The organism is Streptomyces sp. NPDC093546, assembly GCF_044765045.1.
Lineage (GTDB): Bacteria > Actinomycetota > Actinomycetes > Streptomycetales > Streptomycetaceae > Streptomyces.
This window is the reverse complement of sequence record NZ_JBIWJG010000005.1, coordinates 432,622-489,506: the sequence shown is the minus strand read 5'-3', so window position 1 is coordinate 489,506 and position 56,885 is coordinate 432,622. Positions and strand designations below refer to the sequence as shown.

Annotated in this window: 44 protein-coding genes, 3 tRNA genes and 1 pseudogene (2 of these 48 only partly in view); 24 read left to right on the top strand and 24 right to left on the bottom strand. The window is 73.1% G+C overall.

Going from position 1 to position 56,885, the window contains the following annotated elements; all coding sequences use genetic code 11:
- Together ACIRNI_RS14780 and ACIRNI_RS14775 are read right to left on the bottom strand one after the other, a co-directional pair.
- Positions 1-74 carry the 5' end (the start) of an organic hydroperoxide resistance protein gene (locus ACIRNI_RS14780; RefSeq protein WP_355355750.1) on the bottom strand. It extends 349 nt beyond the left edge of the window, so the window shows 74 of its 423 coding nt (coding positions 1-74); it begins with the start codon at positions 72-74; its stop codon lies off the left edge, out of view.
- 66 nt (positions 75-140) lie between these two features.
- Entirely contained in the window at positions 141-1,160 is a 1,020-nt protein-coding gene (locus tag ACIRNI_RS14775) for an NADP-dependent oxidoreductase (RefSeq protein ID WP_403551549.1), read from the bottom strand.
- Between the two features lie 113 nt (positions 1,161-1,273).
- Here ACIRNI_RS14775 and ACIRNI_RS14770 point away from each other — a divergent pair, with 113 nt between their 5' ends.
- Positions 1,274-1,828, top strand: coding sequence for a MarR family winged helix-turn-helix transcriptional regulator (locus ACIRNI_RS14770; RefSeq protein ID WP_403551547.1), 555 nt, complete (start codon positions 1,274-1,276; stop codon positions 1,826-1,828).
- A 225-nt stretch (positions 1,829-2,053) separates the two neighbouring features.
- Here ACIRNI_RS14770 and ACIRNI_RS14765 read toward each other — a convergent pair whose 3' ends face one another.
- Entirely contained in the window at positions 2,054-2,866 is an 813-nt protein-coding gene (locus ACIRNI_RS14765) for a hypothetical protein (RefSeq protein ID WP_403551545.1), read from the bottom strand.
- 136 nt (positions 2,867-3,002) lie between these two features.
- Here ACIRNI_RS14765 and ACIRNI_RS14760 point away from each other — a divergent pair, with 136 nt between their 5' ends.
- The 3 genes from ACIRNI_RS14760 to ACIRNI_RS14750 all read left to right on the top strand — a co-directional run bounded on the left by ACIRNI_RS14760 (position 3,003) and on the right by ACIRNI_RS14750 (position 6,546).
- Complete coding sequence (locus ACIRNI_RS14760; RefSeq protein WP_403551543.1) at positions 3,003-3,587, top strand: hypothetical protein; 585 nt, start codon at positions 3,003-3,005, stop codon at positions 3,585-3,587.
- Positions 3,588-3,784: 197 nt separating this feature from the next.
- A complete protein-coding gene (locus tag ACIRNI_RS14755) occupies positions 3,785-4,828 on the top strand; it encodes a rod shape-determining protein (RefSeq protein WP_355355761.1) in 1,044 nt (347 codons plus the stop codon).
- Between the two features lie 122 nt (positions 4,829-4,950).
- Positions 4,951-6,546 carry a GAF domain-containing protein gene (locus tag ACIRNI_RS14750; protein WP_403551632.1) on the top strand — a complete coding sequence of 532 codons (1,596 nt, stop codon included), beginning with the start codon at positions 4,951-4,953 and terminating at the stop codon, positions 6,544-6,546.
- A gap of 6 nt (positions 6,547-6,552) precedes the next feature.
- Here ACIRNI_RS14750 and ACIRNI_RS14745 read toward each other — a convergent pair whose 3' ends face one another.
- Positions 6,553-7,020 (bottom strand): calmodulin-binding protein, encoded by a 468-nt coding sequence (locus ACIRNI_RS14745; RefSeq protein ID WP_403551540.1) that lies wholly within the window; start codon positions 7,018-7,020, stop codon positions 6,553-6,555.
- 165 nt (positions 7,021-7,185) lie between these two features.
- Between ACIRNI_RS14745 and ACIRNI_RS14740 the strand changes: the two genes are divergently transcribed.
- The 3 genes from ACIRNI_RS14740 to ACIRNI_RS14730 all read left to right on the top strand — a co-directional run bounded on the left by ACIRNI_RS14740 (position 7,186) and on the right by ACIRNI_RS14730 (position 10,855).
- A complete protein-coding gene (locus ACIRNI_RS14740; protein ID WP_403551538.1) occupies positions 7,186-7,815 on the top strand; it encodes a LysE family transporter in 630 nt (209 codons plus the stop codon).
- Positions 7,816-7,881: 66 nt separating this feature from the next.
- Complete coding sequence (locus ACIRNI_RS14735) at positions 7,882-9,450, top strand: acyl-CoA synthetase (protein ID WP_403551536.1); 1,569 nt, start codon at positions 7,882-7,884, stop codon at positions 9,448-9,450.
- A 70-nt stretch (positions 9,451-9,520) separates the two neighbouring features.
- Entirely contained in the window at positions 9,521-10,855 is a 1,335-nt protein-coding gene (locus ACIRNI_RS14730) for a carboxyl transferase domain-containing protein (protein ID WP_403551630.1), read from the top strand.
- 44 nt (positions 10,856-10,899) lie between these two features.
- Here ACIRNI_RS14730 and ACIRNI_RS14725 read toward each other — a convergent pair whose 3' ends face one another.
- Positions 10,900-11,397, bottom strand: coding sequence for a MarR family winged helix-turn-helix transcriptional regulator (locus ACIRNI_RS14725; protein ID WP_403551534.1), 498 nt, complete (start codon positions 11,395-11,397; stop codon positions 10,900-10,902).
- Between the two features lie 101 nt (positions 11,398-11,498).
- Between ACIRNI_RS14725 and ACIRNI_RS14720 the strand changes: the two genes are divergently transcribed.
- Positions 11,499-11,912, top strand: a complete 414-nt coding sequence (locus tag ACIRNI_RS14720; RefSeq protein ID WP_403551532.1) for an organic hydroperoxide resistance protein — start codon at positions 11,499-11,501, stop codon at positions 11,910-11,912.
- 33 nt (positions 11,913-11,945) lie between these two features.
- Here ACIRNI_RS14720 and istB read toward each other — a convergent pair whose 3' ends face one another.
- Positions 11,946-13,271 carry an IS21-like element helper ATPase IstB gene (istB, locus tag ACIRNI_RS14715; RefSeq protein ID WP_403551530.1) on the bottom strand — a complete coding sequence of 442 codons (1,326 nt, stop codon included), beginning with the start codon at positions 13,269-13,271 and terminating at the stop codon, positions 11,946-11,948.
- 262 nt (positions 13,272-13,533) lie between these two features.
- Here istB and ACIRNI_RS14710 point away from each other — a divergent pair, with 262 nt between their 5' ends.
- Together ACIRNI_RS14710 and ACIRNI_RS14705 are read left to right on the top strand one after the other, a co-directional pair.
- On the top strand, positions 13,534-14,214 hold the full coding sequence (locus ACIRNI_RS14710) for a formylglycine-generating enzyme family protein (RefSeq protein WP_403551528.1): 681 nt from the start codon (positions 13,534-13,536) through the stop codon (positions 14,212-14,214).
- Between the two features lie 131 nt (positions 14,215-14,345).
- Positions 14,346-14,525 carry a hypothetical protein gene (locus ACIRNI_RS14705; protein WP_403551526.1) on the top strand — a complete coding sequence of 60 codons (180 nt, stop codon included), beginning with the start codon at positions 14,346-14,348 and terminating at the stop codon, positions 14,523-14,525.
- Between the two features lie 237 nt (positions 14,526-14,762).
- Here the strand turns inward: ACIRNI_RS14705 and ACIRNI_RS14700 are convergent.
- The 3 genes from ACIRNI_RS14700 to ACIRNI_RS14690 all read right to left on the bottom strand — a co-directional run bounded on the left by ACIRNI_RS14700 (position 14,763) and on the right by ACIRNI_RS14690 (position 15,202).
- A tRNA-Ile gene (locus ACIRNI_RS14700) sits at positions 14,763-14,839 on the bottom strand.
- A 212-nt stretch (positions 14,840-15,051) separates the two neighbouring features.
- Positions 15,052-15,124, bottom strand: a tRNA-Asn gene (locus ACIRNI_RS14695).
- Positions 15,125-15,129: 5 nt separating this feature from the next.
- Positions 15,130-15,202: transfer RNA gene (locus ACIRNI_RS14690), tRNA-Asn, on the bottom strand.
- 170 nt (positions 15,203-15,372) lie between these two features.
- Here ACIRNI_RS14690 and ACIRNI_RS14685 point away from each other — a divergent pair.
- From ACIRNI_RS14685 to ACIRNI_RS14670, 4 genes are all read left to right on the top strand, one after another.
- Complete coding sequence (locus ACIRNI_RS14685) at positions 15,373-15,672, top strand: YtxH domain-containing protein (protein WP_355355781.1); 300 nt, start codon at positions 15,373-15,375, stop codon at positions 15,670-15,672.
- A gap of 122 nt (positions 15,673-15,794) precedes the next feature.
- Entirely contained in the window at positions 15,795-17,234 is a 1,440-nt protein-coding gene (locus ACIRNI_RS14680; protein WP_403551524.1) for an FGGY family carbohydrate kinase, read from the top strand.
- A 116-nt stretch (positions 17,235-17,350) separates the two neighbouring features.
- The gene (locus ACIRNI_RS14675) at positions 17,351-19,084 is read left to right on the top strand and encodes an ABC transporter ATP-binding protein (protein WP_403551522.1); all 1,734 of its coding nucleotides are present in this window, start codon (positions 17,351-17,353) and stop codon (positions 19,082-19,084) included.
- Positions 19,084-21,021, top strand: a complete 1,938-nt coding sequence (locus ACIRNI_RS14670) for an ABC transporter ATP-binding protein (protein ID WP_403551520.1) — start codon at positions 19,084-19,086, stop codon at positions 21,019-21,021. Before ACIRNI_RS14675 ends, ACIRNI_RS14670 begins: the two co-directional genes overlap by 1 nt.
- Before the next feature lie 425 nt (positions 21,022-21,446).
- Here the strand turns inward: ACIRNI_RS14670 and ACIRNI_RS14665 are convergent, their stop codons facing one another.
- The 5 genes from ACIRNI_RS14665 to ACIRNI_RS14645 all read right to left on the bottom strand — a co-directional run bounded on the left by ACIRNI_RS14665 (position 21,447) and on the right by ACIRNI_RS14645 (position 28,507).
- Positions 21,447-22,784: a sigma-70 family RNA polymerase sigma factor gene (locus tag ACIRNI_RS14665; RefSeq protein WP_403551518.1), complete on the bottom strand. Its 1,338-nt coding sequence runs from the start codon at positions 22,782-22,784 to the stop codon at positions 21,447-21,449.
- Positions 22,785-22,873: 89 nt separating this feature from the next.
- Positions 22,874-24,799, bottom strand: a complete 1,926-nt coding sequence (gene dnaG / locus ACIRNI_RS14660; protein WP_403551516.1) for a DNA primase — start codon at positions 24,797-24,799, stop codon at positions 22,874-22,876.
- Between the two features lie 17 nt (positions 24,800-24,816).
- Positions 24,817-26,085 carry an NAD(P)/FAD-dependent oxidoreductase gene (locus ACIRNI_RS14655; protein WP_403551514.1) on the bottom strand — a complete coding sequence of 423 codons (1,269 nt, stop codon included), beginning with the start codon at positions 26,083-26,085 and terminating at the stop codon, positions 24,817-24,819.
- Positions 26,086-26,190: 105 nt separating this feature from the next.
- Positions 26,191-27,552, bottom strand: a complete 1,362-nt coding sequence (locus ACIRNI_RS14650) for a deoxyguanosinetriphosphate triphosphohydrolase (RefSeq protein WP_403551512.1) — start codon at positions 27,550-27,552, stop codon at positions 26,191-26,193.
- 37 nt (positions 27,553-27,589) lie between these two features.
- Complete coding sequence (locus ACIRNI_RS14645; RefSeq protein ID WP_403551510.1) at positions 27,590-28,507, bottom strand: sirohydrochlorin chelatase; 918 nt, start codon at positions 28,505-28,507, stop codon at positions 27,590-27,592.
- A 149-nt stretch (positions 28,508-28,656) separates the two neighbouring features.
- Here ACIRNI_RS14645 and ACIRNI_RS14640 point away from each other — a divergent pair, with 149 nt between their 5' ends.
- The 4 genes from ACIRNI_RS14640 to ACIRNI_RS14625 all read left to right on the top strand — a co-directional run bounded on the left by ACIRNI_RS14640 (position 28,657) and on the right by ACIRNI_RS14625 (position 39,725).
- Complete coding sequence (locus tag ACIRNI_RS14640; RefSeq protein WP_403551508.1) at positions 28,657-29,571, top strand: DUF4132 domain-containing protein; 915 nt, start codon at positions 28,657-28,659, stop codon at positions 29,569-29,571.
- 83 nt (positions 29,572-29,654) lie between these two features.
- A complete protein-coding gene (locus ACIRNI_RS14635) occupies positions 29,655-34,862 on the top strand; it encodes a hypothetical protein (protein ID WP_403551506.1) in 5,208 nt (1,735 codons plus the stop codon).
- Positions 34,859-36,052, top strand: a complete 1,194-nt coding sequence (locus ACIRNI_RS14630) for an AAA family ATPase (RefSeq protein WP_403551504.1) — start codon at positions 34,859-34,861, stop codon at positions 36,050-36,052. The genes ACIRNI_RS14635 and ACIRNI_RS14630 overlap by 4 nt, the downstream gene beginning before the upstream one ends.
- Complete coding sequence (locus ACIRNI_RS14625; protein ID WP_403551502.1) at positions 36,039-39,725, top strand: DUF5682 family protein; 3,687 nt, start codon at positions 36,039-36,041, stop codon at positions 39,723-39,725. The genes ACIRNI_RS14630 and ACIRNI_RS14625 overlap by 14 nt, the downstream gene beginning before the upstream one ends.
- Before the next feature lie 1,729 nt (positions 39,726-41,454).
- Here the strand turns inward: ACIRNI_RS14625 and ACIRNI_RS14620 are convergent.
- Positions 41,455-42,285, bottom strand: a complete 831-nt coding sequence (locus ACIRNI_RS14620; protein WP_403551500.1) for a hypothetical protein — start codon at positions 42,283-42,285, stop codon at positions 41,455-41,457.
- A 100-nt stretch (positions 42,286-42,385) separates the two neighbouring features.
- Between ACIRNI_RS14620 and ACIRNI_RS14615 the strand changes: the two genes are divergently transcribed.
- From ACIRNI_RS14615 to ACIRNI_RS14605, 3 genes are all read left to right on the top strand, one after another.
- Positions 42,386-43,096, top strand: a complete 711-nt coding sequence (locus ACIRNI_RS14615; RefSeq protein ID WP_403551498.1) for an aquaporin — start codon at positions 42,386-42,388, stop codon at positions 43,094-43,096.
- A gap of 234 nt (positions 43,097-43,330) precedes the next feature.
- Positions 43,331-44,008: a vancomycin high temperature exclusion protein gene (locus ACIRNI_RS14610; protein WP_403551496.1), complete on the top strand. Its 678-nt coding sequence runs from the start codon at positions 43,331-43,333 to the stop codon at positions 44,006-44,008.
- 166 nt (positions 44,009-44,174) lie between these two features.
- Positions 44,175-46,370 (top strand): molybdopterin oxidoreductase family protein, encoded by a 2,196-nt coding sequence (locus ACIRNI_RS14605; RefSeq protein ID WP_403551494.1) that lies wholly within the window; start codon positions 44,175-44,177, stop codon positions 46,368-46,370.
- Here the strand turns inward: ACIRNI_RS14605 and ACIRNI_RS14600 are convergent.
- The 5 genes and pseudogenes from ACIRNI_RS14600 to ACIRNI_RS14580 form a co-directional block, all read right to left on the bottom strand.
- A pseudogene (locus ACIRNI_RS14600) lies at positions 46,360-46,785 on the bottom strand (gamma-glutamylcyclotransferase family protein); the annotation flags it as partial. The gene ACIRNI_RS14605 and the pseudogene ACIRNI_RS14600 overlap by 11 nt on opposite strands.
- On the bottom strand, positions 46,782-47,105 hold the full coding sequence (gene cutA, locus ACIRNI_RS14595) for a divalent-cation tolerance protein CutA (protein WP_403551493.1): 324 nt from the start codon (positions 47,103-47,105) through the stop codon (positions 46,782-46,784). The gene cutA and the pseudogene ACIRNI_RS14600, both read right to left, overlap by 4 nt.
- Positions 47,106-47,135: 30 nt before the next feature.
- On the bottom strand, positions 47,136-49,094 hold the full coding sequence (locus ACIRNI_RS14590) for an ABC transporter ATP-binding protein (RefSeq protein ID WP_403551491.1): 1,959 nt from the start codon (positions 49,092-49,094) through the stop codon (positions 47,136-47,138).
- Complete coding sequence (locus ACIRNI_RS14585; RefSeq protein WP_403551628.1) at positions 49,091-50,821, bottom strand: ABC transporter ATP-binding protein; 1,731 nt, start codon at positions 50,819-50,821, stop codon at positions 49,091-49,093. The genes ACIRNI_RS14590 and ACIRNI_RS14585 overlap by 4 nt, the downstream gene beginning before the upstream one ends.
- A gap of 16 nt (positions 50,822-50,837) precedes the next feature.
- The gene (locus ACIRNI_RS14580) at positions 50,838-51,464 is read right to left on the bottom strand and encodes an NADPH-dependent FMN reductase (protein ID WP_403551489.1); all 627 of its coding nucleotides are present in this window, start codon (positions 51,462-51,464) and stop codon (positions 50,838-50,840) included.
- Between the two features lie 248 nt (positions 51,465-51,712).
- Here ACIRNI_RS14580 and ACIRNI_RS14575 point away from each other — a divergent pair, with 248 nt between their 5' ends.
- Together ACIRNI_RS14575 and ACIRNI_RS14570 are read left to right on the top strand one after the other, a co-directional pair.
- Positions 51,713-52,348 (top strand): hypothetical protein, encoded by a 636-nt coding sequence (locus tag ACIRNI_RS14575; RefSeq protein ID WP_403551487.1) that lies wholly within the window; start codon positions 51,713-51,715, stop codon positions 52,346-52,348.
- 88 nt (positions 52,349-52,436) lie between these two features.
- A complete protein-coding gene (locus ACIRNI_RS14570; protein ID WP_403551485.1) occupies positions 52,437-53,117 on the top strand; it encodes a class F sortase in 681 nt (226 codons plus the stop codon).
- On the opposite strand, the gene ACIRNI_RS14565 is transcribed toward ACIRNI_RS14570, so the two are convergent.
- From ACIRNI_RS14565 to ACIRNI_RS14550, 4 genes are all read right to left on the bottom strand, one after another.
- Positions 53,101-53,688: a dihydrofolate reductase family protein gene (locus tag ACIRNI_RS14565; protein ID WP_403551484.1), complete on the bottom strand. Its 588-nt coding sequence runs from the start codon at positions 53,686-53,688 to the stop codon at positions 53,101-53,103. The genes ACIRNI_RS14570 and ACIRNI_RS14565 overlap by 17 nt on opposite strands.
- A 96-nt stretch (positions 53,689-53,784) precedes the next feature.
- The gene (locus tag ACIRNI_RS14560) at positions 53,785-54,279 is read right to left on the bottom strand and encodes a DUF1772 domain-containing protein (protein WP_403551483.1); all 495 of its coding nucleotides are present in this window, start codon (positions 54,277-54,279) and stop codon (positions 53,785-53,787) included.
- A complete protein-coding gene (locus ACIRNI_RS14555; protein ID WP_403551481.1) occupies positions 54,276-54,704 on the bottom strand; it encodes a VOC family protein in 429 nt (142 codons plus the stop codon). The genes ACIRNI_RS14560 and ACIRNI_RS14555 overlap by 4 nt, the downstream gene beginning before the upstream one ends.
- A 172-nt stretch (positions 54,705-54,876) precedes the next feature.
- The gene (locus ACIRNI_RS14550) at positions 54,877-55,659 is read right to left on the bottom strand and encodes a sulfite exporter TauE/SafE family protein (protein ID WP_403551479.1); all 783 of its coding nucleotides are present in this window, start codon (positions 55,657-55,659) and stop codon (positions 54,877-54,879) included.
- 258 nt (positions 55,660-55,917) lie between these two features.
- Between ACIRNI_RS14550 and ACIRNI_RS14545 the strand changes: the two genes are divergently transcribed.
- On the top strand, positions 55,918-56,885 hold the 5' portion of the coding sequence (locus ACIRNI_RS14545) for an NAD(P)/FAD-dependent oxidoreductase (RefSeq protein ID WP_403551478.1). 214 nt of this gene lie beyond the right edge of the window; the window shows 968 of its 1,182 coding nt (coding positions 1-968); it begins with the start codon at positions 55,918-55,920; the stop codon falls past the right edge of the window.

Sequence of the window (56,885 nt, the reverse complement as noted above, 5' to 3'; positions counted from 1 at the left end):
GCGACGCGACCGTCACGGCCGTTCTCGGCGGTGGCGACAGCGGTGTACAGGACGTCGGACTGCGTGATGGACATGTAAGAGGTTTCCTCCTGTGTTGCGCCGCGACTCGCGCCCACGATCGCGACGGCCTGGGGGTGAGCCTAACGGGTGAGCGAAACGATCATCTTCCCGGTGTTCTCACCGCGCAACATCCCGAGGAAGGCCTCGACGCCGTTCTCCATGCCCTCGACGACGGTCTCCTTGTACTTCAGCTCGCCGGAGGCCAGCCAGCCGGCGACGTCCTTGACGAACTGCGGCTGGAGCGCGGCGTGGTCGCTGACCAGCATCCCCTGGAGGCGCAGCCGCTTGCCGATGACCATGGCCATGTTGCGGGGGCCGGGGGTCGGCTCGGTGTCGTTGTAGCCGGCGATCATGCCGCAGATGGTGACGCGGCCGTGGACGTTGAGCCGGGAGATGGCGGCTTCGAGGTGCTCGCCGCCGACGTTGTCGAAGTAGACGTCGATGCCGTCGGGGGCGGCCGCCTTGAGCTGCTCGGCGACGGGGCCGTTCTTGTAGTTGAAGGCGGCGTCGAAGCCGTACTCCTCGGTGAGCAGCTTGACCTTGTCGTCGGAGCCCGCCGAGCCGATGACGCGCGAGGCGCCGCGGAGCTTGGCCAGCTGGCCGACCTGGCTGCCGACGGCGCCGGCCGCGCCGGAGACGAAGACCGCGTCACCCTCCTTGAAGGAGGCGGTCTCGAAGAGGCCGGCGTACGCGGTGAGGCCGGTCATGCCGAGGACGCCGAGGTACGCGGAGAGCGGGGCGATCGAGCCGTCGACCTTGGTGGCGTGCTTCACGTCCAGCTCGGCGTACTCGCGCCAGCCGAGGCCGTGGAGGACGTGGTCGCCGACGGCGAAGCCCTCGGCGCGGGAGGCGATGACCTCGCCGACCGCGCCGCCGTCCATGGGGCGGTCGAGCTGGAAGGGCGGGACGTACGACTTCACGTCGTTCATGCGGCCACGCATGTACGGGTCGACGGAGAAGTGCAGGTTGCGGACGAGGATGCGGCCCTCACCGGGCTCGGTGACCGGCGCCTCGCGCAGCGCGAAGTCCTCGGGCTTCGGCCAGCCGTGCGGGCGGGCGACGAGGTGCCATTCACGGCCGGACGTGGGAAGAGCGGACATGCTGCGGTGCCTCCTGAGACGTGCTTCAGCAATCCTTCGAATTGCTTCACTACCTGAAACAACCATGCGGCCGGATATTTCAGGTTGTCAAGTAAATGGGTATCCTGATGTCCATGGCCAGCAGCAGCACCGGCAGCCCGGACAGATCGCGTCCGGAGACGCCGCGCACGGATACACCGCGTACGGACGCATCGCGTACAGACGCATCGCGTACGGACCGACCGCGTACGGATCCGCTCACCCTCGAAGTGGTGGACCTCATCGGCACGATCGTCGCCCGCTACCACGAGGAGTACGAGCAGGCGGCGGCACAGTACTCGCTGACCGGCGCGCAGGCGCGGGTCCTGAGGCTGCTGACGCTCCAGCCGCTTCCGATGCGCCGCATCGCGACGTCCCTGCGGTGCGAGCCGTCGAACGTCACCGGCATCGTGGACCGGCTGGAGTCACGCGGGCTGGTGGAGCGCCGCCCCGATCCGGCCGACCGCCGGGTGAAGGTCGCCGCCGCGACGGACGAGGGCCGTGCGACGGCGCGCCGCCTGCGGGACGCGCTGGACTTCGCCAACGAGCCGCTGGCGGCCCTCTCGGAGGAGGAGCGCACGGCGCTGCGGGACCTGCTGCGGAGGATGCTGGGCGAGCCGGGCTCGGAGCCGGCTCCGGACCCCGCGTAGGGCGCCGCCCAGGGGCACCGCGTCTGCGGCCCTCGGCTCAGCGGTCCCCTAGGGGGTGTCTTGTCGATCAGGCCGGATCAGGGAGCGGCGTCTGGTGCGTGCGATCGCAAGGCGGAGGAGGGAGCCACTGCGGAGCATTGGCGACCGACGACAACGCGGCGAGCGTGCGTGCCAGGCGTCGCGAGCCCGGCAAGATCGGCAAGACACCCCCTAGGCGCACCACCCCTACACGCACCACCAGAGGAACCAGTCGCAGCTCTCCGTCGGCGTCGGGTCGGGAGAGGGCTGGGACGGAGGCGGCTCCGGGGCCGGCTTCGAGGGCGGGTCGCCGTCACCCTGGCCCGGCTCCTCCGGGTTCGGGTCGGTTCCGGGGTCCGGCTCGTCCAGTGCCGGGTCCTCCGGTGCGGGAGCGCCGGGCTCGCCCGGCGCCGGTGACGCCGTCGGGGCGCCGGGGGCTCCGGGGGCGGAAGCCCCGGGGCTCGGAGCTCCCGGAGAGGCGGAGGCGCCGGGCACGCCGGACGCCTGGACCCCCTCACCGTCGCCGTCGCCCTCGCCGGGCTCGTCGTCGCCGGAGGGTCCGTCGGAGACCGTGGAGGCCGACGCGCTGATCGGGCTGGGGCCGTCGGGGCGCTCACTGTCACCGGAGGGCTCATTCGGCGCCGGCTGCGCCGTCTCGGCCATGTCGTCCTGCCGTACGGCGGTGGCGGCACCGTCCTCGCCGGGGTGCTCGATCGCCAGCTCAGCCAGGCTCAGCGCGCCGGCCGCCAGCACCAGCGCGCCGAGCCCGATCAGGACCTTGCGGCCGCGCCGCTTGCGGGCACGGCGGCCGGCCGAGCGGCTCCGGCGTCGGTTGGCCTGGCCGGTGCGCGCACGGCGAGGGCCCGCGGGCGGCTCCTCGTCACGACTCAGCTCGATGACGAGATCGTCCGCCGCGGACGTGTGCGGGTCGTCGTGCCGGAGCTCCTCGGCGGGCGTCCCGCAGCCGGCACAGGCCAGAGCGCCGTTGAGGTGCCGCTGACACTGGTGGCAGAAATCCATGGCGCCCGCAGAGTATGCGGGGACACAACACCGGAGATAGCCGGGGTTGTGAGGATCCTGTAAGGAACCAGCCAACACTCGGCGTGTCCGCTCGATTCACCCTTTAGGGGTCGGAAGGGGGCAGGATGTCCGCGTGATGGACAAGGGACCCTTCGATTCCGTACCCTCCGCCGCCCCGTTCGGGCCGCTCCATTTCCAGCTGGTGCTCCTGCGCCGGATGGCCGACTTCCAGCCGGGGCTCGTGGAGGAGGCCAGGCGCGAGCTCGGGGCCTCGATCGCCGACATGCGGGAGGCGAACCGCCGCTGGCAGGCCATGGCGCGGGCGCCCCGGGGGCGGGGTGCCGTCTCCCGCTACCGCTCCGTGCTGGGCGAGCCCGAGTCGCGGACCCGGCGCAGGATCGGCGACCTCGAGTGCGAGGTCCTGCTGTGGCGCCTCCCGCTCTGGCCCGACCTGCGCTTCGAGGTACTGACCGCGCCGGGAGCCCGGACCGTGTGGAACGAGTGGCTCGTACGCGCCCCCGGCGCACCCGGCCCGGAGCTGCGAACGGCCGCCGACCTGCGCCCCTGGAGCTGCACGGTCGACGAGGTGGCCCGTGCCTTCCCGCCGGCGCGTCCGCAGGAGGGCAGCGCCCCGACCAGGTGGCGGCTGGCGTTCACGCTGCCGGACGGGCAGGCGTGCGTGGCGGAGTTCACGTGGGGGCTGCTGCAGCGGCTCCTGTAGTCGGGCCCGTGCTGTCGTACGGCCCGCGGATGAGCCCGAGGACGTACGGCGGGCGGTGGGTCTCAGGACGGGGGCGGTACGGCTCGCAGCATCCCGGCATCCCCGGGTCCTGTCACCCCGTCAGCTCCCCCAGCGCGCGCCGCGCGCCCCGTGACCGGACGATGCGAAGACGTACCGCTCTCGGGAGGATCGTCACCGTGACCGTCAGTCTTGAGCAGTTGCGCCGCTGCCACGTCGCCGTCGATCTGGGAGCCGCCAGGACCCGGGTCTTCGTCAAGGGCGTCGGGCTCGTCGTCGACGAGCCGAGCGTCGCCGCCGTCAACACCCGCACCGGAGCGCTGATCGCCGTCGGCGAGTTCGCGGAGAAGATGACCGGCCGCACCCCCGACTACATCCGGGTCGTCCGCCCCGTCTCCGGTGGCACCGTCGTCGACATCGAGATGGCCCAGCGGATGCTGCGCCATCTGCTGGGTGAGAAGCTCCGCCGCCAGCTGCGCCGCAAGCCGCTGCTGCGCGCCGCCGCCTGCACGCCGCACGACAGCGATCCGCTCGCGCAGCGCGCCACCGTCGAGACGCTCGTCGGCCTCGGCGCCCGGCGCGTCGAACTCGTCGACACGCTCATCGCGGCGGCCGTCGGCTGCGGCCTGCCGGTGGAACAGCCCACCGCCACGATGATCCTGGTGTGCGGAGCGGCCACCACCCAGGTCGCGGTGCTCTCCCTCGGGGCGATCGTCACCGCCGAGCGCATCCCGGTCGGCGGGAACGCCATCGACCACGCGGTCATCCAGTACCTGCGCCACCAGCACGAGCTGATGCTGCCGAGCCAGTCCGTACGCCCCCTCCAGCTCGCCCTGCACGGCAACGGCCTCACCCCGGCTGGGCCAGCGTCCACCGAGATCCACGGGCGTGACGTGGCCACCGGCCTGGCGCGTTCGGTACTCGTCGACACCGCCGCCGTACGCCAGGCGCTGCACACTCCGCTGACGGCCGTACTCGACGGCATCGGCAAGGTGCTGCGCGACTGCCCGCCCGACCTGGTGGCCGACCTCGTCGACCGCGGCATCATGATGGTCGGCGGCAGCGCGCTGCTTCCGGGCCTGGACCAGATGCTGCGTGACGCGACCGGCATGCCGGTGCACATCGCGGAACGGCCCGACATCTGTGCCGTTCTGGGGCTCGGCGCGATGCTGGAGGGCCGCATCCAGCCGCTGACGATGAACCCGCTCACCGAAGCGGAGTGACCGGGGGCGGGGGCCGGGACGGGAGCGGAGGCCGGGGCAGGAGCGGGGACGGGGACGAGACCAGTAACGGCGCCGGAAGCGGGAGCGAGCGCGAGAGCAGGCTTCCGGCGCTGCTCCAGGCCGTGCTGAGCCTCGGCACCGACCTCGACCTGCGCACCACGCTCCAGCGGATCGTGGACTCCGCCGCCGGGCTGACCGGCGCGCGGTACGGCGCGCTCGGCGTCGTCGACCCGGAGCGGGGCCGGATCACCGAGCTCTACACGTATGGGATGCCGGAGGCCGAGCGGCAGCACGTGGGCGGGCTGCCCGACGGACGGCGCGGGGTGCTCGGCGCGCTGATCCGCGAGGGGGAGCCGCTGCGGCTGGACGACCTGACGGCCGACCCGCGCTCGTGCGGCGTCCCGCCGGGCCATCCGCGGATGCGGTCCTTCCTGGGCGTACCGATCCGCGTCGACACCGAGGTGTTCGGGAACCTCTATCTCACCGAGAAGCGTGCGGGCACCTTCACCGAGGAGGATCTGGCCATGCTGCGGGTGCTGGCCGCACAGGCCGGCATCGCGATCGGCAACGCGCGGCTGTACGAGACGGCACGGCAGCGCGAGCGGTGGATCGAGGGCGCCGCCGCCGTCACGACCTCGCTGCTGACGGGCGAGCCGGCGGGTGAGTCGGCGGGCGAACCGACGGAGGGCCCCGCGGGCGCCACCGCTCCGGGCGCCGCCGCGGACGCCCCCACGACCGACGCCGCGGGCGACGCCCTGACGACGGTCGCCGAGCGGGCCCGTGTGCTCGCCGACGCGTCGGCGGGCGTCGTCCTCCAGCCGACCGAGGAGGGCGGCATGGAAATCGTCGCCGCCTCCACGCCGCACGACCCGGGCGACCTGATCGGTACGACGATCGCGCCCGGCTCGCCCGTACTGGAGCACCTGCTGGGCGGCGAACCGGTCTTCGTCGAGGACTCCGCGACCGACCCCCGCATGACGACCCACGTGCGCACGCGCTTCGGGCCCTCGATGATGCTCCCGCTGCAGAGCGGCGGGAAGCTGATCGGCACCCTCGCGCTACCGCGCCGCCGCGGCGGCCGCCCCTACACGGCGCTGGAGCGGCTGCTCGCCTCGCAGTTCGCGTCGCAGGCCGCCCTGGCGCTCGTGCTCGCGGACGCGCGGCGGAACCGGGAACGGCTGGCGGTCTACGAGGACCGCGACCGCATCGCCCGCGACCTGCACGACCTGGTGGTCCAGCGGCTGTTCGCCACCGAGATGATGCTGGAGTCGACGCGGCGGCGGGCGGAGCCGGGGTCGGCGGATGCGGAGCTGCTGGACCGGGCCGTGGACGAACTGGACTCGACGATCCAGGAGGTCAGAACCGCCATCTTCGCTCTCCAGCAGCCCCCGGCCGAGGTGCCCCGCTCCTTTCGCGGCCGCGTGCTCCGCGAGACCGGCGGCGCGGCCGCGCTCCTCGGCTTCCAACCCTCGGTCCATTTCACCGGCGCGGTGGACACCTTGGTGGACGGCCCGGTTGCCGACGAGCTCCTGTCCGCCCTGCGCACCGCGCTCGCCTCCGCCCACCGCCACGCCGACGTGTCGTCCGTGGACGTCGAGGTGGACGCGACGGCCGTCCTCCCGGACGGCCGCCCGGGCGTCCGCCTGGTCGTCATGGACGACGGCACGGCGGACGACGGCAGCCGGGGTGCCACCCTCACTTGGCAGTCCCCTCGCTGACGGCTGCTAGGGGGCCGGCACCTCCCTCAGCAGGCGCGAGCCCCAGGGGCACCACCAGCCTCCGGGCAGGAAGGCGCCTCCGGCCTCGTCGAGGTGGTCCTCGAGGTACTGGATGGAGGAGTCACACACCTCGATGGCGACCTCGAAGAACTGGACGGAGCCTGGGTCGAGGTGGAAGCTCCAACCGGGGTTGTACGGCATGGACCGCTTGATGATCCTGCCCATGACGTGGATCTTGTCCTTCTCCTTGCCGCTCAGGATGTCCCTGGCCTCCTGGATCTTCGCAGCGTCGGTGAGTTGGAAGACGAACCTCTCCCTCATGGGCGGGTAGTCGAATTCGAAGTACGCCGTCTCCGCCGCCGCGGCTCGCGACGGGCCGGTCCCCGCGCCGGCCCCGTGGGCGGGCTGGGCCAGGGTGAGGGCCAGCATGAGGACCGAGACGAGCGTGGCCAGCTTGGCTGGGAAATGTCGCACGTATACCTCCGGTTGAATCGAGCGCCGAAGCGCACCGCAATATCAGTATTACGCTCCGTAATCGACTGCCATGCCGGGGAGCGCTGCCCCTGGCGACAACTCGCCACGGCCGGGCCTGCCGAAAATCGCTCGCCTCCCCGCCGCTCACGCCGCCACAGTGACGCGATGACCGAGATGTGGACGCCCGCTCTCGCGGGCGTGGCCGCCGGACTCGGGGTCGCCATGCCTCTGGGCGCCGTCGGCGTACTGCTCGTACAGCAGGGCATGCGCGATCGGCGCGGAGCCAGGGCCGCCGCGTCGGCCGTCGCCGTCGTCGACATGGCGTACGCGGCGGTGGCCACCACCCTGGGGCCGCTCGTCGCCGCGGCGCTGTCCGGTGTCGAGGCGTGGGTGCGGCTCGCCTCCGCAGCCGTGCTGCTGGGCATCGCCGCACACGGCCTGCGGGCCTCGCGGCACACCGCGGAGCCCGCCGCATCGCCACAGCCGCCCCAGCCGCCCCAGACCGCGGGGCGGACGTTCCTGCGGTTCGCGGCGCTGACCTTCATCAACCCCGCAACCGCCCTCTACTTCGCGGCACTCACCACGGCGCAGGGCACCGCACTGAGCGGCGCGGCGGCCGGGACGGTGTTCGTGGCCGGGGTGTTCTTCGCGTCACTCGCCTGGCAGCAGTTGCTCGTGGCGGCGAGCGGTGCCGCCGGAGCCCGCGCCTCCGACACCGTACGGAAGTGGACCTTCCGCATCGGGTACGGCCTGGTGGCGGTGTACGCGGTGAAACTCGCCCTGCCGCTGCCCTGACCCCCACTTTCCCCGCCGCTCCGCCCGGGGAGAATGGTGGGGCCACCGACAGCGAGGAGACGACGAGTGACTTTCCTGTTCCCGGCCCTGGCCGCGCGGCCGGACCGGCCCGCGCTGCGTTTCGGCGAGAGGCCCGCGCTCACGTACGGCGAACTGAGCGCTGTGGCAGGCGCGTTGGCCGCGCGACTTCAGCAGTCCTCGTCCCTCCACAAGCCGCTCGATCAGCCAGCCCACCAGCCGCTCGAACAGCAGGGCACTCGGCAGCCGAACGCTCGGCAGCCTGGGCGGATCGCCGTGTGGGCCACGCCCACCCCCGAGACCGCTGTCGCGGTGGTCGCCGCGCTGCTCGCCGGCGTACCGGCCGTACCCCTCAACCCAAAGACCGGCGAGCGTGAGCTGACGCACATCGTCGCCGACAGCGCGCCCGCCCTGGTACTGGCCGCACCGGGTGACGAGCTGCCCGCGCCGCTCGCGGGTGTGGCGCGCCTCGACATCACCCTCGCCGCGGACGCGGACGCGGACGCGGACGGGGACGGCGACGGGGCCGAGCCCGAGCGGGGGCTGACCGATGAGCCGCAGGACCCCGAAGCCCCCGCCCTCATCGTCTACACCTCCGGCACCACCGGCCCGCCCAAGGGCGCGGTCCTTCCCCGCCGCGCGATCGCGACGACGCTCGACGCGCTGGAAGAGGCCTGGGCGTGGACGGCCGACGACGTCCTCGTGCACGCCCTGCCCCTCTTCCACGTCCACGGGCTGATCCTCGGCGTCCTCGGCCCCCTCCGGCGCGGCGGATCCGTACGCCACCTCGGCTCGTTCACCACGGACGGGGTCACGCGGGAGCTGGGGTCGGGCGGGACCATGCTGTTCGGCGTACCGACGATGTACCACCGCCTCGCCGAGGCCCTCCCCTCCGACCCGGAGCTGGCCAAGGCTCTGGCCGGCGCACGGCTGCTGGTCTCCGGCTCGGCGGCGCTGCCCGTCCACGACCACGAACGGATCGCCGCCGCGACGGGACGGCACGTCATCGAGCGGTACGGCATGACCGAGACCCTGATGAACACCAGCGTCCGCGTCGGCGGTGAGGCCCGTCCCGGCTCCGTCGGCGCCCCCCTGCGCGGCGTGGAGCTGCGCCTGGTCGAGGAGGACGGCTCCGAGATCACCGCGTACGACGGGGAGACGGTCGGCGAGATCCAGGTGCGGGGCCCGAACCTGTTCACGGAGTACCTCAACCGCCCGGACGCCACCGCCGCCGCCTTCGACGGCCCCTGGTTCCGGACCGGCGACATGGCGGTACGGGACGCGGACGGTTCGGTACGGCTCGTGGGGCGCAAGGCGACCGACCTGATCAAGAGCGGTGGCTACAAGATCGGCGCCGGGGAGATCGAGAACGCGCTCCTGGACCACCCCTGCGTACGCGAGGCCGCCGTCACCGGCGAGCCGGACCCGGACCTGGGCGAACGGATCGTGGCCTGGATCGTCCCCGCGGACCCCGGGGACCCGCCCACCGCGCGGGAGCTGGCGGACCACGTGGCGGCCCAGCTCGCTCCCCACAAGCGGCCCCGCACCGTCCACTACCTCGCCTCGCTGCCCCGCAACGACATGGGCAAGGTCATGAAGCGAGCCCTCCATGTCTGAGAACGCCCGGCATGAGGACGCCCGGCCTGAGCCCTCGCGGTCCGAAGGCTCGGGGTCCGAGGACTCCCGCCTGCCGGCCCGCCGCGCCATAGCCCTCCTCACCGACGACTTCGCCGAGCACAAGCCGCCCGTCGAGCACGGTCCTGCCGCCGGGCACACCGCCCCGGACGGGCCACTGTCCTGGCAGGGCTACGACGCTTCACGCGCGCGTGCGGCCGAACGTACGGGCGAGGAGGAGTCCATCGTCTACGGCACGGCGACCATCGGAGGCCGCCGCTGCTCGCTGCTCGCGTTCGAGTTCGGCTTCCTCGGCGGCTCCCTGGGCGAACGGGCCGGCGACCGCCTGGAGGACGCCTACCGCCTGGCACGCGAGCAGCGCGTTCCGCTGGTCTCGCTCGTCGCGACGGGCGGCAGCCGCATGCAGGAGGGCATGATCGCGCTGACCCAGCTCCAGCGGGTGGCGCGTGCGACGGTGCTGCTCCGGGAGGCGGGCGTGCCGCACATCGCCGTGCTGCGGGACCCGGCGACGGGCGGCGGCTGGGCGACGGTCGGCGCGGGCGCCGATGTGATCCTGGCGCTGCCCGGTGCGCAGATCGGTTTCGCGGGCTCACGCGTACGGCCGGCGGACGCGGACCCGTCGGCGTACACGGCCGAGGGCCAGCTGGCGGCCGGTCATGTCGACGCCGTCGTACGGCCAGAGGAGCTTCGGGAGACGGTCGCCCGTTGGCTGACGGCGCTGACGACGCCCGCGCCGGGGCCCGTGGAGCCGCCCTCCGCCCTGTCGGACGCGGCCTCTCTCCCCTCCAGCGGCTGGGACGCCGTTCTCCAGGCCCGCGCTCTTGCCCGGCCGCGCGCCGAGGCGTACCTGGAGCGGTACTTCACGTACCGGCTGCCACTCGTGGGCGACCGCTGCGGCGGTACGGACCCGGGGCTGCTGTCCGGCGTGGGGCTGCGCCCCGACGGGCTGGCGGTGGCGTACGTCGCGCAGTGCGGCACCGCGACCCGCCCGGCCGGTTACCGCACGGCCGCGCGGGTGATCCGCCTCGCGGACCGGCTGGGCCTGCCGGTGCTGACCCTCGTCGATACGCCGGGCGCCGCGAACGACGCCGAGGCGGAGCGCACGGGCGCGGGCGCGGCGATCGCGGACGCGTTCGCGGCGGTCGCCGGGGCGCGGGTGCCGGTGACGACGCTGCTGATCGGCGAGGGCGGCTCGGGCGGGGCGCTGGCCCTGGCGGCCTCGGGCAACACCTGGGCGACGCCCGACAGCTACTTCTCGGTGATCGCCCCGGAGCTGGCGGCCGCGATACTCAAGCGGCCGCCCGAGGAGGCGCCGCACACGGCCGAACAGCTGCGACTGCGCCCGCAGGACCTCGTGGAGCTGGGCATCGTGCGCGGCATCGTGTGACGTAACGCCGCCGGTGGTGGCTGCCGGCCGATGGTTGCCGTTGGTTACGGGGTCTCCTCCAGGCACTCGCCCTTCGCCAGGTCCACCTCGGCGAGGTCGAGTGCGGCGGTCAGCTCGTTGAGGCGGGCACGCAGGGCACGGACCTCGTCCAGCGACATCCCGGTCGCGGCGGCGATCCGCCGCGGCACCCCGAGGGCGCGCTCACGGAGGGCCGTCCCGGCCTCCGTGGGCCGTACGGTCACGGACCGCTCGTCCTCGGGGCTGCGGCGGCGCTCGACGTAGCCGGCGCTCTCCAGGCGCTTGAGCAGGGGCGAAAGGGTGCCGGAGTCGAGGCGCAGGTGTTCACCGATGCGCTTCACGGGCAGTTCGCCGTGTTCCCAGAGCACGAGCATGACCAGGTACTGCGGGTACGTGAGGCCGAGGTCCTTCAGCGCGGTGCGGTACACGCCGTTGAAGGCGCGCGTGGCGGCGTGCAGGGAGAAGCAGATCTGGTGGTCGAGGCGGAGGAAGTCCTCGTCCCGCGCGGTACCGGGCGTGTCCATGGATCCATGTTACCCCGAGCACTATTCAGTTGTGCACAATTAAATAGTGCGCTACAAATATACCCGTCACCAGCCCCACGCCTGAGAGGACGGGCCCCACCATGGACGCCCTGTACACCGCCGTCGCCACCGCCAACGGCCGCGAAGGCCGTACCGTCAGCTCCGACGGCCACATAGACCTGCCGCTCGCCCACCCCAAGCCGCTCGGCGGCAACGGACAGGGCACCAACCCGGAGCAGCTCTTCGCCGCCGGTTACGCGGCCTGCTTCGCCAGCGCGATGGGCGCGATCGGCCGCCAGGAGAAGATCGACGTCAAGGACGCCTCGGTCACCGCCGAGGTCAGCATCGGCAAGGACGGCGACGGCGGCTTCGGCCTCGCCGTGGTGATGCGCGTCGAACTCCCGGACCACCTCCAGGGCGAGGCGGGCCGCGAGCTGCTGGAGAAGACGCACGCGTACTGCCCGTACTCGAAGGCCACGCGCGGCAACATTCCGGTGGAGCTCGTCATCGAGTGACCCGTACGGCGACGACCGGGGCGGCGGGAGCAGTCAGTAGCCCGGCCCGCCCCACCCGGTGACCGCCGTCTGCTCCAGCCTGCGCGAGCGGTAGCTCTCGCCGTCGAGAGTGAGGACGTCCGCGTGGTGGACGAGGCGGTCGACCGTCGCCGAGGCGATGCCGGTGTCACCGAAGACCTCGTCCCAGCGGCCGAAGGGCCGATCGCTGGTGACGATCAGCGAGGCGCGTTCGTAGCGGTGCGACACCAGCCGGAAGAAGAGGTGGGCGACGTCGTCGTCGAACGGCACGTACCCGACCTCGTCCACGATCAGCAGCGGATACGCGTCGAGCTCGGCGAGCAGCCTCCCGAGGCGCCCCGCGGCCTTGGCTTCCCGGAGCCGGTCGGCCCAGTCGGCGGCGGTGGCGAACAGCACGCGGTGGCCCGCCTGGCAGGCCCGTACGCCCAACCCGATGGCGAGGTGCGTCTTGCCGGTTCCGGGCGGGCCCAGGAGTACGACGTTGGCCCGGCGCGTGACGAAGTCCACCTTCCCGAGCCGGGCGAGGGTCTGCGGGTCGGGCGCCCGAAGGTGGCCCTCGTCGAACATCTCCAGAAGCTTGCGGGCCGGAAAGCCGGCGGCCTGGATCCGCTCCTCGGCCTCGGAGCGCTCGTGCTCACCCCGCTCCCCGTGCCCGTGCCCGTCCCCGCCGTCGCGACCGTCCCCCCGCCCCGCCGTGTCGGTCTGGGCGGTTCCGTCGCCCTCGTCCACCTTCCGCCCGTCCCGCTGCCGCGGCAGGACGACATAGTGCGGCGACTCCTTCACGCCGTGGCCCTTGGGCTCGTGCGTGGCCATCGGCCCGGACATGTACGCGAGGATGGCCGCCGAGACGATGAACGCCATATGGATGACCGTGCCCCACAACAGGTCGTGCCGGGGCGTGTGATGGACGTCCACGAACATCTGGAGCAGGTGCACGGACGAAATTCCGACGATCGCCGTCGCCAGCTTCACCTTCAGCACATTGGAATTGACGTGCGACAGCCACTCCGGCTGATCGCGGTGTCCTTGCAGCCCGATACGCGAGACGAACGTCTCGTATCCACCCACGATCACCATGATCAGCAGATTGGCGATCATCACGACGTCGACGAGCTTGAGGACCGCGAGCATGACGTACGTCTCGTCCGCCTGGCCGCTGACGACGTGGTCGACGAGGTGCCAGAGCTCGTTGAAGAACTTGTAGACGTACACCCCCTGCGCGGCCACGAGGCCGAAATACAGCGGGGCTTGGAGCCAGCGGGTGGCGAACAGAGCCAGGCCGATGGTCGTGATGGTGGAGGGGGTCGAGGGGGATGAGGGTGACGAGACTGAGCGGGGCAACGGAACCTCCAGCGGCGGGGGGTTCCGCCATTCTGGTGTGCTGCCGCAGAAAATCTTAATTCGAGCCACCCTTTGGGATTAATAGAATTCCAGTAGCACAACACCCGAGAGGACTCCGAGAGGGCTCATCGCACATATCGACATGTGCACGCACCAGGCATCCGTATTTGTCGATATATCCTCTTGGTGCGCACCGTCGGGTCCGGTGCACCGGCGCCGACGGATCCGGAGCCCACCTTGATCACCAGTAGGGTGGCCCGCCATGAACGCGGACTGGGGAACGGACATGGTCGCGGTACCGCCGGGGCGCGTCACGCTGTCGGATCGGCGGACGGAGCGCAGGTGGGCGGTCGAGATCGCGCCGTTCCGGATGGCCGCCCTCCCGGTCACGCAGTCGTTGTACGCGGAGATCACCGGCCGGCGGCCGAGTACGGCGGAAGGTGACCGGCTGCCCGTGGAGGGTGTCTCGTGGTGGGACGCGGTCCGGTTCTGCAACGCGCTCTCCTCGCGCGAGGGCCTGGCGCCCGCCTACCACCTCTCCGCCGACGGCGAGGCGGTCGCGTGGGACGCCGCCGCCGAGGGCTACCGGCTCCCGACCGAGGCCGAGTGGGAGCACGCGTGCCGTGCGGGCACCACCGGTCCCCGTTACGGCCCGCTCGACGACGTCGCCTGGTACCGGAACAACTCCGACGGGCGCATCCGCGCCGCCGGCGGCAAGCAGCCCAACGCCTGGGGCCTGTACGACATGCTGGGCAACGTGTGGGACTGGTGCTGGGACGTCTACGACGCCGAGGTGTACGGCACCTACCGGGTGCTGCGCGGCGGTGGATGGTCCGACGAGCACTGGAGCTGCCGGGCCTCGGTACGGCGGCGCAGCCACCCGACCTTCCGGATCGACGACGTGGGCTTCCGCGTGGCGCGCTCGCTGCCGCCCCCGCTGTGACTCACGTCATTCCGATCCGTACGCCGCGCTCGGCCGGCTGCCCTGTGCTCCGGGTCCCATCCGGTGTTCGTGGCGGATCGCACGTCCCAGGAGGGGGCGAATCATCGGAATCTCGCCCTACGCTGGATGACATGTCCGAAGCTTCGCGCCGCCCTCCTGTCCAGCCGGATGCCCACGCCCTGAATGCGGCGATCCGTGAGCTGTGGGCACGCGCCGACGGGCAGCTGTCGCCGGACGAGCACCGTATCTACCAGCGACTCGTCGTCCTGTGGGCTGCGGCCCAGCAAGGGGGCGTCGCTTCGGCGGCGTAGGCCTGAGGCTCGAGAACCGAGGCCCGAGATATAAGGAGAGGGCCTGGCGCGGCGGGGGAGCCGATCCGGCGGTCGCGCCGGCTGTGACACCGGGCCTCGCCGTATGCGAGACCCATGCCCGTACCCGTACGAGTGGTTCATCGCCATGCCCGTGCGAGGAGCGGGCGCGCCGCCTGGGAGCGGCGGGCCTCGCTCGTACGCTTCCGCGGGCAGAAACGTTTCTGCCGACCACTGCTGTGGTGGGGCGGGTGGGACTCGAACCCACGGCCGACGGATTATGAGTCCGCTGCTCTAACCGGCTGAGCTACCGCCCCTTACGGCGCGTCGCGCACATTTGTGCGCGCCGTCTGCCGCAGCATAGCCGCTCATACGATCTCCTGCTCCGGATGGTCGGCATACGCACGCCTATGAAGACCGCGCTGAGCGCTGCGCGGTTCCCGTCACGGTCGGATCGATCCGAGAAGCCTCGGTTTCACCGCCGGAACGCGAAAGAGGACCCCCTCCCAGGGGTCCTCTCCCAGCACCGCTCCCCCGGCTGGACTCGAACCAGCAACCCTCCGGTTAACAGCCGAATGCTCTGCCAATTGAGCTACAGGGGATCGCGCTCCCCCGACTGGACTCGAACCAGTAACCTGCCGGTTAACAGCCGGCTGCTCTGCCAATTGAGCTACAGGGGATTGCTGCGTTGCACCGAACGCACCCACCCGGGGCTTCCCGGGCGGCGCTCGCTCGCTGCGACACATACATTAGCGCAAGCAGGGGGGTGCTCCGCCAATCGGTTCCCCGGGGTGATCTCCGGCCACGCGGGTAGGCGGCCAGCACCAACGCCTTCGGAAGGGTGGCAGCCATGCGGTACAAGCTCGCGTTCGTCGTTGGACTGGCCTTCGGGTACGTGCTCGGCACCCGGGCCGGCCGGGAGCGGTACGAGCAGTTGCGGAAGTCGGCGCGTGACCTCTCGCAGAACCCGGCCGTGCGCAACGCCGCCGAGTCGGCGGCGCACACCGGGCGGGAAGTGGCCGAGAAGGCACTTCACGCCGTGAGCGACAAGGTCGGGGACCGGGTTCCCGAGTCGGTCGCCGAGCGGGTGCGCTCGCTGCGGGAGCGCGGCCAGGGCGGTGAGGACGAGTGGGGAACCACTAACACCTGAGCCGAGCCGCTCAGCGCCTCCACCCTGCGTCGCTGTGATACCGGGAACATCCCGGCCGGCCGCGGCCGGCCGCGGTACCTGGCGGGCCGCGGTGTGTCCCGAGTGCGGCAGAATCTATGCCCATGGGGATAGTCGCCGGGTTGGACAGTTCGTCGGGTTTCACGCGCATCGTCGTCTGTGACACGGACACGGGCGCCGTACTGCGGCAGGGCTACGCGCCCCACCCCGTCGAGCCGAAGGCCGCGGAGGTCGACCCGCAGGCGTGGCTGCTCTCCCTCGGGGAGGCCGCTTCCGGCGGCCTGCTGGAGGGTGTGCAGGCCATCGGCGTCTCCGCGCAGCAGCACGGGTTGCTGCCGCTGGACCCGCAGGGTGCGCTGGTGCGACCCGCGCTGGTCGGCAACGACAAGCGCGCGCAGGTGGCCGCCGCGGACCTGATCGAGGCGTTCGGCGGCCGTCAGGCGTGGGCCGAGGCCGTCGGCTGCGTACCGCAGGCGGCGCAGCCGGTGGCGAAGCTGCGGTGGCTGGCGCGTACCGAGCCGGAGGCGGCGGCGCGCGTGGCGATGGTGATGCAGCCGCACGACTGGCTGGTGTGGCAGCTGCTGGGCCGGCCGGCGCGCCGCACCACGGACCGGGGGGCGGCTTCCGGTACGGGGTACTGGTCGGCCGGCACCGGTGCGTACCGGCCGGACCTGGTGGAGCTGGCGCTGGGGCACCAGGCCGCGCTGCCGGAGGTCCTGGGCCCCGCCGAGGCCGCGGGCGTCACGCCCGAGGGACTGCTGATCTCCGCGGGGACCGGCGAGACCATGGCCGCCGCGCTGGGGCTCGGACTCGGCATCGGTGACGCCGTGGTCTCGCTGGGCGCGTCGGGGTCGGTGATGGCCGTGCACCACGAGGCGCTGGCCGACCCGCGCGGCATGATCACGGCGTTCGCGGACGCGGCCGGGATGCACCTGCCGGTCGTGCACACCTCGAACGCGGTGCGGGCGCTGCGCGGCACCGCGGAGATGCTGGGCGTGGACAGCCTCGAGGAGCTGTCGGCGCTGGCACTGAAGTCGACCCCGGGCGCCTCCGGGCTCGTCCTTCTGCCGTATCTGGAGGGTGAGCGGACGCCGCAGCTGCCGCACACCGCGGGGACTCTGAGCGGGCTGCGGCGCGAGTCGATGAAGCCCGAACACCTGGCGCGGGCGGCTTTCGAGGGCATGCTGTGCTCGCTCGCCGACGCCATGGACGTACTGCGCGGGCGCGGTGTGGAGGTGCGGCGGGTGTTCCTGCTGGGGGCGGCCGCCGAGCTGCCCGCCGTGCAGGCCGCCGCGCCGGCGATCTTCGGCGCCCAGGTCGTCGTACCGCAGCCGGCGGATTACGCGGCGCTCGGTGCGGCGCGGCAGGCGGCGTGGGCGCTGGGGGTGTCGCACGGTGCGCTGTCGCCGCAGGCCCCGCCGGCCTGGCAGGCGGCCGCGATGCAGGTGTTCGAGCCGGGCGAGGAGCTGGCCGTGGGGCAGGCGGTGCGGCAGCAGTACGGGGCGACGCGGGACCAGCTGCACCCGGGAGCGTTCGAGGCGTGAACGCCCGCGGCGCCAAGCCTTTCGCGCCGGGCAGCGGGCGGCCAATGCCCCCGCCGCCCACGATGATCGGGGAAAAGCGCTCGTAAGGGGCCGGGGCGGCGGGGATAGTTGATGGTGTGCTCAGACAACTTCTTCGCCGCCACCTAGGGCCGTACAAACGGCCCATCGTCGTGTTGGTGGCCCTTCAGTTTCTGCAGACCTGCGCCTCCCTCTACCTCCCCAGCCTGAACGCCGACATCATCGACAACGGTGTCGTCCCCGGTGACACGGGCTACATCCTTCGGTTCGGCGCCGTGATGATCGTCGTCTCGGTGGTGCAGGTGGTCTGCAACATCGGCGCCGTCTACTACGGGGCGCGCACGGCGGCCGCGCTGGGCCGGGACGTGCGGGCGGCGGTCTTCGACCAGGTGCAGTCGTTCTCGGCGCGGGAGGTCGGGCAGTTCGGGGCACCGTCCCTCATCACGCGTACGACCAATGACGTCCAGCAGGTGCAGATGCTGGTGCTGATGTCGTTCACGCTGATGGTGTCGGCACCGATCATGTGCGTGGGCGGCATCGTCATGGCGCTCGGGCAGGACGTGCCGCTGTCGTCGGTGCTGCTGGCCGTGGTGCCGGTGCTCGCCCTCTCCGTCTCGCTCATCGTGAGGCGGATGCGCCCGCTGTTCCGCACGATGCAGGAGCGGCTGGACGCCGTGAACCGGGTGCTGCGCGAGCAGATCACCGGTAACCGGGTCATCCGCGCCTTCGTACGGGACGCGTACGAGCGGGAGCGGTTCGGGGCGGCGAACGGCGCTCTGACCGACGTGTCCGTGGCGACCGGGCGGCTGATGGCGCTGATGTTCCCGACGGTGATGACCGTGGTGAACGTGTCGAGCGTCGCGGTGGTGTGGTTCGGCGCGCACCGGATCGACAGCGGCGCGATGGGGATCGGGGCGCTGACGGCCTTCCTCGCGTATCTGCTGCAGATCGTGATGGCCGTGATGATGGCCACCTTCATGTTCATGATGGTGCCGCGTGCCGAGGTGTGCGCCGAGCGCATCGAGGAGGTGCTGCGGACCGAGTCGAGCGTCGTGCCGCCGGCGTCGCCCGTGCGGAAGCTGGCCCGGCACGGACACCTGGAGATACGGAACGCAGACTTCCGCTATCCGGGCGCCGAGGAGCCGGTGCTGCGCGGTGTCGACCTGGTCGCCCGGCCCGGCGAGGTGACGGCGGTCATCGGGTCGACGGGCAGCGGCAAGTCGACCCTGCTGGGGCTGGTGCCCCGGCTGTTCGACGCGACGGGCGGCGAGGTGCTGGTCGACGGTGTCGACGTGCGCGAGCTCGACCCGGCGCTGATGGCGCGTACGGTCGGGCTCGTACCGCAGAAGCCGTACCTCTTCTCGGGGACGATCGCGACGAACCTGCGGTACGGGAACCCGGGCGCGACGGACGAGGAGCTGTGGCACGCGCTGGAGGTGGCGCAGGCCGCCGACTTCGTACGGGAGTTGGAGCACGGCCTCGAGGCGCCCATCGCGCAGGGCGGGACGAACGTGTCGGGCGGGCAGCGGCAGCGGCTGGCGATCGCGCGGACGCTGGTGCAGCGGCCGGAGATCTACCTCTTCGACGACTCGTTCTCGGCGCTGGACTACGCCACGGACGCGCGCCTGCGGGCCGCGCTGGCGGCGGAGACGGCGGACGCGACGGTCGTGATCGTCGCGCAGCGCGTGTCGACGATCCGCGACGCCGACCGGATCGTCGTCCTCGACGAGGGCCGCGTCGTGGGGGCGGGGCGCCATGAGGAGCTGATGGCGGGCAATGAGACGTACCGGGAGATCGTGCTCTCCCAGCTGACGGAAGCGGAGGCAGCCTGATGGCGGGGCCGGCGGGACGGATGATGGCCGGCGGCGGCCCCGACCAGAGGTCGATGGACTTCAAGGGGTCGGGCAGGCGGCTGCTGCGGCAGCTGGCGCCGGAGAAGGCCACGCTGTGGCTGATGCTGGCGGCCGGTGTGGTGGGCGTGGCGCTGTCGGTGGTCGGGCCGATGATCCTCGGCAAGGCGACGGACCTGGTCTTCGCGGGGGTGGTGGGGCGCGGCATGCCGGAGGGCGCCTCCAAGGAGCAGGCGCTGGAGGCGCTGCGGGCGAAGGGCGACGACGGGCTGGCGGACATGCTGTCCGGGGTGGACTTCACGCCGGGGCACGGGATCGACTTCGGCGCCGTGGGTTCGGTGTTGCTGGCGGTGCTGGTGGTGTACGTGGTCGCCGGTGTGACGATGCTGGTGTCGACGCGCCTGTCGATCAAGGTGATCAACCGGACCGTGTACCGGATGCGCGAGGACGTCCAGGCGAAGCTGGAGCGGCTGCCGCTGTCGTACTTCGACCGGGCCAAGCGCGGCGAAGTGCTGAGCCGGGTGACGAACGACATCGACAACATCTCGCAGACCATGCAGCAGACCATGGGGCAGCTGATCAACTCGGCGCTGACCATCGTGGGCGTGCTGGCCATGATGTTCTGGATCTCACCGCTGCTGGCCCTGGTCGCGCTGGTGACCGTGCCGTTGTCGGTGGTCGTGGCGACGAGGGTCGGCAAGCGGTCGCAGCCGCACTTCGTGCGGCAGTGGCAGTCGACGGGCCGCCTCAACGCCCACATCGAGGAGATGTACAGCGGACACGCGCTGGTGAAGGTCTTCGGGCGGCAGGAGGAGGCGGCCGAGGGCTTCCGGGAGCAGAACGAGGCGCTGTACGAGGCCGGGTTCAAGGCGCAGTTCAACAGCGGGCTCATGCAGCCGCTGATGTTCTTCGTGTCGAACCTCAACTACGTGCTGGTGGCCGTGGTGGGCGGGCTGCGGGTCGCCTCGGGGGCGCTCTCCATCGGGGACGTGCAGGCGTTCGTCCAGTACTCGCGGCAGTTCTCGATGCCGCTGACGCAGGTGGCGTCCATGGCGAACCTGGTGCAGTCGGGTGTCGCGTCCGCCGAGCGCGTCTTCGAGCTGCTGGACGCGGAGGAGCAGGCGCCGGACGCCGCACCGGTGGCGGGCCGGGTCTTCGAGCCGGCGGGGCGGGTGTCGCTGGAGAAGGTGTCGTTCCGATACGAGCCGGACAAGCCGCTCATCGAGGACCTGTCGGTGACGGTCGAGCCGGGGCAGACGGTCGCGATCGTCGGCCCGACGGGCGCGGGCAAGACGACGCTCGTGAACCTGCTGATGCGGTTCTACGAGGTGACGGGCGGCCGCATCCTCTTCGACGGGGTCGACGCGACCGCGGTGTCGCGCGAGGAACTGCGCTCGCGCATCGGCATGGTGCTCCAGGACACCTGGCTGTTCGGCGGCACGATCGCCGACAACATCGCGTACGGCGCGCCGCGCTCGCGCGAGGTGTCACGGGAGGAGATCGAGGCGGCGGCGCGGGCCGCGCACGCGGACCGGTTCATCCGGACGCTCCCCGACGGGTACGACACCGTCATCGACGACGAGGGCGCGGGGGTCAGCGCGGGCGAGAAGCAGCTGATCACGATCGCGCGGGCGTTCCTGTCGGACCCGGTGATCCTGATCCTGGACGAGGCGACGAGCTCCGTGGACACGCGCACGGAGGTGCTGATCCAGAAGGCGATGGCGCGACTGGCGCACGGGCGGACGAGTTTCGTGATCGCCCATCGGCTGTCGACCATCCGCGACGCGGACGTGATCTTGGTAATGGAGAATGGGGCGATCGTCGAACAGGGGACGCACGCGGAGCTGTTGGCGGCGGAGGGCGCGTACGCGCGCCTGTACGCGGCGCAGTTCGCGCAGGCGGTCGCCGAGGTCGACTGACCGTGCGGCGAGGGAAACGGATCAAGGGGGAGCTGGGGAACATGGCGGAAGAGGGCGCGGGCGCGGGAGAGACGGGCGCTCGAGAGATGAGCGCCGGAGAGTTGGGCGGGGGTTCGGGCGCGGGTCCGGGCGGAGGTCAGGGGGGAGGTCCGGGCGGGAGCAGCGCCGGGACGGGGCTGGCGCTGTGGCTGCCGATCGGGGTGGCCCTGGGGATCAGCCTGGGGCAGCTGAGCGACAACCTGGGGCTGGGCATCGCCTTGGGGCTGAGCCTGGGCACGGCGGTCGGCGCCGGGGTGGACGCGTCGCGCCGCCGGCAGGGGTCGACCGAACATCCTTCATGACCGCTTGTGATCGCCTGGGCCTGAACTTGGCCTCTTCCAACGACTTCCAGCTACTTCTGGCGTCTTCTGGCGTCTTCTGACCGGTCAGTCGAGGTAGCCGCGTAGTTGTTCCGCGAAGGCGTGGTCCCGCAGCTTGCCCAGGGTCTTGGACTCGATCTGGCGGATGCGTTCGCGCGTCACGCCGAAGATCCGTCCGATCTCCTCCAGGGTGCGGGGCCTGCCGTCGATCAAGCCGTAACGGAGCTGGACGACCTTGCGTTCGCGTTCGCCGAGGGTGGAGAGGACCACCTCCAGGTGCTCGCGCAGCAGCAGGAACGCCGCCGACTCGACGGGGGACGCGGCGTCGCCGTCCTCGATGAGGTCGCCGAGTGCGACGTCGTCCTCCTCACCGACCGGCGCGTGCAGCGAGACCGGCTCCTGAGCCAGGCGCAGCACCTCGCCGACCCGCTCCGGCGCCAGGTCCAGGTGGGCGGCGACCTCGTCGTGCGTCGGTTCGTAGCCGCGTTCCTGGAGCATGCGGCGCTGGACCCGTACGACCCGGTTGATCAGCTCGACGACATGGACCGGTACCCGGATGGTGCGGGCCTGGTCGGCGAGGGCGCGGGACATGGCCTGGCGTATCCACCAGGTCGCGTACGTCGAGAACTTGTAGCCGCGCGCGTAGTCGAACTTCTCCACCGCCCTGATCAGGCCCAGGTTTCCCTCCTGGACGAGGTCGAGCATGGTCAGGCCGCGGCCGACGTAGCGCTTGGCGACGGAGACGACGAGACGCAGGTTCGCCTCGATGAGGCGCCGCTTGGCCATGCGGCCCATGACGACGAGTCGGTCGAGGTCGAGGGCGAGTTGTGAGTCCAGGTCGGGGGTGCTCGCGAGCTTCTCCTCGGCGAAGAGGCCGGCTTCGACCCGGCGGGCCAGTTCGACCTCCTCGGCGGCGGTGAGGAGCGGTATCCGGCCTATCTCGCGCAGGTACTGGCGGAAGAGGTCGGCGGAGGGCCCGCTTCCGGCCCCGGCTGCGGCGGTGGGCCGGCCCACGGGCGGCTCGACGGCCTCGGCGATCTCGGTAACGTCGGTGATCTCGGTGACGTCGGTGATCTCGGTGACGTCGGCGACCTCCGGGACCTCGGAGGCATCCTCCGTGTCCGGGACGTCGGGGAGCGCTTCCGGATGGTGGGGCCGCAGGGCCTGCACGGGAACGGCCAGGGCAGTCGCGGTCGCAGTGGCCGTGGCGGGGTCGACGTCGGTCAGGGTCTGGGTCTGCACGGGGGCGACCTCCAGGGTGATCGCTGCCGGTTCGGGGGCGTGCGGCAGCGGGACGGCTGCGGCGGCCGTGCCGCTTTCTTCCGTCCCGTACACGATGAGCGGATCCGCGGGGATGAGTGGCCCACCGTCTGTGGACCGGCCGCGCTCCGAGGACTCAGGCACCGCCCCTTAGTGTGGGGTACGACACATCACCGCCACGAGGGGCGTGCGAGCACTTTTTGCGGGCGGTGCGTGACGGGGCGGTTACGCGGTCAGAGCGCGTCCGCGCCTCGGTTGCGGAGCGACTGGGCGTACTGCTGGAGCACCCACAGCTCGTTCTGAACGGCCGCCAGGCGCTCGGGGTCGCCGTGGGCGCCGAGGCGGGTGAGGGTGCCCTGGACATCGCGGATACGGCGGTCCACGGCACGGAGGCGGACGGCGACGAGCTGCATGCCCGCGTACGTCTCGTCGACCACGCGCCCGTGGATCGCCTCCACGGCGAGCTCCGTGACCAGGGCGCGCACCGTGTCGTTGGGCGCGGCGTCCCGCACCCGGGCCAGGTAGTCGGTGCTCCCCTCGATGCCCTGCTCGGCGCCGCCCGCGTCGGCGATGGTCTGGCGTACGGCGGCGTACGGCGGGGCGGTGAACTCGTCGACGCCGTACGCGTCGAAGGCAGGCGAGACCAGAGCGGGGTACTGGAGGGCGAGCTTCAGCAGCTCGCGCTCGGTCTGGTGGACGGGGTTGCGCAGGTTGAGCGCGGGACCGGCAGGGCCAGAGGGGCCGGAGGGGGCGTGGGCATGAGCCTGGGCCTGGGGTGAGGTCCCGGGGCGGGGCGTCGCGGGCGCAGGACCTCGGCCGCCGCGGTCCCGGGCCCAGCGGGCGAGCTGGGCGACGCGCCGGACGACGAACTGCGTGTCGAGGATGCCGAGCATGCCGGCGAGTTGCACGGCGACCTCGTGCTGCGAGGAGACGTTCTTGATGCGGGCGACGATCGGCGCGGCCTCGTCGAGCGCGGCGGCACGGCCGGCCGGGGTCTCCAGGTCGTACCGGCCGACGATCTGGCGGAGCGCGAACTCGAAGAGCGGGGTGCGCGGCTCGACGAGCTCCTGGACGGCCTCGTCCCCCTTGGCGAGGCGCAGCTCGCAGGGGTCCATGCCGTCGGGGGCGATGGCGATGTACGTCTCGGCGGCGAACTTCTGGTCGTCCTCGAAGGCGCGCAGGGCGGCCTTCTGGCCGGCGGCGTCGCCGTCGAAGGTGAAGATGACGCGGGCCGAGCCGTTGTCCATGAGCAGCCGGCGCAGGATCTTGATGTGGTCGCCGCCGAAGGCCGTGCCGCAGGTGGCGATGGCGGTGGTGACCCCGGCGAGGTGGCAGGCCATCACGTCGGTGTACCCCTCGACGACCACGGCCCGGCTGGACTTGGCGATGTCCTTCTTGGCCAGGTCGATGCCGTACAGCACCTGGGACTTCTTGTAGATCGGGGTCTCGGGGGTGTTGAGGTACTTGGGTCCGTTGTCGTCGTCGCGGAGCTTGCGCGCGCCGAAGCCGACGACGTCGCCGCCGACGTCCCGGATGGGCCACATCAGGCGGCCGCGGAAGCGGTCGATGGGTCCGCGGCGGCCGTCCTGCGAGAGGCCGGAGAGGATGAGCTCCTTGTCGGAGAAGCCCTTGCCGCGCAGATAGCGGGTGAGGTGGTCCCAGCCGGCGGGGCTGTAGCCGACGGAGAAGTGCTGGGCGGCGGCCTGGTCGAACCCGCGCTCGGCGAGGAACTTCCGCCCTATCTCGGCCTCGGCGCTGTCGAGCTGCTCGACGTAGAACTGAGCGGCGGCCTTGTGCGCCTCGATCAGGCGGATGCGCTCGCCGCGCTGGTGGCCCGGGGTGTAGCCGCCCTCTTCGTACCGCAGGGTGATGCCCGCTTTCGCGGCGAGGCGCTCGACCGTCTCCGAGAAGGAGAGGTGGTCGATCTTCATCACGAAGGCGATGGTGTCGCCGCCCTCCTGGCAGCCGAAGCAGTGGAAGAGACCTTTGCTGGGGCTGACCTGGAAGGAGGGGGACTTCTCGTCGTGGAAGGGGCACAGGCCCTTGAGGTTGCCACCGCCGGCGTTGCGCAGCTGGAGGTACTCGGACACGACGGCGTCGATCGGGACCGCGTCCCGTACCGCCTTCACGTCGTCATCGTTGATCCTGCCGCCTGCCACGCACGAATTCTACGGTTCTACGGGCCGGGCACGACGGCGGTGAGCGGCGTCGCGGGGTCGGCGAGGGCCTCGGGGTCCACGGGGGCGCCGGAACGCACGAGCTGCTGGACGGCATCTGTGACGTCCCACACATTGACGTTCATCCCGGCCAGCACGCGGCGCTCCTTCAGCCAGAAGGCGATGAACTGCCGCTTGCCCGCGTCGCCACGCAGCACCACCTGGTCGTACGAGCCGGGCGGCGCCCAGCCCGAGTACTCCATGCCCAGGTCGTACTGGTCGGAGTAGAAGTACGGGATCCGGTCGTAGGCGACGTCCTGGCCGAGCATGGCGCGCGCGGCCGCCGGGCCGCCGTTGAGGGCGTTGGCCCAGTGCTCGACTCGCAGCCGGAAGCCGAGCATGGGGTGGAGCGCACTCGCCACGTCGCCGACGGCGTGGATGTCGGGGTCGGAGGTGCGCAGGGAGGCGTCGACGGCGATGCCTCCGCCCTCGGCGCGGTCCGCCAGGTCGAGCCCGGCGGCCTCGGCGAGGGCGGTGTTCGGGGTGGCACCGATGGCGATGAGGACCGCGTGCGCCGGGTGCTCGTCGCCGTCGTCGGTGCGGGCGGCCAGCACCATGCCGTCCTGGCCGGTGATCTCGGTCAGGCGGGTGCCGAAGCGGAAGCGGACGCCCCGGTCGGCGTGCAGGTCCATGAAGAACTGGCCGAGCTCGGGTCCGATGACCTGGTGGAGCGGCGTAGGTTCCGGTTCGACGACGGTGACCTCGGCGCCGTACCCGCGGGCCGCTGCGGCGACCTCCAGGCCGATCCAGCCAGCCCCGGCGATCACCAGATGGCCGTTGTCCCGGCCGAGGGAGGCGAGGGTGGAGCGCAGGCGGTCGGCGTCGACGAGGCGGCGCAGCTGGTGCACGCCTCCCAGGCCCGTGCCGGGGATGTCGAGGCGGCGCGGCTCCGCACCGGTGGCGAGGAGCAGCTTGTCGTACCGGATGGTGGTGCCGTCGCTGAGGTGCACGGCCTTCTGGGCGCGGTCGATCGCGGTGACGGGCTGCCCGAGGTGGAGCTCGATCCCGGCGCCGGTGTACCAGCTCGGCTCGTGGACGAAGGCGCTGTCGCGCTCCTCCTTGCCGGTGAGGTAGCCCTTGGAGAGCGGCGGGCGTTCGTAGGGGTGGTCGTGTTCGTCACCGACGAGGATGACGCGGCCGGTGAACCCCTCGGAGCGGAGGGTCTCCGCTGCCTTGGCGCCGGCCAGCCCCCCGCCGACGATGACGAAGGTGCGAGGTGCGTCGACCACTGGTTGCCTCCTTGCGGTTCAGGGCGTTTCCCACGCTACGCCGCGGCGGTGCTGCCGCTGGGCCATGGCCGGTCGGCCATGCCGGCTCCGCCTCGGCCCGGCCGCTCAGCGATGCGTCGCCAGGCGGGCGTGCAGGGTGCGGGCCGATGCGTCGGTGAGCGAGGCGATCTGGTCGACGATCACCCGCTTGCGGGCGCGGTCGTCCGGAGCCGCGTCGAACAGCGCGCGGAACTGCGGGTCCAGGCCCTCCGGCGCCCGTACGGTCAGCGCCTCGGCGAGCTCGGCGAGCACGATGCGCTGATCGGCCCGCAGCGCCTCCTGCTCGGCCCGCTGCATGACATAACGGTCGGCGACGGCTTTGAGCACCGCGCACTCGTTGCGGGCCTCCCGCGGTACGACGAGCGCGGCGCCGTACCGCGTGAGGCGGCCCGAACCGTACGCCTGGCGCGTGGCGCCCTCGGCGGCCAGGCAGAAGCGGCCGATCAGCTGGCTGGTGGCGTCCTTGAGGCGGGCCTGGGCGACGGCCGTCCCGTCGTAGCCGTGCGGCCACCACTCTTGCTCGATGAGCCGGTCGAGGGCGTCGGCGAGCTCCTGCGGATCGGTGTCGTCCGGTACGTACCTGCCGATGGCCACCCGCCAGATGTCGGCACGCTCGGGCTCGGCGAGCAGCATGTTGGGGTCGATGTGGCCGGCGTGCAGGCCGTCCTCGAAGTCGTGCACCGAGTACGCGACGTCGTCGGACCAGTCCATGACCTGGGCCTCGAAGCACTTGCGGTGGCGCGGCGCGCCCTGCCGCACCCACTCGAAGACGGGCAGGTCGTCCTCGTACACCCCGAATTTGGGGGACCCCGGTTCGGTGGGGTGGGCGCCGCGCGGCCACGGGTACTTGGTGGCGGCGTCCAGGGTGGCGCGCGTGAGGTTGAGGCCGACGCTGACGAGGTCCCCGGTCGCCTCGCTGGGCACGAACCGCTTGGGTTCGATGCGGGTGAGCAGGCGCAGCGACTGGGCGTTGCCCTCGAAGCCGCCGCAGTCCTTGGCGAAGTCGTTGAGCGCCTGTTCGCCGTTGTGCCCGAAGGGTGGGTGCCCCATGTCGTGGGCGAGGCAGGCGGCCTCGACGAGGTCGGGGTCGCAGCCGAGTGCGGCGCCCAGCTCTCGGCCGACCTGGGCGCACTCCAGGGAGTGGGTGAGCCGGGTGCGGGGGCTGGCGTCCCAGGCCGGGCTGCGGGTGCCGGGGGTGACGACCTGCGTCTTGCCGGCCAGGCGGCGTAGCGCCGCGGAGTGCAGCACGCGGGCGCGGTCGCGCTGGAAGGCGGTGCGGCCGGGCCGTTTGTCGGGCTCGGCGGCCCAGCGCTCGGTCGCCGCGGGGTCGTAGGACGTCGCCGCGTTGTCGTCGTACGTCGTGTGGTGCGTCGTGGTGTACGCCGTCTCGTCAGCTGTCTCGTCAGCCGTCTCCTCAGGACCTTCCATGCACTGAAGGTAACCGCAGGCACTGACAGCGAATCCGTCAAGCGGAAGCGAGTTCCAGTGGGAGCGGGGTTCCGGTGGCCCCGCGGATGATCTCGGCCTGTTCTACAGCCCGGTCGTAGCGGTGCAGGACGAGGCGGGCCATGGCCGGATGCGGGCCGAGCGGGGCGGAGGCGATCCACGGCGCGGCGTCGGCGGCGCGCGTCGCGAACAGGCCCGGAGCGGTGAAGCAGGACGCGACGGCTATGCGGTGGCGGCCTCGGGCGGCGAGCGCGCGGATCGCCTGCGGGACGGTCGGCGAGGCGGCGGAGGCGTACGCGGGGACGACGGGCACTCCGCCGAGCCGTTCGCTGAGCAGCCGAGCCGTGCGGCGGGTGTCGGCAGCCGATTCGGGGTCGCGCGAGCCCGCGGCGGCGAGCACCACGCCGGTGCTGCGGCTCGTGCCGTGGTCGGAGCACCAGCCCGCCTCGGCGAGCCGGTCGTAGAGCGCCTCGACGAGCAGCGGGTGCGGGCCGAGCGGGGCGGCGACGCGTACGCGCAGGCCCGGTTCGGCGGCGGCTGCCGCGCCGGGCAGGTCGTGCTTGACGTGATAGCCCCGGCTGAGGAGCAGCGGTACGAGGACGGCGTCGCCGTCGCCCAGGTCGCGCAGGGTGTCGGTGAGGAGCGGCGCGTTCAGCTCGATGTGCCCGAGGCGGACGCGCAGACCGGGCCGCAGCTCGCGCACCCGGTCGAGCAGCGCCGACACGGCCGGCAGCGCTCGCGGGTCGCGGCTGCCGTGCGCGACGGCGACGAGGGTGGGGCGGTCGGGTGTGGTCATGGGCCTGCGCGTTCCGTTGCGGTGGAGGTGGTGCCGCAGCCGCGGTTGGTTCAGCTGCGTACCCAGCTGCTCGGTGATGCGGCCGAGGAGTTGGGCGGTGGAGTCGAAGGTGCATTCGCGAGGATCTGCCGGCTCCGTCATGAACCGATGGTCACGGGCGGACGTTGCGGGGCCGTTGCGCGGGCGTGACGGAAGTTTTCCACAGGCTCACGGGCTCGCGGGGGCACTGTCAGACCCGTCACCTACTGTGATCGCCATCGGAACCGGAAGGTCGGGGAGGCGGTCGCGCCATGGGGTGGATCGATACGAAGAGTGGCGGGTACGCCGTCACGCTGGACGGCACGCGGGTGGTGTGCCGCAACGCCGCGGGGCGCACGCTGAAGCAGGTGCCGGCGAAACTGCGGGACGACGCCGAGGTGGTGCGACTGCGGCAGCTGGCGGAGTGGCTGGAGCGGCACGAGCGGGAGTGCCGCGAGCAGGTGGACGCCTGGCTGGTGCGTTCGCTGCCGGTTCCGGTGCCGCTGCTGGCCCGGGTGTGGCAGGACGCGGCGTGGCAGGGGGTGCTGCGGGACCTGGTGGTGGCGCCGGTAGGCGCGGACGGGTCGGCCGAGGTGGAGCGGGCCGGGTTCCTGCGGGACGCGGACCCGGATCCGGTGCGTGGACTGGGCATCGTCGACCTGGACGGCGACTCGGTGCGGCTGGGCGCGGAACAGGGCGTCGAGGCGGTGCTGATACCCCACCCGGTCCTGCTGGAGGACCTGGAGGAGTTGCGGGAGTTCGCGGTCGAGCTCGGGGTCGAGCAGGGTGCCGAGCAGCTGTTCCGCGAGGTGTGGCGGCGGCCGGACGAGATCGTGGATGAGGGCGCGGGCGCGGGCCCGAGGACGTCCTGGGACGCGTACGCGCGGGGGCGCTTCGCGGAGCTGCGGCACGCTACGGCGCGAGCGGCCTCCCTGGGGTATCGGGCGCGCGGTGGGTACGCGGTGTGCCCGCTGGTCGAGGCGGGCCGGCCGCTGGAGGCGGCGTACTGGCTCGGCGACGAGTACCCGGAGGCGGAGACGGAGACCGGCGCGCTGGAGTGGCGCGACCGGGCCGGGCGGCGGCTGCCGCTCGCGGAGGTGGGGCCGGTCGCCTGGTCGGAGGGCGAGCGGATGGCCGCGCTGGTGTACGCGGGGCGTGTGGTGGACGAGGAGGGGGAAGCGCGATGAGCGGGGTTCTGAACGGGGTGTCGGAGGATGCCTCTGACGGTGTGTCGGCCGCGGCTCCTGACGGGCAGGCACGGGAAGGGCTCTTGGCCGACCTGTCGGACGCGTTGCTGGACCGGCTGTTGGACGGCTTGCTGGACGCCGGCGCGGTGCTGCCGCTGGCCGGGGGCAGGGGCGGTGAGGGCGACGGTGTTGCCCTCGGCGGTGGCGCGATCAGCGGTACTGCGGCCGGCGGTGCCGTCGGCGTTGGCGCGGCGCCGGGTACGGAGGCCGGCCGGGGGCGGGCGACCGACGGGCCGAGCGTCGGACCGGAGCGGGCAGGCGTCGCGGCCCTGGCGGCCGCAGGTGCGGGCCGAGTCGGTGCCGGGGCCGTGGACGTGGATGTGGATGTGCTGACCGCGCGGGCGTACGCGCATCCGGCCATGGAAGGGCGCACGGTCGTACGGCTGGTACCGCAGGCGATCGGGCCTGCCGAGGACCTGTCGCTGGAGTACCTGGGGTTCACCGGTGAGCAGGACCCCGAGCCGGTGGGGCGCGTGCGGCGGAAGGCGCTCGGCTTCCCGGCCTGGGCGCTGGTGCACGACCCGGACAACGGCCATCACGCCCTGGCGGTCGTCAAGGAGATGGAGCGGCTGTCCCGGCTCGTCGCCACCAAGCCCGGCCTGGCCAAGGAGGGCTTCGAGGGCATCGGAGAACGCCTCGACCGTTCCGTACCGCACTTCCTTCCCACCTACTACGAGCAGGTGGCGCGACTCTTCCTGGCCGCCGAGTCGCGGTCGTACGCGTCGCTGTTCTTCGGCAAGGCGCGGGCGGCGGAGCAGCGGCACGCGCTCGCCGTGGACGAGGAACGGCTGCGCGAGGTGTTCCTGGAGTTCGCGGGGGCGGGCGCGCTGAGCGGCAAGGCGCTGCGCGAGCATGCCAAGGGCCTCGCGGCCCGGCTGCCCGCGCCGACGGCGTACGAGCAGTTCAGGATGGTGTCGCTGGAGCGGTGCGCGGCGGGTCTCGCGCCATACGCGGGCATGCTGGAGGACTTGAGGCGCCTGGCGAAGGCGGCGCGGCTCGACGTGGCCGCCGAGGAGCGGTCGCTGCTGGCGGAGATCATCCACACCGGGGCGGTGAGCCGGGCCGCGGCGGGCTTCTGGAAGACGGCGCTGCCCGCGCTGGCGGCGGTGGCGGCCGAGGACCGCGCGGTGCGGGAGCGGCTGCTGAACCTGATGCCGACGGTGAGCGGAGACCACCGGGCGGAGTTCGAGACGTCGTGGCTGACGCTGCTGGACGACTGCGGCGCGACGGACCTGCTGCTGGACGGGACGGTACCGGCCGCCGGGTGGCTGTCGGCCTGGGCGGCGTACCGTCGGCGCGGGTACGGACGGGCGACGCGCCTGGCGGCCGAGCTTTCCTTGGTGGAGCGGCTCGCGGACCGGCTCCTACAGGACGGTGTGCCGGTGCGGCTGATCGGGGGCGGCGGCTGGCGCATGGGCGCCGACCTGGATCTGCTGGACCTGTGCCTGACGTTGGGTGTTCCAGTGGAACCGCCGGCGGAAAGCACCACCAGCCATCTGGATCTGGCGGGCTGGCTGCGGGACGAGGCGGAGGGGCGCCGGGATCTGGTGGCACTGGCCGCCGACGAACGGTTCACGGGGATGCTCCGCCGTTCCGTGGAGCAGCTGGCTGGTGACGGTGAGGCCCCCGCCCGCCTGCGCCGGGTGGTGGAGCACCCCGCGCTGCGCACGGTGCTGGCGGGCTGGATCGCGGACCGCGCCGACGACCTGTCGCGGGCGTTCGGGTTCCCGGAGCTGCGCGAGCAGCTGGCCCGGCTGTCGAAGTTCTCGACCCCGTCGGTACTGGCCGCGGCGCCCGCCGCGATGGAGCGGATCGCCGCCGTCACCCCGACCGCCGCGCTGGCGCGCACCCTGCGGGCGGGTGTGTTGGACGAGCTGGGCTGGCCCGCCCTGGAGGAGACGCTGCCGAAGCTCGGCAAGGTCGACGCGACGGCGGCGGGGCCGCAGCGCGCGTTCCTCGCCGAGCAGTGGTACCGCCTGGCGGACGCCTGGCCCGCGCTTATCGTGCGCAACGGCAACGAGGCGGCCGTGGTGGGCGCGGACGAGGCCGTGGACGTCCGCACGCTGACGCTCCCCGCGGCGAAGACACGCGGCTGGGACCAGCCCACCGTGCGGTACGTGGACGGGCAGTGGCTGGTGGCGAACGGCCACGGCCCCGACCGGCGCGCCGTGTGGTCCGGGCGGCCCGCCGACGTCTTCGTCCCGGCCGGGCGGCTGGACGACCACTGGCTGACGGCGCACATGGCGTCGCTGCCGCTTCCCGGGGGAGGTCGCTGCTACGGCGGGCGGCCGGTGTACGCCGGTGACACGTCGTTCGCCGAGGAGCGGCGGAAGGTGGCCTCCGACGGCGTCTCGGTCTGGGTGCTGCACGACGACGGCTGGTGGGAGTACGACCCGGCGACCGCGCGGCGCGGCCGTGCTGCGGGCCCCGCGTTCTTCGACGGGGCCCTGGCCGGTGCGGCCGACGGGGAGCGGTTGCTGGAGGGGTACTGCCGCCTCATGCCCGTGCAGCCCGGCCTGGAGTCGTCGCCGTTCGGCAGCAGGGACGGGCTGCTGGGCTGGTGGGTGCTGCACGACCCGAAGACGCGGACGATGACGGCCTGTTCGGTGGGCGGCAGTCGCAGTCCGGCGGTCCCGGCTCTGCCGGGGGCGTACGGGGAGCAGATCGCAGGTGGCGTTCCGCTGCCGCCGCTGCGCCTGCCGGGCGGGGCGGCACTGCATCCGCGCGAGACCCAGCGCTTCGACACCGTCGTCGACCTGTACGACGCGGAGGGCGTGCGGATCGCCCAGGTCCAGTTGTGCGACGGGGGCGGCAGGTACGCGGCCGGTACGCCGCTGGTGCCGCCACTGGCGTACTGGCACGCGCTGCGGCCGCGCGACGAGCGCGGCTCGGCCCGCCTGCGTGCCGTGACGGACGCGGACGCCGCCGCGCTGCTGGCGGCCGTGGCCGAGGGTGCGACGCCCGCCGATGCGGTGGCGCGGGTCCTGCCCGAGCTGACGCACCCGGGGCTGGTCGCCGGTGTCGCGGGGCTCGTGGGGGAGGCGGCCCGGTGCGGCAAGCGGCTGACGGAGCTCGGCGAGAAGGCGGAGCGGGGGCTGCGGACGCCTGTGGAAGCGGAGCCGTCGGTGCGGTTCGCGCAGGACGAGGCGCTGGCCGGGGCGATGGTCGGTCTGGGCCCCGGGGCGAACGCGTACGGCTATTGGGGCCGCGGCCCGGGTACGCACACGGCCGTCGACCAGCTGCGGCAGGTGGCGGCCGTTCTCGGCGCCCCGGCGGACGGAGTGCCGGAGAAGGTGAAGCTGCCCGCGTCGGGGGTGCCGTGGCTGTCGTTCGCGGGACGCGGTCTCGCGGCGCTCGCGGTGCGGGCCGCGTCGCCGGTGACCGAGGAGGCGCACCGGGCCGCGCTGCTGGAGTTCCTGGAGCTGGCGGGTGCCGTGATGGTGGACGGTGAGCCGGTGCTGGTGGACCCGCGTGGGCGACTGCGTCTCGTGGCGCTGAAGGTCGCCCGGCCGGGCGGCACGCAGCGGTTGGGCGAGGTGCACCGGTCGGAGGCGCGGCGCATGGTGCTGTTCGCCATGGTGCGTCAGGACGAGCAGCACTGCTTCTACACCGGAGTCGAGTACGACCCGTCGGGCGCGTTCGGGGCGTGGGACGGCTTCGCCCTGGTCGACTCCACGGTGCTCGGAAAGCGGGACGACGCACCGCTGGCCGCATCTGTGGGGCGCGTGGTGGAACTGGTGCGGGAGCGGGGCCCGCTGCCGTACCGGCCGGAGCAGGCGCTCCACTTCGCGGACCGGATCGGAGCGAGCGCCCCCACAGCGGCGCTGGTGCTGCTCGGGATGCCCGGCGTGGACGACTGGGACCGGCAGAGCCTGCTGCCGGCCGACGTGCTGGCTCCGCTGGGGGCCAAGACCGCGCAGGCGGAGGCGGCCAGGGCGGCCCTCAGGACGCTGCCGAACACCGAACGGCAGCGCTACACCGCCCTGTTGTTGCCCGGTGACGCCGATGCCGTCGCCGGGCTGTGGGAGTCCGGCTTCGATCTGGAGCCGTTGACCGACGCCTGGGTACGCGCGCGGGGCAGGCGGCGCGTGCTACCGCCCGATCTGGTCGCCCGCGCCGTCACCGAGACCCGGCAGAACGGCATGCTCGACGCCGTACTCAACCCCGAGGCACAGCCGGAGCTGACGGGCCGTACCGAACAGCGCGTCGACCCCGAGCACGGCCGCCTCACCGCCGCCGAGTCGGAGAAACTGCTCACCGGGCACCGCATCTCGTCGTACGTGGAAATGCTGCGCTGGCTGGCGTACCGGCTGCCGTTCGGTGACCCGCTGCGCGCGGTGCTGCCCGTCACGCTGCGGATGTTGCGCGAGCGGCTGGCGGATCCGGGGCTGCTGCTGGACCTGGGTGTCGGCTGGGATGCGCAGGGCAACTGCAGCGCGCCGCGGATCCGTGAGGCGTACGGGCTGCCCGCGCAGGGCGGGGCTGACCGGCAGGGCCTCGTCGAGCTGGGGGACGCCCTGGTGCTCACGCCGATGCAGTACAGGCCCGAGTGGGAGGACGTGTGGCTGCGGCCGGCGGCGGTACTGCCGGGCGTGGGTGAACACGGCGGCCCCGACCATCCGGCGCTGACGCTGCTGACTGCCGTATCCAGGCCGTCGGGGCTGCTGGATGCGTTGCGCACGCTGCTGAGCGACGGGTTCGAGGCGCTGGTGACGGCGGACTGTCCGGCGGGTGGCGCGGCAGGCGCGCCGCAGCACCCGGTGTACAGCGTGCCCGAGCTGGTGGAGCAGGCGGCGGAGCGGTTCGAACTGTCTCAGGACGCGGCCGCGCTGTACCTGATGCTGCTCGCGCTTCCGGATCCGACGGACCGCAAGCAGGCGGAGTGGACGGGCTGGAAGCCGGCCCGGCTGAAGAAGGCCCGGGCCGAACTGGCCGCCACCGACCTGGTGGTGGAGGCCAAGCGGCCCCGCGCGGGGAGGTCGTTGTTCCTGCCCGGCGGCTGGCAGGAGCGGTCGGCGCCGCAGCTTCCGCTGGAGAGCTGGAAGGCGGGGCTGTTCCCGGGGGAGGCGTACGCCTTCCTGGTGCCGGACCGCCCGGTGGCCGAGGTGTATGCGGCGGCGTGGCGCCGGGTGGTCGACGGTGACGCGCCCGGATACGAGGAGTTCGAGAGCCGGGTCCGGGGGCGCGGCACGGGCCGTGGCACGGGCGACGGCCGGGGAGGAAAGCGATGAGCGTGAGCGTGCGGGCCGAGGTGGCCGAAGAGGCCCAGGGGGACCAGGGGGTTCGGCGGCAGGTGGAGCTGCCGGAGGACCGGTACGCAGACGAGCTGGCGTTCCTGGCGGCGTACGACGACGGACCTCGGCCGCCCGGGTGGCGGCTCACACCGCGCGCGGTGGTGGTCTTCGTGTGCGGTTCCGGCGGTGAGGAGCTGGAGGCCGGTGACGGCCGACGGCTGGTCGTGTCGCGGAAGTTCGTGGGTGACCGGGCGCTGGTCGAGCGGTGCGTGGTGACGCTGGCCGGCGAGCGCGGGCTGCTGCTCGTCGGTGAGCCGGGCACCGCCAAGTCGATGCTGTCGGAGCTGCTGGCCGCCGCCGTGTGCGGCACCAGCACCCTCACCGTGCAGGGCACCGCGGGGACCACGGAGGACCAGCTGCGGTACGGCTGGAACTACGCGATGCTGCTCGCGAAGGGGCCCAGTCGGGAGGCCCTGGTTCCGTCGCCGGTGCTGACGGCGATGGTGCGGGGCGCGGTCGCCCGGGTCGAGGAGGTCACTCGCTGTCTGCCCGAGGTGCAGGACTCGCTGGTGTCGCTTCTGTCGGAGCGGCGCATGTCCGTGCCGGAGCTGGCGGGGACGGGCGAGGCGGGCAGGGAGGGCGAGGACGGGACGGTGCACGCGGCGCCCGGCTTCACCCTGGTCGCCACGGCCAACCTGCGCGACCGGGGTGTCTCGGAGATGTCCGCCGCGCTCAAGCGGCGCTTCAACTTCGAGACGGTCGGGCCCATCGACGACCTGGCGGCCGAGACGGAGCTGGTGCGGGCGCAGGCCACGGCGGCGCTGGCGCGCGGCGGGGCGGCGTTCGCGCTGGACGAGGCGGTGCTGGAGGCGCTGGTCACGGCGTTCCGGGACCTGCGCACCGGGCGCAGCGCGGAGGGCTGGGAGGTGGAGCGGCCGTCCACGGTGATGTCGACGGCGGAGGCCGTGCAGGTCGCCACGTCCATGGGGCTCGGCGCGGCGTATCTCGGCAACGGCCGCGATGTGGTGCGTACGCTGCCGGGCCATCTCCTCGGCACGGTCCGCAAGGACGACCCGGCCGACCACGGGCGGCTGCTGGGGTACTGGGACGGGCCGGTGCGGCGCCGCGCGGAGGGTGGGGCTCCGCTGTGGCGGACGCTGTGGGAGCTGCGCGATGAGCTCACCTGACCGGCCTGCGGAGGCGGTGGAGGAGCTGGCGGGGTGCCGTGACCCGTTTCTGATCGGGGTACGGCACCACTCCCCCGCGCTCGCGGCGGCCGTGCCGGCGATGTTGGCCGATGCGGCACCGGAGGTGCTGTTGGTGGAGCTGCCGGAGGAGTTCGCCCCGTGGCTGGTGTGGCTGGCGGATCCGGCGACGGTGCCGCCGGTGGCGCTGGCCGGTGGTGGTGGTCGCGGTGGTGAGGGTGGGCTGGTGTTCCTGCCGTTCGCGGAGTTCTCGCCGGAGCTGGCCGCGATCCGCTGGGCGCGGGAGGCGGGCGTCGAGGTGGTGCCGTTCGATCTGCCGCTGGGGGCACGGGACCGGGGACGGCAGGTTTCGGCACCGGAGTCGGTGCCGAAGTCGGAGTCGGTGCCGGAGTCGGAGTCGGTGCCGGAGTCCGTTCCGGGGACGGCGTCGGTACCGGCTTCCGCTTCCGGCGAGCGGGGAGTCACCGCTGCCCTGCGAGCCCGGGTCGGGGGCCGGGCCGGGGACGACCTGTGGGACCGGCTCGTGGAGGCCGCCGCTCCTGGTGCGACGCCCGAGGCACTGCGGCGGGCGGCGCTGCTGGTGGGCTGGGCGCTGCGGGCCGACCAGAAAGCGGTCGATCCGTACGACCTGCGGAGGGAGGCGCACATGAGGCGCCGGCTGGCCGCGTACGCGGACCGGCGCGCGGCGGCCGTCGTCGGCGCGTTCCACGCGCCCGCGCTGCTGCCGGCGGTGGCGCGGGACGGTGCCCTCGAGGAGACCCGCTCCGGTGAGGTGGCACCAGGCGAGAAGGCTCCCGGTGAGGTGGTCACGTCGCTCGTACCGTACGCGTACGGGCTCCTGGACGAGCGCTCCGGCTACCCGGCCGGGATCCGTGACCCGGAGTGGCAGCACGGCGTCCATGCCGCCGCGGGCGACCCCGCGCTGCTGGACGAGCTGCTGCTGTCGACAGCGGTACGAATATGTGCCGCCGTACGGGACGCGGGTCACCCTTGCGGCCCCGCCGAGGCGCGCGAAGTGGTGCGGCTCGCCCGGGATCTGGCCACGCTGCGGGGGCTGCCGGCCGCCGGGCGAGGCGAGCTCGCGGAGGCCGCGCAGTCCGTGCTGACGCAGGGCCGGCTGTTCGGGCGCGGCCGGGTGGTGGCCGCGGCGATGGAGGAGGTCCTGGTCGGCGACCGGCGTGGGCGGCTCGCGCCCGGTACCCCGCGCTCCGGCCTGGGACCGGCGGTCGAGGCGCTGCTGGGCCGCTTGTCACTGCCGGTGCCGGACGAGCCCGCCGCGCGCGAGCTGCGGCTGGACGCGTTGCGCGGGGATCTGGACCGGGAGCGGGAGATCTGTCTGCGGCGGCTCGCCGTGTGCGGGGTGCCGTACGGGCAGGAGGCCGAGGTGGCGGGCGTGGGCGGCGCCGACGCGCTCACCACACGGTGGACGGTCGCCTGGTCGCCGTCCACCGCGGCGATGCTCGATGTGGCGGGTGTGCACGGCGTGACTCTGGAGCAGGCTGCCGCCGGGGTGTTGCGGCAGCGGCACGCGGCGCAGGCGCGCGAAGGCGGGCCGACGGCGATCGAGGCCCTGGAGGGTCTGCGGGAGGCGGCGCGCTGCGCGCTCTCCGACCTGGCGGCCGAGCGGCTCGCGGAGGCGGCCGTCGCACTGCCCGCGTCCGGCACGCTGCCGGAACTCCTCGACGGGCTTGCCTTGTTGGACCGCATCCGGTCCGGTCATGTGCCGGGGCTGCCCCAGGGGTGGCAACGGGAGGCGGTGGACGCGGCGTACGAGGAGCTCGCCGCGGCTGGTGTCCGCGCACTGGACGGGCTGGCCGGCTCCACGGATCCGGAGGACGCCCGCGCGCTCGTCGCCCTCGCCGCCCAGGCCGATACCGCCTCGGGCGGCGGCCTGCGGCTGGCCGACGCGCTCGCCCGGCTCGACGCCGGAGCGACGCCCCTGATCCAGGGGGCGGCCGGCGCGGCGCGGGTGCTGCTGGGGCAGCGGGACGCCGGGGAGTTCGGGGTGCGTCTGTCCTCGCGGGCGGACAGCGCGACAACATCCGAGCTCCGGGCCGAACTGACCGGTCTCCTGCGCGGCTCCCTGCTGGCGGCGGGCCCGCTCCTGGAGGCGGGCCGCGCCCTCGACCCGTTGCTCGAGCGGGTGGGGGCCTGGCCGGACCGCGACTTCCTGGACCGCCTGCCCGCGCTGCGGGCGGGGTTCGACACGCTGTCGCCCGCGGCCCGTGCACGGTTGCTGGCCGTGGTCGAGGACCGCACCGGTTGCGCCTCGCCCGACGCCCTTCCGCAGGAGGTGAGCGACCCGGCCGCGCTCGCACTCCTCGCCCGGGCGGACCTGGCGGGCCGCGAGGCCCTGGCGGCACGGGGCTTCGGCGCGGCCCCCGACGGCGCGGCCTGCCACGGCGAGGCCGCTGCCGCCGATGCCGCCTCGGCCGGTGTGGGACCCGCCGGTGAGGAACCCGCCCGTGCGGGAGCCCTCGGTGTGGGACCGGTGGCGGCCGAGGGTGGGCGCGCGGGGGTGCCCGTCCCGGGTGCGCTCACCCCGGGAGAGCGGTGGCGGCTGCTGCTCGGGCGGGCGCGCGAGTTGACCGGGCCCGCCGGACGAGTGGCGCGGGCGCTCGACGAACTGTACGGGCGGGGGCGCGGAGAAGGATCCCGGGGCGAAGAGGCCGCCGGCTACGGGGCCGGGGCCGGCGACGGTGCGCCGTTCCCGGACGTACGTTCCTGGTCGGAGGAGCTGGCCGCACTGTTCGGGCCGGGCGTACGCGAGGAGGTCCTGGCCGCTGCCGCCGACGCCGGGCGACTGGACGCCGCTCTGGAGCTCGACCCCGCAGCGGCCCGCCCCTCGGTGGAGCTTTTGCGTACGGTCCTGTCGTACGCGGGTGGCTTGTCGGAGCAGCGGCTCGCCCGGTTGCGGCCGCTGGTCGCCCGCCTCGTACGGGAGTTGACGCAGGCGCTCGCCAACCGGCTCCGCCCCGCGCTGACCGGGCTCGCGCATCCGCGGCCCACGCGCCGCCCTGGCGGCCCGCTCGATCTGCCGCGCACCCTGCGCGCGAACCTCGCGTCGGCACGTCGCGACCCGGTGACGGGCGCGGTGACCGTTCTGCCCGAGCGGCCCGTGTTCCGCACCCGGGCGCGCAGGCAGGCGGACTGGCGGCTGGTGCTCGTCGTGGACGTGTCCGGGTCGATGGAGGCGTCCACCATCTGGTCGGCGCTGACCGCGTCCGTCCTCGCCGGGGTGCCCGCGCTCAGTACGCACTTCGTCGCCTTCTCCACCGAGGTGCTGGATCTGACCGGCCACGTCGACGACCCGCTGAGCCTCCTCCTGGAGGTCCGGGTCGGCGGCGGCACGCGCATCGCGCGGGGCCTGCGGCACGCCCGCGAACTGGTCACGGTGCCGTCGCGCACGCTCGTCGTGCTGGTCAGCGACTTCGAGGAGGGCGGCCCGGTCGGCCCTCTCCTGTCGGAGGTGCGGGCGCTGGTGGACGCGGGCTGCCATGTCCTCGGTTGCGCCTCGCTCGACGACCAGGGGCGTCCGCGGTATTCGGCGGGTGTGGCGGGGCTGCTGGTGGCGGCGGGCATGCCGGTCGCCGCGCTCAGTCCACTGGAACTGGCCCGCTGGGTCGGCGAACGCGTAGGAGGTACGCAGCGGTGACGGCTTTCCCCTCAGGTCTGCCTCCGGTGGCCGCGGAGGTGGTGGCGACCGCGCTCGACCTGCTGCCCGCGCGGTTGCGCAAGCGCGTGGACGGCGCGGTGGCGAAGGCCGCCGACTGGCCGGTGGAGCGGACGGCCGACGGTGTGCTGGTCCGCGCCGGTGACGACACGGTGGTGACGCTGACGACGGCGGACGGCGGTGTCGTGGCGTCGGCGGACGCGGCGGTGTGCAGTTGCCTGCTGGCCCCGGCCTGCCTGCACCGCGCGGCGGTCCTGTCCCGCGCGCCGGTCGCGGAGGAGGGGCCCGCCGCCGCGGCGGCTGTACCGGAAGAGCAGCCCGCCCCTGCGGCGGATACGAGCGAGGGCGCGAGCGGCGGGCCGGTGGCAGCGCGTGAAGGCGGCGGGCTCACCGGCGTGCAGGCAGCGGCCCTGCACGCACTCGGGGACGCCGGGGTGGCGGTACTCGTCGCGGGCGTGGCCGGGGCGGGGGCCGTGGTGCGAGCCGAGTTGCTGCGGGCGGCGCACTCCGCGCGGCTCGCCGGGCTGCACCGGCCCGCCTCGGTCGCCGTACGCGTCGCACGGCGTCTCGGAGAGGCCCGGTCGGAGGACCCGGCCTTCCGGCTGCCCGAGTTGTCCGCCGATCTGGCCGCGCTCCTCGACTCCGTACAGCGTCCGGACGCGGCGGCACTGGCCGGCCCTGTCCGGCGCGCGTACCGGTCGTCCCAGCCGCTGCGGCTGTACGGGCTATTCACCGAGCCGGTCGTGACGGCGTCGGGGTACGCGGGCGCGACGGTGTACGCGGTGACGCCGGACGGTTCCGTCCACACCGTCTCCGACGTGGCGCCCGGCGGCCCGGAACGGGCGGTGCAGGCGTCCGCCACGGCCGTGGTGCCGGGCGGCTCCGCGCTGGCGCTGCGGGACCTCGGTGACAGGGGCGGGGTCATCCTCACGTCGCCGACCGTCTCGGCGGACGGCCGGATCGGCGGTGGCGGGTCGGTGCGTTCCGTACGGGCGGCGGGGTGCGCCTGGCACGAGCCGCCGCTCGACGCACTCTGGCAGCGTCCGCCGTCCGCCCAACTGGATGCCGCCCTGGACTGGTTGGCGCAGCCCGCCGACGAACGCCCGGCAGGCGGCGACCTGCTGTTCCTCACCGGTACGGTCACCGGCGACGGCGGCCGCGCCTGGTTCGCGGTCGACGGCGGGCCGACCGTCACGCTGTACGCGCCGGACGAACGGCCCGAGTTGCCGTACGCCGAGAACCTGCGGCTGCTCGCCGCCTTCCCGGGGCTGCGGCTGCGGCTGATCGCCCGGGCCGCCCCCGAGACGGCCGGCGGAGTGCGGGCGCTCGCCGCGGCCTGGGCCGGTCACGACGGTGAGCCGCTCCGCGCGGACCTGGGCCTGCGCAGGCTGAACCGCACGGACGTACCCGCCACGCGGGCGGTCGCTGCCGCCGGGCCGCCGGTGCCGGAGGCGCTGCCCGAGACCTTGCCGCTGGAGCTGGGGCTCCTGCGCCGCGCGGTGGACCGTGCGGTGGCGGGTGGCCGCCCCGTCGCGGCGGCCGCGGCCGACGGCGACCTGCCGCGCCGGTTGCTCGCGGTGGGTCTCACGACCGGTGCGCGCTGTGCCCGGGACCTCGAGGACGCGGCGACGGCACGGAGCCTGGACGCGCTGGGGCGCCTGCTGCCCGCGGACTCGGGCGCTTACGCGCGGGCGTGGCTGGCCGCGTCCGTCTACGCATCGGCGGCGTCCCGCTCGCTGCTGTCGGCGGCATGGTCGGGCGCAGTGGCAGAGCCAGGGTCGGGGGCGATGTCAGGGCCGGGGTCGGCTGATGACGAGAGCCAGACCCGGAGGGGGCCGGTGGCCGTGAAGCCGTGACGCAGGGCGGCTGCGAGGTCGTCACCGTGCTCGTACCCGACGACCGGCATGCCCGGCCAGCGGTCGGCGATCGCGGTGAGGCAGCCGGGCCAGGCGTCGGGGCCGAACAGGTTCGAGACGCCGACCACGCCCGTGGCACCGGCGGACACGCTGGCGGTGGCGATGCGGCTGACGACGGCGCCCGCGACGATACGGCCGTCCGGCGCGCGGCCGGCGAGGACCGTGGTCGCCGGGTGGGCGAGCAGCGCGGGGCGGAAGAGGCCGATGCGTACGCCGCCGTTCCAGGCCGTCTCCCAGGCGGCGAGCTCGGCGGCGGTCTCGACCGGCTCCCAGGCGCTGGTGACCGGCCCCGGGACGGGGAGGGCTGCGGGGCGATGGATCCACTGGGCTTCGAAGAGCACCTCGAAGCCGTGTGGCGTCAGGTCCAGCTCCGCGAAGCTGTCCTTGACCGAGCAGCCGGGCGTGCTGCGGTCGACAGCGTCCAGCATGTCGCGTATCTCGGCGTCCGATGCGCCGGGGGCGAGGGTGACGGCGTTCGGGTAGTACGGCGGAGTGCGCCGCGGGTGTGTCCAGGCGCGGTCGCCGAACGTCCCGCCTGCGAGGCCGTGGGCCCGGCACATCGCATCGCACCACTCGGCGTTGTTCCGGGCGGCTGCTTCCCGGCCCAGGTCCACGTCCAGATCCATGTGGCGATAGTGACAGGAGTGGTCCCGCTACCCTGCCCCCTATCGAACTTTCCGAAACACGGAATATATTTTCCGTTGAATCGGGACTTGGGGGGTACTCATGGCTACGGACCGGGCTCTGCCCCGCCGCGCAGTCGCCGAGCTCGTCGGCAGCGCGGCACTGGTCGCCGTCATCATCGGCTCCGGCCTACAGGCCAGCGCACTCAGCGACGACGTCGGCGTGCGGCTGCTGGCCAACTCGCTGGCGTCGGCGATCGGACTCGGCCTGCTCATCGCGCTGTTCGCGCCGGTCTCCGGGGCGCACCTCAACCCCGTCATCACCCTCTGCGTCTGGTGGACGCGGCGGCGCGACGGGGACGGGCTGCTCGGCCGCGAGGTGGCGCTGTACATCGGCGCGCAGCTGGCCGGCGCGGTCGCCGGCGCGCTGCTCGCCGAGGCGATGTTCGGGCGGGCGCCCGGCAGCTGGTCCACCCAGATGCGGTCGGACGGGCACCTGCTGCTCGGCGAGACGGTCGCCACGGCCGGGCTGGTCCTGCTGATCCAGGGCCTGGACCGGATCGGACGTGCGGGGCTGGCGCCGGTGGCGGTCGCGGCGTACATCGCGGCGGCGATCTGGTTCACGTCGTCCGGGTCGTTCGCCAACCCGGCGGCGACGGTCGGCCGGTCCCTGACCGACTCCTTCACCGGGATCGCCCCGGCCTCCCTCCCGGGCTTCATCGCGGCGCAGCTCGTCGGCGGGCTGCTCGGGGCCGGGCTGGCGAGCCTGCTGTACGGGAGGCGGCCGCCGGGGGCGGAGCCGGCCGCGGGCTGAGCCGGGCGGCGGCTGGGTCCGGCGTGGGCCGAGCCGGGCGGCGGCGGCCGGGTCGGTCAGGCGGCCGGGTGGGGGGGCCGGTTGCCGGCTGAAGCCGTCGTACGACGTGCCGATTGTCGGTCGAAGCCGTCGTACGGCGGGCCGGGTTGCCGGCTGAACCGTCATCGAGTGAACCGCGCGCGGTCCTTTCGCGTCGGAGAGGGCAGGGCGGGAACACCAAGGGGAGGTTCGTACATGCGTCGCACGCGGCTGTCGCTGCTGCCACGGAGCCGGCGGGGGCAGCGGCGGCTGGTGCAGGCCGTCATGCTCGGTTGTGTGCTCGCGCTCGCACCCGCGACATGGATGCACGCCGTCGCCGACAGCCGGCTGCGCACCGCCGACGACATCCCCGCCCACGACGTCGCCGTCGTCTTCGGCGCGGGCCTGTGGAACGGCCGGCCCACCCCCTACCTGGCCCACCGCCTCGACACGGCCGCGCAGCTGTACCGGGACGGCAAGGTCAAGGTGCTGCTGGTCACCGGGGACAACAGCCGCGTCGAGTACGACGAGCCCGACGCGATGCGCGCGTACCTGAAGGAGCGGGGGGTGCCGGACGGGCGGATCGTCAGCGACTACGCCGGGTTCGACACGTGGGACTCGTGCGTGCGCGCGAAGAAGGTCTTCGGCGTCGACCGGGCCGTCCTGGTGACGCAGGGCTTCCACATCCAGCGGGCCGTGACGCTGTGCCGGGCGGCGGGCGTCGATTCGTACGGGGTCGGCGTCGCCGAGCCGCACGACTCGGTCTGGTACTACGGCGAGGTGCGGGAGCTGGCGGCGGCGGGGAAGGCGGCGGTGGACGCCGTGTTCAGGCCGGATCCGAGGTTTCTGGGGCGGGAGGAGAGCGGCGTGGCGGAGGCGCTGGCGTCTCCTTGACGGTGGCCCTCCCCCACCCCGGCCCCGCCCCTTCCCCGAACCGGGGGCTCCGCCCCCACTGCGGCTCGCGGCTCACCGGTTGGTCCCCGCCAGATGGAGAGGGACGTACCGGAGGCGTAATGCGGCGGGTGCGCAGGCGTAACACAGGCGTCGCATGCTCGGGGGCATGCTCACCGTCACCACCCCCACGCACTGTCCGTACTGCTCCCTGCAGTGCGGGATGAACCTGCGGCCCACTGGTCAAGGCACCGGAGAGGGCGCCGGGCAGAGCACCGGGCAGAGCGTCGCCGGACAGGTCGTCGAGGTGGTGGAGCGCGCGGACTTCCCCGTGAACCGGGGAGCCCTGTGCGGTAAGGGACGTACCGCGCCCGCGGTGCTCTCCTCCCAGGCCAGGCTGGCCGGGCCACTGGTCCGACGCCCCGCCACAGGCAGGCTCGAGCCGGCCACCTGGGAGGAGGCCCTGCGTACCGTCGCCGACGGGTTGCGCGGCACCAGGGAGAGCCACGGGGCCGACGCCGTCGGGGTCTTCGGGGGCGGCGGGCTCACCAACGAGAAGGCGTACGCGCTCGGCAAGTTCGCCCGCCTCGTCCTCGGGACCTCCCAGATCGACTACAACGGCCGCTTCTGCATGTCCTCCGCCGCCGCGGCGCACCAGCGGGCCTTCGGCCTGGACCGGGGGCTCCCCTTCCCCCTGGAGGACATCCCGCGCACCGGCTGCGTGATCCTCGTCGGGTCGAACCTCGCCGAGACGATGCCGCCCGCCCTGCGCTACCTGACCGAGCTGAAGGAGAACGGCGGCCGCCTCATCGTCGTCGACCCGCGCCGCACCCGTACCGCCGAGCAGGCCGATCTGCACCTGGCGCCGCGCCCCGGCACCGATCTGGCGCTCGCGCTCGGGCTGCTGCACCTGGTCGTGGCCGAGGGCCGCACGGACGAGGACTTCATCCGGGAGCGTACGACCGGCTGGGCCGACGCCCGCGCCGCGGCCATGTCCCACTGGCCCGCGCTCGTGGAGCGCATCACCGGCGTGCCGGTGCCGCAGCTGCGCGAGGCGGTACGGCTGTTCTGCGACACCGACAACGCGATGGTGCTGACCGCCCGCGGGCCCGAGCAGCAGTCGAAGGGGACCGACACCGTCGGCGCGTGGATCAACCTGTGCCTGGCCACCGGCCGCGCCGGCCGGCCCCTGTCCGGTTACGGCTGCCTGACCGGCCAGGGCAACGGGCAGGGCGGGCGCGAGCACGGCCAGAAGGCCGATCAGCTGCCCGGCTACCGCAAGCTCGACGACCCGGCCGCCCGCGCCCACGTCGCCGGCGTCTGGGGCGTCGACCCCGACAGCCTCCCCGGGCCCGGCCGCAGCGCCTACGAACTCCTCGACGCGCTCGGCACCGACATCAAGGCCCTCCTCCTCATGGGCTCCAACCCCGTCGTGTCCGCGCCGCGCGCCGCGCACATTCAGGAGCGGCTCGAGTCCCTCGACTTCCTCGCCGTCGCCGATGTGGTGCTGTCGGAGACCGCCGCGCTCGCCGACGTCGTCCTGCCCGTCACCCAGTGGGCCGAGGAGACCGGCACCCTCACCAACCTCGAAGGCCGCGTCATCCTCCGCCGCCGCGCCATCGACCCCCCGCAGGGCGTACGCAGCGACCTGGAGGTCCTGAACGCCCTCGCCGAGCTGCTCGGCTGGGAGAAGGGCTTCCCCACCGACCCCGAAGAGGTCTTCGACGAGCTGCGCCGCGCCTCGGCCGGCGGGCCCGCCGACTACGCGGGCATCAGCTACCGCCGCATCGCCGAGGAGGACGGGGTCTTCTGGCCCTGCCCGGAGCCCGCGCACCCCGGCACGCCGCGTCTCTTCCTGGAGCGGTTCGCCACCCCGGACGGGCGGGCCCGCTTCGTACCCGTCACGCACCGCCCGGCGGGCGAGGAGACGGACGACGAGTATCCGGTGGTGCTGACGACCGGGCGTGTCGTCTCGCAGTACCAGTCCGGCGCCCAGACCCGGCGTGTCGCCGAGCTGAACGCCGCCGCGCCCGGCCCGTTCGTGGAGCTGCACCCCCGGCTGGCGGAGCGGCTCGGCGTCGCCGAGGGCGAGCCGGTGGCGGTCGTGTCGCGGCGCGGGCGGGCCGTGGCCCCTGCCCGCATCACCACCGGCATCCGGCCGGACACGGTCTTCATGCCGTTCCACTGGGCGGGCGAGGGCCGGGCCAACACCCTCACCAACCCCGCCCTCGACCCGACCTCCCGCATGCCGGAGTTCAAGGTGTGCGCGGTACGTCTCGAAGCGGCGGTTCCTCGCGAAGCCGCGGTACCTCTCCAAGCCGCTCCCGAAGCCGCGGACGGCCCGGTTCCAGCGACCGACGGCTGAGCCAGTCGCCACCCGCTATCGGCCGGCCGAGCCGCGCCGCCGGCGCCGCGACGTACACCCAGGCCCTGAACGTCCGCCCGTCCCGCGTCCGCCGTACGTCGCAGACCTCGCGCTCGTACAGGTTCAGCGGGTGGCCGGGGCCCAGGTACTCCTCCAGCGCGTCCAGTACGGAGAGGAGGGCGGCGTACTCGCCGGGGGCCGCGCTGACCAGCTCCCCCGCCACCTCCTCCAGCTCCCCCGCCACCTCGCCGGGCCCCGCGTCCCGCACCAGGTAGGGGTAGCCGGGGCCGTCGTACAGGAGCGCGCCGGGCAGGCAGGCCGGCTCCTCCGCCGCCGTACGGCCGCGCAGGAACAGGTCGTGGTTGTGCTCGCCCGGGCGCAGCGTCCCGTACACGAAGAACGGCAGCTCGGTCACTTCGCCGACGTCTCCTGCCGCAGCCACGCCAGGTAGCCCGTGCTGCCCTGGACCACCGGCATGGCGATGATCTCCGGCGTGTCGTAGTCGTGCGCCGCGACGAGGTGCGCCTCGAGCGCGTCGTAACACGCCTCCGTCGTCTTGAAGAACACCTGCCACTCCTGGCTGGTCTCGATGGCGTTCTTCCAGTGGTAGACGGAGGTGACCGGGCCGGAGATCTGCGCGCAGGCGGCGAGCCGCGCCTCCACCGCGCCGCGGGCGAGCTCCTCGGCCTTCTCGGCGCTGTCGGTCGTGGTGAGGACGGTCAGGGCCAGGGTCACGGTCGTCTCTCCTCCGCGCGTCGTGCTCGCTTACACCGCGGCGGCGAACTGCGCCGCGTACAGCCGAGCGTACGCACCCCCGGCCGCCAGCAGTTCGTCGTGCGTGCCCTGCTCCACGATGCGGCCCGCCTCCATCACCAGGATCACGTCCGCGTCCCGGATGGTGGAGAGCCGGTGCGCAATCACGAACGACGTCCGGCCCGCCCGCAGCGACGCCATCGCGCGCTGGATGAGGAGCTCGGTACGCGTGTCGACGGAGCTGGTGGCCTCGTCGAGGACGAGGATGGACGGCTCGACGAGGAACGCCCGGGCGATGGTGAGGAGCTGCTTCTCGCCGGCGCTGAGGTTCGCGCCCTCCTCGTCGATGACGGTGTCGTAGCCGTCGGGGAGGGTGCGGATGAAGCGGTCCGCGTGGGTGGCCATGGCCGCCTCCACGATCCGCTCGCGCGGCACCTCGCCCGGCACGCCGTACGCGATGTTGTCGGCGATCGTGCCGCCGAAGAGCCAGGTGTCCTGGAGCACCATGCCGATGCCGGAGCGCAGTTCGCGCCGGGACATCGTCGACACGTCGACACCGTCGAGGAGGATGCGGCCCGCGGTCGTCTCGTAGAAGCGCATGAGCAGGTTGACGAGCGTGGTCTTGCCGGCGCCGGTGGGGCCGACGATCGCGACGGTCTGGCCGGGCTCGACGGTCAGCGACAGGTCCTCGATGAGGGGCTTGCCCGGCTCGTACCGGAAGGCGACCTTCTCGAAGACGACCTGCCCGGCCTTCCCGGCCTTCCCGTGCTTGCGGGTGGGTGTCGTCAGGGCCGGGGTCCACGCCTCTTCCTCCTCGTCCTCCCCCTCCTCCTCCGCGTCCAGCAGGTCGAAGACCCGCTCGGCCGAGGCCACCCCGGACTGGAGGAGGTTGGCCATGGCCGCGACCTGCGTGATCGGGCCGTTGAACTCGTACGAGTACTGGACGAAGGCCTGTACGTCGCCGATCGACAGCGTCCCGGACGCCACGCGCAGCCCGCCGACGACCGCGATCAGCACGTAGTTGAGGTGGCCGACGAAGGCGGTGGCGGGCTGGATGAGCCCCGACATGAACTGGGCGCGGAAGCCGGCCGCGTACAGCTGCTCGCCGAGCTCGTCGAAGGCCTCGACGGCCTGCCGCTTGCGGCCGAAGAGCAGCACCTCCGCGTGGCCGGTGTACATCTCCTCGACGTGGGCGTTGAGCTTGCCCGTGACAGCCCACTGGCGGACGAACTGCGGCTGCGCACGCTTGCCGATGAGGGTGGCGACCACCACGGACAGGGGGACGGTCGCGAGCGCGATGAGTGCCAGGAGGGGCGAGATCCAGAACATCATCGCCAGCACGCCGGTGAGGGTGAGCAGGGCGCGGACCATCTGGCTGAAGGCCTGCTGCATGGTCTGGGTGATGTTGTCGATGTCGTTGGTGGCGCGGCTGAGGATCTCACCGCGCGGCTGCTTGTCGAAGTACGCCAGCGGCAGCCGCGCCAGCTTCTCCTGGGCCAGCTCACGCAGCCGGTGACCGGTCCGCTGGACGGCCGTCATGGCGAGCCGCATCTGCACCCAGGTGAGGGCGGAGGAGGCGGCGATGACGCCGACGGCGAGGGCGAGGACCTCGCCGACGGCCCGGAAGTCGACACCGGCGGGGGTCGCCGCGCCGCCCACGACCAGGTCGGTGGTGTGGCCGAGGATCTTGGGCGCGGTGACGGCGAGTGCGACGGCGGCGGTGCCGGCGGCGAGGACCCCGAGGACGAGGCGGCGCTCGGGGGTGAACGTGCGCAGCAACCGGAGCCCGGAGCGGCGGAAGTCCAGCGAGCGTTCGAGGGACGGGGCGGCCACCATGCCGGGCCCCCGCTGCACGGCAGGTCCCCGCCGCTCGGGCGCGGCGCGCCGCTCGGGCACTCTCTCGACCCCTGCTCCGCGCTCGCGGCCCCGGCCACGGCCGGTGCCTCCGTCCCTCTCCTCCTCCGCGTTCACGCGGCTTCCTCCTCGCTCAGCTGGGAGAACACGATCTCCCGGTACGTGTGGTTGTCCCGCAGCAGCGCGTCATGCGTGCCGGTGCCGACGACGCGGCCCTCGTCGAGGACGACGATCCGGTCGGCGTCGCGGATCGTCGACACGCGCTGGGCGACGATCACGACCGTCGCGTCCGCCGTCTCCGCCGCCAGCGCGGCCCGCAGGCGCGCGTCCGTGGCGTAGTCCAGCGCCGAGAACGAGTCGTCGAAGAGATAGACGGCCGGCCGGGCCACCAGCACGCGGGCGATGGCGAGGCGCTGGCGCTGTCCGCCGGAGAGGTTGGTGCCGCCCTGGGAGACCGGGGCGTCCAGCCCCTCCGCCAGTTCCCGTACGAAGTCGGCGGCCTGCGCCACCTCCAGCGCGTGCCACAGCTCCTCGTCCGTCGCGCCCGGATTCCCGTACCGCAGGTTCGTGGCCACGGTCCCCGAGAAGAGGTACGGCTTCTGCGGTACGAGCCCGACCGTGCGCGCCAGCGCCTCGGGCTCCAGGTCGCGGACGTCGACGCCGCCGACGCGGACCTCGCCGCCGGTCGCGTCGAAGAGCCGGGGCACCAGGTTGAGCAGGGTGCTCTTGCCGCTGCCGGTCGAGCCGATGACGGCGGTGGTGCGGCCGGGGCGGGCGACGAGGTCCACGCCGCGCAGCACCGGTTCCTCGGCGCCCGGGTAGCTGAAGTCGGCCGCGCGGATGTCGATGCGGGCGGGGCGCAGTGCGTGGACGGGCGCGGGGGGCGGGGCGACGGACGGGACGGTGGTGAGCACCTCCTGGATGCGTTCGGCGCTGACCTCGGCGCGCGGCAGCTGCATCATCAGGAACAGCGTCATCATCACGGCCATCAGGATCTGCATCAGGTAGCCAAGGAAGGCGATCAGCGAACCGGCCTGCAGCGAGCCGGAGTCGAGCCGCAGCCCGCCGAACCAGATGACGGCGACGGTGGCCGCCTCCCAGACCAGCAGCACCGTCGGGAACATCAGCGCCATGAGCCGCCCGGCGCGCAGCGCGACGTTCATCAGCTCCGCGTTGGCGCCGGCGAAACGGTACTGCTCGTGCCGGTCGCGGACGAAGGCGCGGATGACGCGGATGCCGGTGATCTGCTCGCGCAGCACCCGGTTGACCGTGTCCAGCCGCCCTTGCAGGCTCCGGAACAGCGGCGGCAGGCGGCGGACGATGAGCCCGACGGAACCGCCGAGCAGCGGTACGAAGACGAGCAGGAGCAGCGCGAGCGGTACGTCCTGGCCGACGGCCATCGCGATGCCGCCGAGGCACATCAGCGGCGCGGCGACGAGCAGGGTGAGGGCGAGGACGGTGAACGTCTGCACCTGCGTGACGTCGTTGGTGGTGCGGGTGATCAGGGGCGAGGCGCCGAAGCGCCCCATCTCCCGTACGGAGAAGTCCTGTACGCGGCGGAAGACGGCGGACCGCAGGTCGCGCCCGACGCCCATGGCGACGCGGGCGGCGCAGTACACGGCGGCGGCCGCGGCCACGACCTGGAGCAGGGTTACGGCGAGCATGACGCCGCCGGTGGACAGGATGTGGCCGGTCTCGCCGCGCAGGACGCCGTTGTTGACGATGTCGGCGTTGAGGGTGGGCAGGTAGAGGGTGGCGAGGGACTGGATCAGCTGGAGGAGGACGAGGAGCGCGATCGTCCGCCGGTACGGGCGCAGGCGGGCGCCCAGCAGTCGGGTCAGCACCATGGGAGCGCGCGCCTCAGCCCGCGTACGGGCGGACGGACTTGGCGTCGCGCAGGGCGTGCGCCCACCAGGCGAGCTGGTCGAGCATCGTCTTGGCGGCGGCGTCCGGGCCGGTGGGGTCCTTGTGCCGGCCGGTCTCGTCGAAGTGGCCGTGGGCGTTGTGGAAGGAGACGGTGTCGCGGACGGTGACGGCATGCACCTCGGCGAAGACCTGGCGCAGCTGCTCCACCGCGCGCAGGCCGCCGGACATCCCGCCGTAGGAGACGAAGCCGACCGGCTTGGCCTGCCACTGGCTGAAGTGCCAGTCGATGAGGCTCTTGAGGGCGGCGGGGAAGGAGTGGTTGTACTCGGGGGTGAGGACGACGAACGCGTCGGCGTCGGCGAGCTTGGGGCTGACCTCGGCGAGTGCGGCGCGGGCGGCGGGGCCGGGGGTGGAGGAGAGGGCGGTGGGCAGGTCGGTGACGGCGAGGTCGACGACGTCGACGGCGAAGTCGTCGCGCTCGGCGGTCCGGGAGAGGAACCAGTCGGCGATGACGGGCCCGAAGCGGCCCTCGCGGTTGCTGGCGACGATGACGGCGAGCTTCAGCGGAGCGGCGTGGTTCGGCGTGGCGTGAATCTGCGGAGTGGCGTTGTTGATGTCCATGCCGAGGAGCCTCCTACCTCAACCAAACTTGAGGTCAAGCCCTTCTTTCGCCGGGCGGGGTCACCCGTTCGGTGCGTCCGGTCCGGAGCAGGGCACCTGAACCGCGCGCCCCGCCGTGACCTGCGGAAACACTCGTACGCGGACGGCGTGACGACACGCATGTGACGGCGCATCGGCATGCGGGCACGGAGGCCGCGGCCTACCCATGGGACAAGGACACACCGCCCCTCGCGCCCGGAGGACCCCTCATGCGCACCACCACCCGCCTGCTGTCCGGTACCGCGTTGGCGGTCGCCTCGCTCGGCGGCATCGCCGTGGCCTCACCGCCCGCGTACGCCGGGGACCTCGGACAGCTGGAGGTCTACCCGTCGACCGCCGCCCCGGGCCAGACCGTCACGGTCAACACCACCGCGTGCGGCAAGAACGGCAAGGGTGTCGGCGACGCGGGCACCCTGGGCGCCGGCGAGTTCAAGCTGGCGCCCGGCACCCACAAAGAGGTGGTGATCGGGCAGTTCAAGGTGCCCGCACACGCCAAGCCGGGGACGTACGCCATCAGCGTGGCCTGCGAGAACGGCAAGACGGCCACCGGCGACCTGGGCGTCACGCACGCCGGCGGGAGCAGCGGCACGGGCGGCACCGACACCGGCGGCACCGGAACCGGAACCGGGACCGGGACCGGGACCGGAACCGGAACCGGGACCGCCACCGGCGGCAAGGAGACCGGTGCCGGCCAGGTCCCGAGCGGACACGTCAAGACCGGTGTCGGGGGCAGCGTCGGCCCCGACACCGTCCAGATCGCGGCGGGTGCGGCCGTCCTGGCCGCGACCGCCGTCGGCGGGATCTGGCTCCTGCGCCGCCGGGCGAGCGGCGCGCAGGGCCACTGACCCGCCGCTCCGCTCCCCGCCCCCGCCGCGCGCGCCCCGAGGCCGTGGCGCGGGCGGGGAGCACCACCGGTACCCCAGGGAAGCCACGATGAGCACAGGCGGCAACAGCGACTGGAGCGGCAGCGGCAACGCCGACGGCAACCACAGCGAGAGCCGCGGCGGAAAGGGATGGGGCCTGGCGATCGCCGCCTTCATCGGCGTGTGGCTCATCCAGAACGGCTCCGCCGACATCACGCCGCCCGCGCCCTCGGCCGCCGAGGCCTTCGCCGCCGGCCCGCACTTCCAGCGGACCGAGGCCGTCGCCGACCCCCTGCCCCCCTCCGCGCCGGTCCGCGTCCGCATCCCCGAAATCGACGTCGACGCGCCCGTCATGCGCCTCGGCCTCGCCCCCGACCGCAGCCTGGAGGTCCCACCCGTCGGCGACCCGAACATCGCCGGCTGGTTCCAGCACGGCACGCCGCCCGGCGCCAAGGGCACCGCGATCATCGCCGGTCATGTCGACAACGCCGACGGCCCCGCCGTCTTCTACGCCCTCGGCGCGCTCAGGAAGGGCCACCGCGTCGAGGTCACCCGCCTCGACGGCCGCACCGCCGTCTTCACCATCGACGCGGTCGAGGTGTACGACAACGACGACTTCCCCGACCACAAGGTCTACGGCGCCGCGGACCGCGCCGAACTCCGCCTGATCACCTGCGGAGGCGGGTTCGACGCGAAGACCGGTTACCAGGGCAACGTGGTCGCCTACGCGCACCTCACCGGTCGTAGGTGAGGAAGAAGGCGCCGTTCTCCAGTGCGGTGTGGTCGGTGAGCCGCCAGCCGCGCGGGTCGAAGGTGGCGTCGCGGGAGAAGAGGGGGATGCCGTTTCCGATGGTGAGGGGGCTGAGCTTGACGATCAGCCGGTCGATCTCGGAGTAGAGGGCACCTGCCAACTGCGCTCCGCCGACGAGCCAGATGTCCTTGCCGTCCTCCCGCTTCAGCTCGCGGACCTTCGCCACCGGGTCGCCGGCGACGAGTTCCACGGCCGGGGCGGGCACCTCGGTGAGGGTGGTGGAGAAGACGAGGTGACGCAGGTGCGGGTAGGCGTCCGGAACGCCGGCCGCCAGGCCGATCTCGTAACTCTTGCGGCCCTCGAGGACGGTGTCGAAGTGCGTGCCCTCGGCCGTGACGCCCAGCGCCTGACGGGCACCGGCGGGCAGGGTCTCGGGGTAGGTGGTGACCATGTGCTGGATGTAGTCCGGCGTGATCGGCAAGAAACCGTCGGGGCCCGTGGGGTCCGCGCCGTCCGGGCCGGCGATGAAGCCGTCGAGGGTGGAGGCGATGTAGTAGACGAGCTTGCGCATGAAGACCCTTCGTGAAGCGGTGATTTGGTCAAGCGGTGATGAGGATGCGGGAGGGGTACGGGTCGGTTCGGTCAGCCGTGCAGGTGCAGGGCCCGGTCAGCCGTGCAGGTGAAGGGCCCAGGCCGTGCACCCGAAGGCCAGGGCGTGCAGCAGCGCCCGCACGGTGTTCCACCTGACCCACGCCTCCTCGAACGCGGCGCGGGCGGCGGCGAGTCCGTCGCGGTCGGAGGCGAGGGCGGCCACCTTGTCGAGCGCTTCGTTGAGCGGGACGTTCTGCGTCCCGGTGACGAGGAAGGCGGCGACGTACAGCACGAGCGCCGCGATGACCCAGAAGCGGACGGCTCCGGCGTTCGGCCCGCCCCCGGCCAGGAAGGCCGCGAGAAGCAGCAGGGGCAGCGGCAGCAGGAACGGAAGCAGGAACCAGCCGTTGACGATGGCGCGGTTGATGTTCTGCATGACCTGGACGAAGGCGTGGTCGCCGGAGCGCGCGAGGCCGGGCATCACGGCGTAGGCGAAGGCCGCGAACAGCCCTGCCATCAGCCCGGCCGCGAGCGTGGACGTCGTCAGGGCCACGGTCTGGAGCACTCTCATGCGCCACCCTCCTCGGCCCCGGCGGCGTCCGCGCCCCCAGCGCCTCCGGCGACCCACTCCACGAACTGGAGGACGACGCCGTTGGGGTCGGTGACCTGGAAGAGCCGCTCGCCCCACGGCTCTTCGCGCAGCGGCATGGTGATCTCGACGCCCTCGGCCCGGAGCCTGGCCTCCTCTTCCGCGATGCCACCCTCCAGGGTGAACGCGAGGATCAGCCCGTCGGCGTGCCGGTCGCGCTGGTCGGCCGGCAGGACCTCGGTGCCGCGGCGCAGCAGGACGATGTCGGCCGCGGCGTCAAAACGGCCGAGCGAGGCGAAACCGTCGGCGGCCATCCGCTCCTCGTAGCCGAGGTGCGCGGTGAGGAAGGCGGAGGACGCGGTGACGTCGTCGACGGTGAGCGAGACGGTGGAGGCGGTGATCTGCACGCGAGGTCCTTTGCTCGAAGTCGACGGAGGAACGGACCGCGCCCCCGCCGTCGCAAAACTGCAACAGACGTAAACTTAGACCGGCGTCACGTAGACCGTCAACATAAATTTGCTACGGGTATAAATTTACGCGCCGCAGCCCGGGCCGACAGGCCCCCAGCTCACCGCCGGCTCAGTACCACTGATCGAACGCCAGTTTCGCCACCAGCGAGAACACGACCACCAGCAGCACCCCACGGACGAACTCCGCCCCCTTGCTGAGCGCCATCCGCGCCCCCAGCAGCCCGCCCGCCAGGTTGAACACCGCCATGACGGCGGCCAGCTGCCACAGCACGTTCCCCTGGTACGCGAACGTCGCGAGCGCGCCGACGTTCGTGCACACGTTCACGATCTTCGCGGTGGCGGACGCCGTCACCAGGTCCAGGTGGAGTACGGCGGTGAGGGCCAGGACCAGGAACGTCCCCGTCCCCGGGCCGAACAGCCCGTCGTAGAAGCCGATCCCGCCGCCCACGAGCACGATGGCCGTGACGACCCGGGCCCGTGTCACCGCACCCTTGGCCTCTCCGGTCCCGAAGGACGGCCGCAGCATCACGAAGGCCGCCACACCCAGCAGCACCACCATGATCACCGGACGCAGGACCTCATTGCTGATGCCCCCGGCGAAGAACGCCCCGCCCATGGAGCCGGCCAGCGCCGCCAGTCCCACCCGTACCGCCGTCTTCACCGGGATCCGCACCGAGGCCCGGCGTACGTACGTCACGGCGGCGCCCGTCGTGCCGACGATGGCCACCGCCTTGTTCGTGCCGAGGACCTGCGGGGCCGGGACGTGCGGAACGCCGAGGAGCAGCGCGGGAAGGAGCAGCAGCCCCCCACCGCCGACCACGGCATCGATCCAGCCGGCCATGAGCGCGGCGGCGCAGAGGAAGAGGACGGTGGTCAGCGATATGTCGTGCATGATCCGACCCTATGGACGGGGGCGGGGCGACGTCCGCGAAACCGCGGAGACTTGAGCTGTCCATGAGGTTCGGCGACTCATGAGGTTCAGCGACTCGACGAGGTGCAGCGACTCGGTGAGGTTCGGCGACTCGGTGCGACCGCCGTGCCGCCGCCCCGGACGCCTCACCGCTCCCGCCCCCACCCGCTGAGGTCAGCTTTCCGTGCCCGAAACAAACGGGATGCTGCCGGGAAACACCGCCGACGCACGCTGCTGAGCATGAGTTCACGGATCGTGGTGGTCGGCGGAGGCACGGCGGGCGCACGCCTCGCCGAGCGGCTGCCCGTCACCCTGCTCGGCGAGGAGCCGCACACCCCGTACAACAGGGTGCTGCTCGCGGACGTCCTCGCCGGGCGGTACGGGCCCGAGGTCATCGCCCTGCCCTCGGCGCGCGACGGGGGGTCGCGGCACGAGGTACGGGTGACCGGGATCGACCGCGCCGCCCGGGTGGTGCACTGCGCGGGCGGCGAGGCGTTCGCGTACGACCGCCTGGTGCTGGCCACCGGCTCCAACCCGGTGCTGCCGCCCCTGCGCGGGCTCGGCGGCGAGCGGCTGCCCTCCGGAGTGCACGCCTTCCGCACGCTCGACGACTGCCTGGCGCTGGACGCGCTGGTCGGCCCCGGGGTGCGGGCGGTGGTGATCGGCGGCGGCCTGCTCGGCGTGTCGGCGAGCCGCGCGCTCGCGGCCCGGGGCGCCGAGGTGGTGCTCGCGCAGCAGGGCGAGCACCTGATGGAACGCCAGCTGGACGCGGAGGCGGCGCAGCTGCTGCGTCGCCATCTGGAGGCGGACCTGGGCGTGGAGGTGCACACCGAGTGCCGCGTCCGCGGCCTGCGGTGCGTGGACGACACGGTCGAAGCGGTGGAACTTGCCGACGGATTCGTGCTCGACGCGGACGTCGTCGTCATCGCCTGCGGCGTACGGCCGCGCGTCGGCCTCGCCCTTCAGGCGGGTCTCGACGTGCGGCGCGGGATCGTCGTGGACGACCAGCTGCGCACCTCCGACCCCTACATCCACGCCGTCGGCGACTGCGCCGAGCACGACGGCCGGCTCTACGGCCTGGCCGGCGCCGCCCTGGAGCAGGCAGACGTCCTCGCGGACGTCCTCCTGCACGGCACCGGCGCCTACCGCGGCACCCGCGCGCTGACCCGGCTCAGCATGGACGCCCTCGAACTGGCGGCGTTCGGCGA

What these genes read in the sequence shown, in the direction of transcription:
- ACIRNI_RS14775 (WP_403551549.1), bottom strand. Translation starts at nt 1,160, where the DNA reads ATGTCCGCTCTTCCCACGTCCGGCCGTGAATGGCACCTCGTCGCCCGC.
- ACIRNI_RS14770 (WP_403551547.1), top strand. Translation starts at nt 1,274, where the DNA reads ATGGCCAGCAGCAGCACCGGCAGCCCGGACAGATCGCGTCCGGAGACG.
- ACIRNI_RS14765 (WP_403551545.1), bottom strand. Translation starts at nt 2,866, where the DNA reads ATGGATTTCTGCCACCAGTGTCAGCGGCACCTCAACGGCGCTCTGGCC.
- ACIRNI_RS14760 (WP_403551543.1), top strand. Translation starts at nt 3,003, where the DNA reads ATGGACAAGGGACCCTTCGATTCCGTACCCTCCGCCGCCCCGTTCGGG.
- ACIRNI_RS14740 (WP_403551538.1), top strand. Translation starts at nt 7,186, where the DNA reads ATGACCGAGATGTGGACGCCCGCTCTCGCGGGCGTGGCCGCCGGACTC.
- ACIRNI_RS14725 (WP_403551534.1), bottom strand. Translation starts at nt 11,397, where the DNA reads ATGGACACGCCCGGTACCGCGCGGGACGAGGACTTCCTCCGCCTCGAC.
- ACIRNI_RS14720 (WP_403551532.1), top strand. Translation starts at nt 11,499, where the DNA reads ATGGACGCCCTGTACACCGCCGTCGCCACCGCCAACGGCCGCGAAGGC.
- ACIRNI_RS14710 (WP_403551528.1), top strand. Translation starts at nt 13,534, where the DNA reads ATGAACGCGGACTGGGGAACGGACATGGTCGCGGTACCGCCGGGGCGC.
- ACIRNI_RS14705 (WP_403551526.1), top strand. Translation starts at nt 14,346, where the DNA reads ATGTCCGAAGCTTCGCGCCGCCCTCCTGTCCAGCCGGATGCCCACGCC.
- ACIRNI_RS14685 (WP_355355781.1), top strand. Translation starts at nt 15,373, where the DNA reads ATGCGGTACAAGCTCGCGTTCGTCGTTGGACTGGCCTTCGGGTACGTG.
- ACIRNI_RS14680 (WP_403551524.1), top strand. Translation starts at nt 15,795, where the DNA reads ATGGGGATAGTCGCCGGGTTGGACAGTTCGTCGGGTTTCACGCGCATC.
- ACIRNI_RS14670 (WP_403551520.1), top strand. Translation starts at nt 19,084, where the DNA reads ATGGCGGGGCCGGCGGGACGGATGATGGCCGGCGGCGGCCCCGACCAG.
- ACIRNI_RS14650 (WP_403551512.1), bottom strand. Translation starts at nt 27,552, where the DNA reads ATGGAAGGTCCTGAGGAGACGGCTGACGAGACAGCTGACGAGACGGCG.
- ACIRNI_RS14645 (WP_403551510.1), bottom strand. Translation starts at nt 28,507, where the DNA reads ATGACGGAGCCGGCAGATCCTCGCGAATGCACCTTCGACTCCACCGCC.
- ACIRNI_RS14640 (WP_403551508.1), top strand. Translation starts at nt 28,657, where the DNA reads ATGGGGTGGATCGATACGAAGAGTGGCGGGTACGCCGTCACGCTGGAC.
- ACIRNI_RS14630 (WP_403551504.1), top strand. Translation starts at nt 34,859, where the DNA reads ATGAGCGTGAGCGTGCGGGCCGAGGTGGCCGAAGAGGCCCAGGGGGAC.
- ACIRNI_RS14625 (WP_403551502.1), top strand. Translation starts at nt 36,039, where the DNA reads ATGAGCTCACCTGACCGGCCTGCGGAGGCGGTGGAGGAGCTGGCGGGG.
- ACIRNI_RS14620 (WP_403551500.1), bottom strand. Translation starts at nt 42,285, where the DNA reads ATGGATCTGGACGTGGACCTGGGCCGGGAAGCAGCCGCCCGGAACAAC.
- ACIRNI_RS14615 (WP_403551498.1), top strand. Translation starts at nt 42,386, where the DNA reads ATGGCTACGGACCGGGCTCTGCCCCGCCGCGCAGTCGCCGAGCTCGTC.
- ACIRNI_RS14610 (WP_403551496.1), top strand. Translation starts at nt 43,331, where the DNA reads ATGCGTCGCACGCGGCTGTCGCTGCTGCCACGGAGCCGGCGGGGGCAG.
- ACIRNI_RS14605 (WP_403551494.1), top strand. Translation starts at nt 44,175, where the DNA reads ATGCTCACCGTCACCACCCCCACGCACTGTCCGTACTGCTCCCTGCAG.
- ACIRNI_RS14580 (WP_403551489.1), bottom strand. Translation starts at nt 51,464, where the DNA reads ATGGACATCAACAACGCCACTCCGCAGATTCACGCCACGCCGAACCAC.
- ACIRNI_RS14575 (WP_403551487.1), top strand. Translation starts at nt 51,713, where the DNA reads ATGCGCACCACCACCCGCCTGCTGTCCGGTACCGCGTTGGCGGTCGCC.
- ACIRNI_RS14570 (WP_403551485.1), top strand. Translation starts at nt 52,437, where the DNA reads ATGAGCACAGGCGGCAACAGCGACTGGAGCGGCAGCGGCAACGCCGAC.
- ACIRNI_RS14565 (WP_403551484.1), bottom strand. Translation starts at nt 53,688, where the DNA reads ATGCGCAAGCTCGTCTACTACATCGCCTCCACCCTCGACGGCTTCATC.
- ACIRNI_RS14560 (WP_403551483.1), bottom strand. Translation starts at nt 54,279, where the DNA reads ATGAGAGTGCTCCAGACCGTGGCCCTGACGACGTCCACGCTCGCGGCC.
- ACIRNI_RS14550 (WP_403551479.1), bottom strand. Translation starts at nt 55,659, where the DNA reads ATGCACGACATATCGCTGACCACCGTCCTCTTCCTCTGCGCCGCCGCG.